The following is a 57,671-nucleotide window of genomic DNA, read 5'->3' as shown; positions in this document are numbered from 1 at the left end:
CCGGGAATATAGCCGGCTGTTTGGCAATTCTCCGCGACGGGATATCGATAGCCTGCGAGGCGGAGCGGACGTCGCGTTGTCGATCGTGGCGAGTTATTGATTGCGGTGCGGCGGCGGAGATGTGTCGGTTTCGACGGGATTCGAAGGGCTGAAATTGGCTTCGCACACGCGACGTCGACGGGCTTGGGTTGAAGCGTTGGACACCGATATGTTTCCAGCTCGGATGAATGCTCGGCGTCTCAGTCGCTGTTGAACGTCAAACCGCAGCCGACGCGTGTCGAGCGGCCGCATCCCAGCTCGGATCTCACATTCGGCTACAGACAAATCGCCCCGAACCGACGCTCTCTGAGCGGATTGTAGCCGCGCTCTCTTCTGAAGACTGCGTTGTACCGGTCGCGCTGCGATTACGGGCCCACGAATGCCCGGCGTCAACTTCTATCTACTCCGAATCCCACCATTCCATGAATCGCGGGACCGACGTGTGCGTTGTCACGTGACAACTGACGCTAAATATCGGTGCGCCCCGTACTCGATTGGAGGCTTAAAGGAATTCAATGGTAGAGCACCGATCCCTCCCAGCTCATCGGCAGATCCGCGAAGAATCAGCCGGAATGTATCAAAAACAACAAATCACATATCAATCAAAACAAATCTGGCCGCAGCCGTATCATTCTTCAATGCCTGGTCGTTGAAAACTCATACGCCCCTATTTCCAGAGAGTGCAGCATCCATTTTGCGTGAAACAGCATGAAGAATATGGCGCAAACCATTGCCCCACAAGGATTTCCGGCGAGTGCTTATTTTCGGGAAATGTTTCACGATCCGACCCGTTTGGGTTGTTGCATGCCTCTGACGTATGGATTCAGCGCCAGTAGCAGTTCATACCTGCGGCTATCTCCGGCATCAACAGTCCGCCAGCGCAGGCACCGGCTGGCGGCCACGAAGCAACCTACCCTATCGGCCGGCACGCACGGAAACGCAGGGTCGCGCTCCTATATAAATGGGGACATATCATGACAGCCCCATGCAGCCTTTGCGACAGAGCTCGGCAGCATTGCGTCAGCCCTTGAGGGTCCGCACGCCGGCAGGAATTTGGCCGCGCAACCAATCGTGCCAAGGCCTTCGCAGCCCCAAGCCGTTTCTTTGCGACAGCAACGGGGCGCTCCTCGCCATAGAGTCGCCATCGCTTGAACTTCCCGGCATCGCGTCCTGTTGTCACGTGACAACTCACCGATGGACACACGGACAAACCACCTCGGCGAAAGCTATCAACTTCGTGCGTTTCCCCGACAATATGCCTCCACGCCGCGAGCGTCGACCAGCAACAACTATTCTTAACTGACCACAAATCCCCTATCCGAGACAGCACCTTGGGATTGTTTGTCACGTGACAACTCATCTTCCCAGGTAGACGTCCGCGATTTAGCGCCCGTGTATCGGTAATTAGAGTGAAGCGATTACCCCGCGCTCCAGGTCGCAATCGAAAACTTTCACGCGACGTAGCACTCGGAGGAATCGATGCCCGGCGACTTGTCACGTGACAACCGGCTCTTCCTCGCTACCGGAGGATCTCAGCGCTCCGGATTTGTATCAAATTTCGTCTCAGACTGAAGCACGACGAGACATCAACTCTCTGAGATAAAGTTTCGCGATCGTTGCCGAAGACGGCCAACTGGCTCGTGCTTTCGATTTTACAAACATGAGCGACTGGCTCGTTTTTCTTGGATCAATAAGTACGAGTAACGCCTTAGCCATTCGGCCCACTTGTCACGTAACAACCACAATGATCAACAAAATATCCTCTGCTTCGAACGCTTTTCTGGACATTTCGTTAATAACTGCATATATTACGAAAAACTCCGTGGAGGAATTTAATGGCTTTCAAGATCGCCGTCAGTAATCAAAAAGGTGGGACTGGAAAGACAACCATCTCCGTCAACATCGCGGCTGCCTTCGAAGCCGGCGGTAACAAGGTCGCGTTGATCGATGCCGATCCTCAAGGCACTTCCGTCCGTTGGGTCACGAGCGGCGAGAACACGCTGCCGATGACGGTCCTTTCGCTGGCTCCCGCGGGCCGCGGTATCGGCGGTGAGATCAAGAAGCAGGACGCGAACTTCGATGTGATCGTCGTCGACTGCCCCGGCAACCTGGAAGATCCGCGTATTGCATCCGTCCTCGAAGTAGCCGACTTCTGCCTGGTGCCGCTTTCGCCTTCGCCGGCCGACTTGTACAGCACCGTCGCGATGATCCGCATGATCGAGTCGATGCGCGCCGTTCGAAATCCTCAACTTTCTTCCGCATTGATGCTGAATAGCGTCAATGGAAAAACTAAAATGCGTGAAGAAATTTTAAAAATTCTAAGGGCTGAAGAAATAGGGGAGCATCTGCTCGACAGCCAGATCGCGCAACGCGAGGTCTATCGTCAGACGTTCGCGCTCGGCACCACGATCCATCACCACAATCGATACCTGAAGGGCCTGAAGGAAGCCCGCGCGGAAATCGAAAGGCTGGTCACGGAAATGGCCCAATACATCGCGTCGACGCGCGCTACCGGAGCCGCCCATGGCTAAGGACACCTCGAAAGACAAGAAACCGACCGGCAACCTGCATCTCGCGGCCGGCCTGTTGCGCGGACTCGCGCAGGAAAATGCGGCGCTCGAAACGCGGCTGCCCGAGCCGACGGCCGCACCGGCTGCGGTCGTCGAAGCGACGCCAGCCAGTGCTCCGGCCGCCGCCACGCCCGCCGGTACGGCCGATCTTGGCGCACCGCAGAAGGTGCTGGTCAAGGACTGCATCCCGAACCCGTTCAATCCGCGCGTGTTCTACTCGGAATCGAGCCTGCACGAGCTCGCACTGACGTTGAAACGGGAAGGGCAGATCGAGCCGATCAAGGTCACGCGACTCCCCGAGTTTCCCGGCAAGCTCGTCGTGATCGACGGGCAACGCCGGCTGCGTGCGACGAGCATCAACGGCGACGAGACGATCAATGCGACGTTCCGCACGGATCACACGCCCGAGCAGCTCTATACGATCGCGTATCGCGCGAACCACGACCACGAACGCCAGACGATCTTCGACGATGCGGTTGCGTGGAAACGTCTCCTCGACGAGAAGGTCTTTTCCGACCAGAACACGCTGGCGGAAAAAATCGGCAAGGACAAGGCCTCGATCAGCAAGACGCTGTCGCTCAACGCGCTGCCGAACACGCTGCTGGAGCGGATGGCCAGTGCGAACGACGTCGTCGGTCTGCAGGCGGCGTACTTCCTCAAACTGATCTATGAACGCCTGGGCGAGCCGACGGCCGACCGGCTGCTGACGGCCGTGATCGACCGGAAAAAATCCGTCCGCGATCTCGAGAATTTCCTGCGTGCGCAGAGCGACGGCACCAAGAAGGCCGGACGCACGCGCTACAGCGTTCGTCACGACTTCGCGCTCGAATCGCGCGCGATCGGCCAGTTGAAGACGTATCCGGACGGGCGTCTGGATCTGCAACTCAAGGGCGTCGACGCATCCCACCAGGAAGCGCTTGCGGACAAGCTCAAGACCGTCATCGACGCGTACGTGGCGGATCTGGCGACGGCCACGTCAAAGTAACGCGCCACCGACGAAAGGCCTCGTCTTCGCACTGCGCCGCCAACCCGGACCGCAACACGGTTCGGCGCACGGCGCGCACGACGGCGAGGCCGCGTTCAGTTGCCTGCGAGGCTGCTTTTCAGCAGGAATTCCAGCAGGTCGTCCGAGGTCGGCTCGCCCCAGGTATCGAGCGCCAGCCATCGGAAGAAGCTCGTCTGCGCCAGCTTGCTCGCCTTCTTCTTCGGCGACAGCGTCAGGTCCTTCGACCCCGCCACCGTCTCGTTGTAGCGCTCGATCAGCTTGGTCTGGTCGTCGATCTCCAGCTCGCGGAAATACGCGCCGGCTTCCTCGACCTTCGCCGCCAGATACTTGTCGCGGATCTGCTCCTGCTTGCTCTGCGCGGATTCCTTCGCCGGTGCGGCCGTTTCGGTGCCCTGACCGTCGGCCAGCGTGTAGCCGTGCGTCAGCGCCTTGCGGAAATACGCGGCGACGTTGTCGACCGGCGTCGCATTCTTCTTCGTAGTCCGATTGAGCGTATAGGCAATCGCCGCCTTGATGCGCTGCACGCCGTATTGCGTGATCAACCGGCGCGCTTCCGAGCGCGGAATGCCGAACTTCGCGACTTCCTCGACCAGCGCTTCGTTCTTGACGTCGCCGTCCTCGACCGTATCGGTGCTCTGCTTGCGCGTCACCTTGAACTGCACGGCTTCCACGCTGCGGCCGGATTTGTGTTCGATCAGCTCGAGCGTGTGGTCCGATACTTCGTTCACCTCCTGGATGCACGGCACCAGCACCTTGCTCTTGAACAGCTTGTATTCCTTGTACGACTGCGACGCCTTGTCCTGGCCGAGGATGAGGTCACGGAATTTCGGCAACGGAATCTTCGCGGTGATGCCGATTCCTTCGTAGCGCACCGTGTTTTCCCACAACGCGAGCGAATGCGATCGCCGGAACTCGCGAGCGATCCGCATATCGATCAGCGCGTAGATTTCGGGATTGAGCAGTTCGCTGCGAATCTGGTCGGAGAAGCTGTACTTCAGCACCGATTGTTCGAGCTCCGCGCCGGCGAGCAGGCCCGACGCCTTCCAGACCGTCGAACGGTCCGCGGCCAGGTAGTCCCAGTTAACGACGGTACTGATCAACGAGTTGACCGTGTCCTTCACGTACTTCGTGTTGTTGCTGTTCAACCCGCTCTCGTGCGACAGCGACGCGATCGAGATCGAGAAGCTCGTCCGGCCGGGTTCGAACGCCTCCTGCCGAAGCGCGTTCTTGATCAGCGAGCTGAACATCTTGCGCTGCTGCAGACCGATCTTTCCGGACTTCGGTGCGATATGAATCGCCTGGACCGCCTTGCGCAACAGGTCGGGAGGCTCGGGTGTCTGAAACAGCGAAACCTGTTTGTCTGAGCCTTTGCTTGCGGGCTTGCGCGGCATCGTGGTGTCCGGGTAAGGTTGCCTTATTGAGAGCGGACTTTATACCTTTTCGCGCGGCGGAGCAACGTCCGTGCTCCAGCATCACTTTCACTATCTGAGCTAACCATCAGATATGAAAGGAAAAATTCTGGTTCATCGATTTGCGCCAGGCCCCATATCCGTCTACCTTTTGCCAAAAAGGCCTCCCAAAAGCCGCTACCTTTCCTGGGCGACCACGCAAACCCGGCACAAGATTTGCCACCACGAAGGTACCCATCCATGGGGGCAATCGCGCGGAATCGGGATAGTCGGGAGGATTCGTGGTGCCTTGCAGCACAACCGCCGTTTTCTCCCATAACTTGCTACCTTCGTCGATTCCCATAGGAGGGTACCTGTCAGCACCGTCAAACGTATTGCTTGCCGTCCCGAGCGTAGAAATCGCGCCCATAAACGGCAACCATTCGCTTTCCCCATAAAAGGTAACCTGTCGATGACACCGGTCCTGTCTATGGGAAAGCGCTACGGGGTGCGCGAGGGAAAGGACAACGAATCGATTCAGTCCGGCTCCCATAACCGGCTACCTTCTTGATTCCCCATAACCGGCTACCCAAAGAAAATCACTGTGCACGCAACGAACTTCCGATCGAGAAAAGTCGCCCATAAAAGGCTACCTTCATGCGTTCCCATAGACGACTACCTAACGCAATTTCCGGCCGATTTCCCATAACCCGATACGCTCGCCCCATATCCACAACCCTGATTCCCCACAGCGTGGTACCCCAAACCCCAAATCCACAGACCTGAAACCCCAAGCCCTTCCACCTGTGCTCCCATAAATGGGTACCGAACACCGCTCAAAGCCTTGCCAGATAAGGCTGTGAGCCGTCTAAAAGTAGTTAAAGAAGTAAACGTGGTTTACCAAAGATGTAAACACACGTGTGCTTGCACAGAAAGACGAACCCCATAAACCGCTACCAATGGGAGTCATCTGTGGGAGACGAAGCCCCGGATCTCTCGATTCAGGCCGACTCCGCCCTGTCTGCCCACACTGGTTTCTGATGGCTCCAAGCCTGACAAGGTATCCCGAAGAGGTGAGTGCCCACTCACAAACACCGAAACGTAGAAACTTATGGGAGGAAATCCCCGGATTCGGCGTAGAGGTTCCCGTTTATGGGACGCAGAAACGTGGCTCGCGGCCCCTGCGATGCCTGTGATTGACCAGCGGAACGGATCCCGTCGGTTTCCTCCACAGCAGTTCGAAATCATCCCGGGCTGCCGGCGAGTGGTTTTTTGTACTCGCGCTGCCTCGTCTGTGGACAAGTTTTTGCCGATCGCCGGTGACGCTGCTCGCCAAATTTAGCCTGTGGACTGTGCAAGCAGGTATCCGCGCCGGGCTGTTTTCCATCCTCATGTCCCGTCCGTTTTTCTACCTTTGTAGCCACGATCGGGAGTCGTCATGCTGTGCCCGTCACCGGCAACGAGAAATTCGTACAACGGCCCGAAAGCAACCTCATGCCGAAAGGCCACCGCACAGAGGGCCGGACCGCCGCGCCGATCTTGACGGCATTCAGGCATTCATCGACATCGCTGCGAGGCAACGTGAAGATGTCGCCGGATCCGACGCTCACCGCACCCGATTCTGCCGATGCTCCCGAACATCCTCACCTTTTCAAAAACGCTGGATCCCGTAAAAGCTCACCGATCAGGTGGAGCACAGGTATAAGCAAGCTGTGCAGGTAGCAGCTTCGTTCAGATAGGGAACCGTCGATGGGAGCAAACAACAACGGGTGGCGTCCATGTGTGATGCCTGGTGCGTCGGCAAGTATCGTCACGGGGACGAGCATGTGTTCACGGTGATGTGCGCATCCATCAGACGAGCGTTGCCCCTCATGCCGGGTTCAGCACATCCGTGAGACCGACCAGGCCGGCGTTTTCACCGCTCGCACGGCACTCACCTTTTTCGTCAGACCTGCCGGTCGTCCACGGGTAACCTTCGGCATCACAGTGTCGCGAAACCTGCCGAATCAATGACCGAACACCGCAACGGCGCAACGTAACCGTCTCGATCGCCAAAGAACCGAATCGTGGTCGTTTATGGGAGGAACCGTCGCTCGAGCTACATCGAACGACGACGTAACGCACGGACCGACTGTTGCTGCGGTGATCGTGCGAGCGCGACGATCATCACGTCGGGCATGAGCGTATCGATATCACCACCCATGAAACAGCCATCGACGCCGCGCGTCGTGTCCGGTACGACTGCGCCCGTCATCGAACGCACGAGCCACGTCGTCTCCCATACGTGTATCCCCAATGCCGTCGCACGATGGCGCCACATTTTTTGCGACACGGTTATGATGCACAGGTCCTGATCGCGACATGACGACCGGTCAGGGCAGGGGCGGTATCTCGATGGTTTTTCAAACCGTGATGGTCATCAAAAAAGAGAGTTCAGCGATGCGAATCCAGATCAGAAAACTCACGCTGGCTGCTACGGCAGCCGCTTTCCTGTTCGGCTCGGCCGTTCCGGCGTTCGCGCAGACCGACGCCGCCAGCGCACCGGCTGCGGCGGCTGCACAGGACGCAAAGGCCGCGAAGAGCGAAGCGCGCAAGGCGGCCCGGGCCAAACGCAAAGCCGAACGCAAGGCCGCGCGTGCGAAGAACACCGCCGAGCTGAAGAAACTCGAAGACGCCGGTTACAAGCCGGCGGCCAATGATCCGAACTATCCGCAGAACCTGCAGAACGCGGAGAAGAAGGCCGGCGCCGCAGCAAGCCAGTAAGCGTGGTCCGGCGGCAAGCCACGGTTCGATCCGCGGCTTGCCGTGTGCATTGCGATCAAGCGATGCGAACAGGCAAACACGTTCCGGACATTCACCTCATTTGATTCGGAATCCTGCATGATTTGAAGGCGCGCGGCTGGCATGCCGAAGCGTCAATCCCGCCCGCCCGATGCAGTCGCGCTTCCCGTCACCTTCAACCAGTCCTTGAACGCACGTACGGCGTCGTCGTCCGCCCGCGCGGATGCCACATACGTGAAATAGCGCCACGGCGGCAGCGCCGGTTCGCTGAACGGCTGCACGAGCCGGCCTTCGGCGATGTCGTCGGCGACGAGCGCGATCGGCCCCATCGCGACGCCGAGCCCGTCGAGCGCGCCTTGCAGCGTCAGGTAGAAATGCTCGAGCGTGAGCGAGTGTCGCGGGACGAGATTCGGATGCCCGGCCGCCGCGAGCCATTCCGGCCACATGCCCGGATAGGTCGCCGCGTGCAGCAACGTGAAGCGGGCGAGATCGGCAGGCGTATCCAGCGACCGGCCCTCCAGCAACTTCGGCGCACACACCGGCAGCCGGACTTCGGACAGGAATTCCTCCGCGACGTACCCGTCGATGGCCTGCGGGCCGCCGCGCACGATCAGGTCGACCTTGTCGCGCAGCTTTTCGATCGGCTCGTTCGACGTCGACAGCCGCACCTCGATGGCCGGATGCGCGACCTGGAACGACGACAGCTTCGGGACGAGCCAGCGCAGCGAGAACGTCGCGGGCGCGCTGACGCGCAACACGCGCTGCTGCGCGTGGCCGAAGTGCTGCGCGGTGGCGAGCGCGATCCGGTCGAACGAGGCGCCGACCTCGGCGAGGTACGCGCGCCCGGCCGCGGTCAGTTCCACGCGCCGGTTGTGGCGTTCGAACAGCGGTCGCCCGAGCCACGCTTCCAGTTGCTGCACGTGCCGGCTGATCGCGCCGTGCGTCACGCACAGCTCGTCGGCGGCCAGCGTGAAGCTGCCGAGGCGCGCGGCGGCTTCGAACGCGCGCAGCGAATTCAACGGAGGGAGACGTCGGGCCATGGCATCGTTTCGTGTGAGATTTCATCACACGATGGTTCAGGTTTAATCGTTTGATCGGGTGATCCGGCTCCGTCAATATGGCATACAAACGGCCCATGCGGCCGAACGAGTGTCTGAATTTCTCACATGGAGTACGGAGCATGCCGAACGTGGTGGTCGTGGGCGCCCAATGGGGTGACGAAGGCAAGGGGCGCGTCGTGGACTGGCTGGCGGCACAGGCCGATCTCGTCGCACGCTACAACGGCGGGCACAACGCGGGCCACACGCTGGTCGTCGGCGGCAACACGTACAAGCTCGCGCTGCTGCCGAGCGGCATCGTGCGCGGCAAGCGCGGCGTGATCGGCAACGGGGTGGCGCTCGACCCCGAAGCGCTGCTCGCGGAAATCGGGCGGATGGCCGAGCTCGGGTTGTCGGTGACGCCGGCCAACCTGTCGATCGCGGAGAACGCGACGCTGGTACTGCCGATTCACCGCGCGATCGACGAGGCGCAGGAGCGGTTGCGCCGCGAGCCCATCGGCACCACGCTGCGCGGCATCGGGCCGGCCTACGAGGACAAGGTCGGCCGTCGCGGGCTGCGTGTCGGCGATCTCGCGGAACCGGGCGGGCTCGCGGCCAAGCTCGACGTGCTCGTCGACCATCACAATGCATGGTTCCGCGGCCTGGGGCTCGACGCGTACGATCGCGACGCGATGCTGGCGACGCTGGTTGCGCTCGCACCGAAGATCCTGCCGTTCGTGCGTCCGGTCTGGGTCGACCTCAACGACGCGACCGATCGCGGCGAGCGCATTCTGTTCGAAGGCTCGCAGGCCGTGATGCTGGACATCGACTGGGGCACGTACCCGTTCGTGACGTCGTCGGGCACCGTGGCATCGGCCGCGGCGGCCGGCACCGGGCTCGGTGCGGCGAAGCTCGGCCACGTGCTGGGTGTCACGAAGGCGTATGCGACGCGGGTCGGCGGTGGCCCGTTCCTCACCGAATTGACCGACGCCACCGGCGAAACGCTGCGCGCGCGTGGACAGGAATTCGGCGTCAACACCGGCCGGCCGCGGCGCTGTGGATGGCTCGATGCCGCGCAACTGCGCCAGGCCGTCAGGATCTCGGGCATCGATTCGCTCGCGCTCACCAAGCTCGACGTGCTCGACGGCTTCGAGTCGATCGAGCTGTGCGTCGGATACGAATTCGACGGCGCGCGCGTCGACCATTTGCCCGCGAGCCTCGATGCGCAGTCGCGCGCGAAGCCGGTCTATGAACGATTCGACGGCTGGCAAGGCTCCGTGAAGGGCGTACGCGAGCGAGCGGCGCTGCCGCGCGCGGCGCGAGATTTCATCGCGCGCATCGAAACCGTGGCGGGCGCGCCGGGTTCGATGATCACGACCGGCGCGGAGCGCGACGACACGATCGTGTTGCGCAATCCGTTCGATGCAGCGGGCGCCGCGTAACGCGCGAGGCGCGAAGGGCGTCGATCGACGGGCCGGCGGCATGCCGGTCCGCGGGTAGTTTTTGCCGGCCGATGCTGTCGGCCTGTCGGTACGTTCGATACGTATGTGCGCCCGGCCCGGATCCCGCGCGGCGGGCCGCTCGGCAGCACGATTCGGCATCCGGATCACGCCGCGTACGGCGAACTGGACACGTCTGCAACGCTGCTGTACTGTTCCGCACAATTCGCGCCAGACCGGCGTGTGCCGGCGCCGCCGGCACCCTGTCGGCACGGCGGCGCGACGTGACAATCCCGGGGACAGGTCGATGGATACGTTACAGATGATGCGCATTTTCGTCCGGGTCGCGGAGGAGGGCAGCTTCACGAGCGCGGCCCAACGTCTGGACATCACGACGGCCTACGCATCGCGCTCGGTCGCGCAACTCGAAACGCATCTGCGCACGCGCCTGCTCAACCGCAGCACGCGCCGCATCGCGCTGACCGACGCCGGGCAGCGCTATCTCGACCGCTGCCAGCGCATCCTCGGCTATATCGACGAAGCGGAAGCCGAGGCGGCCGATGCACAGGCAAAGCCGTCCGGGCGGCTGCACGTGCACGCGACGACGAGTTTCGGCCAGTCCTACGTGGTGCCCGCGGTCGTGCGCTACCGCGAACGCTATCCGTCGGTCGCGGTCGAGCTGACGCTGTCGCAGCACGTGCCCGACATCATCGACGAAGGCTACGACGTATCGCTCCAATTGAGCACGACGGAGCTGCCCGATTCCGGGCTGGTATCGCAGCGGCTCGGCGACGTGGGCAGCGTGCTGTGCGCGTCGCCTGCGTATCTGAAGGCGCGCGGTACGCCGCGCACGGTGAGCGACCTCGCCGGGCACGCGTGCCTGCAGATCGTCACGCCGCTCTTTCCGCGCGACCGCTGGCATCTCGACGGTCCGAACGGTCGAGAAACGTTCGAGCTGCCGCTGCCGGATTTCCAGGTCAACATCGCCGATGCGCTCGGCGCCGCGCTGCGCGCGGGGCTCGGGATCGGCTCGCTGCCGATGTCGGCTGCGCTGCCCGCGCTCGCGAGCGGTGCGCTGGTGCGCGTGCTGCCCGATTACCGGTTGCAGAAGCTGACGGTCTATACGTTGTATGCGTCGCGTCAGTATCTCGATGCGAAGATCCGCACGTTCGTCGATTTCCTGCGGGAATGCGTGCCGGAGATGCTGGCCGCCGACGAGGCCGCGTTGAACGCCTGTTGCGCCGCCCGTCATTCCTGAACTGATTCACGCATGGTCGGTACGTGAGTACCGCGCACTGTCTCTCTGTTCGATGAAAATAATTGGTAGTCCTGCATTAAAGGCGGGTGACGAACGCATGTGCGCCGATCGTTCCTGACAACGATGCCCGTGCCATCGGCATTGCCCTTATGAAAACGCTTGCTTTCGATATCGAACATCGTTGGTTCGGCGCGCAGCGGCCCCCTTTTAGAATCGGTTCGACCTGCTTCATCGCATGCGCGCGCTCCGGCCGCGCCTCCTTCATCGAACCCGAAACGACATGGCAGATCGACACTCCAGTATCCGCCGCCGGCTGCTTCATGCCGGCCTGGCACTCGCGGCAGGCGCCGCCGCCCACCCGGGTCTTGCGCTGGCCGGCGCGGCCGGCACGCGTACGTTGCGCATCGGTTATCAGAAAGGGCCGCTCAGCCTGCTGAAGGCGCGCGGCACGCTGCAAGGCAAGCTCGCGACACTCGGCGTGAACGTCACGTGGACCGAGTTCCCGTCGGGGCCACCGCAACTCGAGGCGCTGAACGCGGGATCGATCGATTTCGGCGATGTCGGCGAAGCGCCGCCGATCTTCGCGCTCGCGGCCGGTGCGCCGCTTGTCTACTACGCGCAGACGCCGGCCGGTCCGACAACCGAAGCGGTGGTCGTCGCGAAGGACTCGCCGGTCAAGACCTTTGCCGACCTGCGCGGCAAGCGCATCGCGCTGGTGAAGGGATCGAACACGCACTTCCTGCTGGTCCGGCTGCTGCAGGCCGCGAAGCTCGGCTATGCCGACGTCACGCCGGTGTGGCTGTCGCCGTCCGATGCGCGGGCGGCATTCGAGAACCGCTCGGTCGATGCGTGGATCATCTGGGATCCGTTTCTCGCGGTGGTCCAGCAGGCATTCGGCGCGCGCATCGTCGCGGATGGCACGGGGCTGGTCGAGAACCGCAGCTACTACTTCGCGTCGCGCACGTACGCGCAGCGCAATGCCGACGTGCTCGACGCGGTCGTGTCGGAACTGACGACGGTCCAGCGCTGGCTCGATGCGAACCGCGCGCAGGGCGCGGCCGAATTCTCGAAGCTCTGGGGGATTCCGGAGCCGGCCGTGGCGCTCGCGTTTCGCCGCGCACGCTTCGGTGTCGAGCCCGTCACCCGCGACACGCTCGCGTACCAGCAGCGCATCGCGGATGTGTTCTACCAGGCCGGCATCCTGCCGAAACGCGTCGACGTCAGCGTGGCAGCGCCGCCGTCGCTCGCGTGAGGGTCTAACCGCCCCTGCGATCGGGTGGGTGACGAGTCGCTTTGTCGCCCCCCGATATTCCTTCATGGTGCAACGCGCGACAGCGGCACCGCTTCCCCGCGCAGCCTCGCGACGTCGCGGCCCGGCGCGTCGCCGAACAGCCGTGCGTATTCGCGGCTGAACTGCGACGCGCTCACATAGCCGACGCTGCGACACGCCTGCCGCGCATCCATCGCCGACAGGCACATCAGATGGCGCGCCTCCTGCAGTCGCAGCACCTTCTGGCATTGCAACGGGCTCATCGACGTGACCGCCCGGAAGTGATGGTGGAACGTCGACGGGCTCATCTCCACCTGCCGCGCGAGCGAGTCGACCACCATCGGATCGAGGTAGTGATCGCGAATCCATGCGACGGCGCGCGAGATGCGCTGGGTCGTCGAACCGGCGTCGCCGATCTGCGCGACGCGCGCGCCCGACGGGCCGCGCAGCAGCCGGATGAGGATTTCGTCGACGATCAGCGGCGCGATCAGGTCGAGGTCGTCCGGTTGCGCCATCAGTTGCATCAGTCGCGCGATGGCGTCGACGATTTCCGGCGTCGCGTCGTGCGTGTCGAGTGCGCGGCAGTCGACGGCTTTCGGCAGCCCGCGCGGGAAGACGACCGGCGTGAGCGCCGCGATGCGCGCAGGATCGAGTTCGAGTTGCGCGTACAGGAACGGCTCGGCCGGGCTCGCACGCGTCACGCGGCCGGTCACCGGCAGGTCGGCCGTTGCGACCAGCATCCGCGATTCGTCGATCGTGTAGGTATCGTCGCCGACCCGCATCGACTTCGCGCCTTGCCCGACGATGCTCAGGCACGCGTGGTGCACGCCGTGGTTCCATTGCGGCGGCGGCACGGAAGCGCGCGCGATGCGCATGCCGCGCAGCGGAAGGTCGAACATGCCGTCGTGCGGTGCATAGGCGGCGATCAGCGTCGCCAGCCGGGCCGCGACGGGTGCGCCGGCTCGCGATCGTGCGTCGTGATCCGGCGGGGTGCGCGGGTGCAGTGGCGTTCGAGCGTCGATTTCCATGTTGCGTGAGCGGTTGGCGGAGTGAGCGATGCCATGCGCGCGGCGGCGATTCCCTGTCGAGCTGCACGCACGGCGGTCACATCGTACGGCCAGTTGCGTGCGCCGGATTGCCTAAACCTGTCCGAAATTAGCCCGATCATCCGGACCTGCATGGTCGGCGCACGCATCGCCCGTCGTGGCATCGTGTGCAGCGCACAAATTCGGAAATTAAGGCAAAACAATCGCAGGATCGGGCAAGCCATTTTCCGGCGGTTTCCCTACCATTGCACCTGCTGAAGGAAATGCGGTTTCAGCGTGCCCGGATGATGCGGGCAACACCGTCCGCGTGATGCGCGGCCGCCGCCGGCCTTGCCGCGCGCGTCGTCGCCGCGCATCGCGGGAAAAGAATCAGGACTGCTACTGAATGATCGTGCATCGGGCTTGCCGAGGCTGGTTTGCGGCCGTTGCAAGCTGGCTCGTGCCCGTCGCGAGCGTGCCGACCGACCCGGCGGAGCCGGCGTCGGCGCCGCCGCATTGGCCGGGCCGATGCGGGCGGGTGGCGGTGCGGCGTCGGGGTGCAGGCAGACGGGCAGTCGTTCGCGCAGGGGAATCCGGACAAATGGACCAACTTCAATCGATTCGGGCATTCGTGACGGTGGCAAGGGAAGGCGGATTTCGCCGGGCCGCGACGCGGCTGCGCGTGTCGACGGCGATGGCGAGCCGGCTGGTCGATGCGCTCGAGACGCGCCTCGGTGCGCGCCTGCTTCAACGCAGCACGAGCCACCAGTCGCTGACGGAGATCGGCGAGCTGTATCTCGCGCGCGTCGAGCGGATTCTCGGTGCGATCGACGAGATCGACGGTCGTTTCGTCGCGATGGGCAGCAAGCCGGAAGGCGTATTGCGCGTGGCCGCGCCGGTCGCGTTCGGGCTCAGCCAGTTGAGCGCGCTGCTCGATCGCTTCGTGCACCGGTTTCCGGACGTGCGGCCGACGGTGACGCTGACCGATGCCCACGTCGACCTGACTGCCGAGGACATCGACGTCGCGTTCCTGACGGATGGCATGCCGGTGTCCGGCGCGCACGCGTTGCATACGCTGGCTGCATACGAAACCGTGCGCGTCGCGGCGCCGGGCTACGTCGCCGCGCACGGCGGCGCCGCTGCGTCGGGCGACTGGCCGGAACTCGCGGCCGTGCGGCTGGAGTTGCCCGCGGCCGACGACGACCCGGCGGCCGCGATTCGATCCGGTGCGGCGTCCGGCAATACGGGCGTCGGCCATCTCGAGATGGCGCGGCGGCTGGCCGTCGCCGGCATGGGCGCGGCGGTGCTGCCCGCGTATCTCGTCGATGCGGATCTGGCGGCCGGCACGCTCGTGCGCGTGGCCCCGGTCCGCCCGCTCGCGCCCGTCACGCTGAAGCTCGCGCATGCGCGTGCCGCGCGTTTGCCGGCCGCCGCGCGCGCGTTCATCGAATTCGCAGGCGCCGCATTCCGGCCCACGCGCTAACGGGCCGGCTGATCCCACTGCAACGCGAGCCCGCCGGGGCCGCGGGCTCGCCGTTCTTTTTCGGAAGCAGTTCGGCGCACGAACGCTCCGCAGGGTGCAACGCACACCCGCAACACGCGTCCGCATCCGCGGTGGGCCGGAAGCTGCAGGTCCGCCGCGTGTCAGGGCCATGAGGAGATCTGGTGATTCCCATTGAAGGTCGTCTAATTGTGAGAGGTCGCTCCATGCGCGTCGAACGGGTTCCATACCGCTTAATCACTGCCGCAACGGCTGCCGTTTTCCTGGCCGCGTGCGGGAAAAAAGAATCGGCGCCGCCGCCGCAAACGCCGGAAGTCGGCGTTGTCACCGTGCAGCCGCAAGCCGTGCCGGCGGTGACCGAACTGCCGGGCCGCACCAGCGCGTTCCTCGTCGCGCAGGTGCGTGCGCGGGTCGACGGCATCGTGCTGCGTCGTGAATTCACCGAGGGCACCGACGTCAAGGCCGGCCAGCGTCTCTACAAGATCGATCCGGCGCCGTACGTCGCGGCCTTGAACAGCGCGAAGGCGACGCTCGCGAAGGCGCAGGCGAACCTCGTCACGCAGAACGCGCTGGTCGCGCGCTACAAGGTGCTGGTCGCCGCGAACGCGGTCAGCAAGCAGGACTACGACAACGCGGTCGCCACGCAAGGGCAGGCCGCGGCGGACGTCGCGGCCGGCAAGGCGGCGGTCGACACCGCGCAGATCAACCTCGGCTATACGGACGTCGTGTCGCCCGTTTCGGGCCGCGTCGGCATCTCGCAAGTGACGCCGGGCGCCTACGTGCAGGCGAGCCAGGCGACGCTGATGTCGACCGTGCAGCAGCTCGATCCGGTGTACGTCGACCTCACGCAATCGAGCCTCGAAGGGCTGAAGCTGCGTCAGGACGTGCAGAGCGGCCGTCTGAAGACGACCGGCCCAGGCGCCGCGAAGGTGTCGTTGATTCTCGAAGACGGCAAGACCTATTCGGAGCCGGGCAAGCTGCAGTTCTCGGACGTGACGGTCGACCCGACCACCGGCTCGGTGACGATCCGCGCGATCTTCCCGAACCCGGGCCGCGTGCTGCTGCCGGGCATGTTCGTGCGTGCACGGATCGAGGAAGGCGTGAACGAGAACGCGTTCCTCGTGCCGCAGATCGGCGTCACGCACGACCAGAAGGGGCAGGCGATCGCACTCGTCGTGACCGCGGCCAACAAGGTCGAGATGCGTCCGTTGACGACGACCGGCACGTACGACCAGAACTGGATCGTCGAAGGCGGTCTGCAGGCGGGCGATCACGTGATCGTGCAAGGCGTCGACAAGGTGCGCCCGGGCGCGACCGTGAAGACCGTCCCCGCGCAGCTCGCCCCGGCGCCGGACGCCGCCACCGCCACATCGGCAAGCGCCGCGCCGGCGACTACCGCGGCCAGCGCCGCAGCGAGTTCGGCCGCCGCGTCGAGCGCGCAATAACAGGGAGTCCGTTTCATGGCCAAGTTCTTTATCGATCGCCCGATCTTCGCGTGGGTGATCGCGATCGTGCTGATGCTGGCCGGCGTCGCATCGATCTTCAAGATGCCGATCGCGCAGTACCCGACGATCGCACCGCCGACGATCCAGATCCAGGCGAACTATCCGGGCGCTTCCGCGAAGACGGTGGAAGACACGGTCACGCAGGTGATCGAGCAGCAGATGAGCGGTCTCGACAACTTCCTGTACATGTCGTCGACGAGTGACGACTCGGGCAACGCAACGATCACGCTGACGTTCTCGCCGGGCACGAATCCGGACGTCGCGCAGGTGCAGGTGCAGAACAAGCTGTCGCTCGCGACGCCGAACCTGCCGCAGGTCGTGCAGCAGCTCGGCATGCAGGTCACGAAGTCGAGCAGCAACTGGCTGATGTGGTTCGCGTTCAACTCCGAGGACGGCCGGATGTCGAAGGAGGACCTGACGAACTACGTGGCTTCGCACGTGCTCGATCCGCTGAGCCGCGTGAACGGCGTCGGCCAGACGCTGCTGCTCGGTTCGCAGTTCTCGATGCGGATCTGGCTCGACCCCGTCAAGCTGACCAACTACAGCCTCACGCCGACCGACGTGACGGCCGCGATCACGCAGCAGAACGTGCAGATCGCGGGCGGCCAGATCGGCGGCACGCCGGCGAAGCCGGGCACCGTGCTGCAGGCGACGATCACCGAATCGACGCTGCTGCGCACGCCCGAGCAGTTCGGCAACATCCTGCTGAGGGTCAACCAGGATGGCTCGCAGGTCCGCCTGAAGGACGTCGGCCGCGCGGCGCTGGGTTCGGAGAACTACACGTTCGACACGAAGTACATGGGGCAGCCGACGGCCGGCCTCGGCATCCAGCTCGCGACCGGCGCGAACGCGCTGGCGACCGCGAACGCGCTGCGGGCCAAGATCGACGAGCTGTCGAAGTACTTCCCGCACGGTCTCGTCGTGCACTACCCGTACGACACGACGCCGTTCGTGCGCCTGTCGATCGAGGAAGTGGTCAAGACGCTGATCGAGGGCATCGTGCTGGTGTTCCTCGTGATGTACCTGTTCCTGCAGAACCTGCGCGCGACGATCATCCCGACGATCGCGGTGCCGGTCGTGCTGCTCGGTACGTTCGCGATCATGGGCCTCGCCGGTTTCTCGATCAACACGCTGTCGATGTTCGGCCTCGTGCTCGCGATCGGCCTGCTGGTCGACGATGCGATCGTGGTGGTCGAGAACGTCGAGCGCGTGATGGCGGAAGAAGGGCTGTCACCGAAGGAGGCGACCCGCAAGGCGATGAGCCAGATCACCGGCGCACTCGTCGGCGTGGCGCTCGTGCTGTCGGCGGTGTTCGTGCCGGTGGCGTTCTCCGGCGGCTCGGTCGGCGCGATCTATCGGCAGTTCTCGCTGACGATCGTGTCGGCGATGGTGCTGTCCGTGCTGGTCGCATTGGTCCTGACGCCGGCGCTGTGCGCGACGATCCTCAAGCCGATCCCGCAGGGGCATCACGAAGAGAAGAAGGGTTTCTTCGGCTGGTTCAACCGGACTTTCGATCGCAGCCGCGATCGCTACACGAGCGGCGTGAACCACGTGATCCGGCGCTCGGGCCGCTGGCTTGTGATCTACCTCGCCGTGTTCCTCGCGGTCGGCGTGATGTTCGCGCGTCTGCCGAAGTCGTTCCTGCCCGACGAGGATCAGGGCTACATGTTCATGATCGTGCAGACGCCGTCCGGCTCCACGCAGGAAACGACCGGCAAGACGCTCGACAACATCAACACGTACCTGACCACCGCCGAGAAGGATGTGGTCGACTCGGTGTTCACGGTCAACGGCTTCAGCTTCGCGGGCCGTGGCCAGAACGCGGGCCTCGTGTTCGTGAAGCTGAAACCGTACGAGCATCGCCAGCGTTCGGACCAGAAGGTGCAGGCGCTGATCGGCCGGACCTTCGCGCACTATTCGACGTACAAGGACGCGATGGTGATTCCGTTCAACCCGCCGTCGATTCCGGAACTCGGTACGGCTGCCGGCTTCGACTTCGAGCTGACGGACAACGCCGGTCTCGGCCACGATGCGCTGATGGCCGCGCGCGGCCAGTTGCTCGGGATGGCCGCGAAGGATCCGGCGCTCGCGCTGGTGCGCCCGAACGGCCTGAACGATACGCCGCAGTACAAGGTCGACATCGACCGCGAGAAGGCGAATGCGCTCGGCGTGACGGCCGCGGCGATCGACCAGACGTTCTCGATCGCATGGGCGTCGCAGTACGTGAACAACTTCCTCGACACCGACGGCCGGATCAAGAAGGTGTACGTACAGTCGGACGCGCCGTTCCGGATGACGCCGGAAGACATGAACATCTGGTACGTGCGCAACAGCGCGGGCGGGATGGTGCCGTTCAGCGCATTCTCGACCGGCCACTGGATCTACGGTTCGCCGAAGCTCGAGCGTTACAACGGGGTGTCGTCGATCGAAATCCAGGGGCAGGCCGCGGAAGGCAAATCGACCGGCCAGGCGATGGCCGCGATGGAAGCGCTCGCGAGCAAGCTGCCGGAAGGCATCGGCTACTCGTGGACGGGCCTGTCGTTCCAGGAAATCCAGTCCGGCTCGCAGGCGCCGATCCTGTACGCGATCTCGATCCTCGTCGTCTTCCTGTGTCTCGCGGCGCTGTATGAAAGCTGGTCGATCCCGTTCTCGGTGATCATGGTCGTGCCGCTCGGCGTGGTCGGCGCGCTGCTCGCGACGATGCTGCGCGGCCTCGAGAACGACGTGTTCTTCCAGGTCGGCCTGCTGACCACCGTGGGCTTGTCCGCGAAGAACGCGATCCTGATCGTCGAGTTCGCGCGCGAGCTGCAGGCGGGCGGGAACATGGGGCCGGTGCGCGCGGCGATCGAGGCGGCGCGCCTGCGGCTGCGCCCGATCCTGATGACGTCGCTCGCGTTCATGCTGGGCGTGCTGCCGCTCGCGATCAGCAACGGCGCGGGGTCGGCGAGCCAGCATGCGATCGGCACCGGCGTGATCGGCGGGATGATCACGGCGACGTTCCTCGCCATTTTCATGATCCCGATGTTCTTCGTGCGGGTTCGCGCGATCTTCAGCGGCGAGACGGAAAACGTCGACGACGCATGGCGTCTCGTGCAGGGCGACCTGCAGCGCGGTCACGACGACGCACACGATTCGAAGGGGCAGTAACGATGCAAAAACATGCTTTGACTGCAACCGCGGTCGCACTGGCTGCCGCGCTGTTCGCCACGGGCTGCACGATGGCGCCGCACTACAAGCGGCCCGACGCACCCGTCGCGCAGGCGTACCCGGCCGGCGGCGTCTACGCGACGCAGCCGGGCGCGGCCGGCGCGCGCAGCGCGAATGGCCAGGCGGCGACTGCCATCGGCTGGCGCGAGTTCTTCGTCGATCCGCGCCTGCAGCGGCTGATCGAGATCGCGCTGAAAAACAACCGCGACCTGCGCGTATCGGTGCTCAATATCGAGGCCGCGCGTGCGCAGTACCAGATCACGCGTGCGGGGCTGTTCCCGACGCTCGACGGTACGGGTACGGGCAACCGTCAGCGTTTGCCGAATTCGCTGACGGCCGTGCCGGGCCGGAACATCACGACGACCTACAACGTCGGGCTGTCCGCGTCATGGGAACTCGACCTGTTCGGCCGCGTGCAGAGCCTGAAGGATCAGGCGCTCGCGCAATACCTGTCGACGTCGCACGCGCGGCAGGCGTCCGAGATCTCGCTGGTGTCGCAGGTCGCGGATCAATATCTGACGCTGCTGTCGACCGATGACCTGCTGAAGGTCACGGAGGACACGCTGAAGACCGCGCAGGCATCGTACGACCTGACCAAGCTGCAGTTCGACAACGGCACGGGCTCCGAGCTCGAGCTGCGTCAGGCGCAGACGGTGGTCGAGACGGCGCTCGCGAACCAGCAGGCGCAGGCGCGAGCCCGCGCGCAGGCGCTGAACGCGCTGGTGCTGCTGATCGGCGAGCCGCTGCCGGACGATCTGCCGGCGGGCATGCCGCTCGATGCGCAGAACCTGCTGACGGACGTGCCGGCCGGGTTGCCGTCGGACCTGCTGACGCGTCGTCCTGACGTGATGCAGGCCGAGCAGACGCTGCTGGCCGCGAATGCGAACATCGGCGCGGCGCGCGCGGCGTTCTTCCCGAAGATTTCGCTGACGGGCGCGTTCGGCACCGCGAGCCCGACGCTGGGCGGCCTGTTCAAGGCCGGCACGGCGGCGTGGTCGTTCGCGCCGAGCATCGCGCTGCCGATCTTCGAAGGCGGGCAGAACATCGCGAACCTCGATCTCGCGAACGTGCAGAAGCGCATCGAGATCGCGAACTACGAGAAGGCGATCCAGTCGGCGTTCCGCGAAGTGTCGGATGGTCTGGCCGCACGCGGCACGTACGACCAGCAGATCGCGGCGCTCGAGCGCAACGAGCACGCGCAGCAGCGACGCTTCGATCTGTCGGACCTGCGCTACAAGAACGGTGTCGACAGCTATCTGTCGGTGCTGACCGCGCAGACGGATCTGTACGCCGCGCAGCAGTCGCTGATCAGCGCACGTCTGGCACGCTGGACGAATCTGGTCGACCTGTACCGCGCACTGGGCGGCGGGTGGATCCAGCGCGCCGGCGAGACGCCGCGCGCGCCGGATGCCCCGGTCGATTACCAGCCAGCGACGAACGGATAGGCGCGACGGCACGGCGGGAGCTTCCAGGCCAAGTCTGTCCGCCGACCCGACCGGCTGTGAAAACGAAAACGCCACGGACGCAAGTCCGTGGCGTTTTCCTTCATACCGTCGTGCGTGCGGTGAGCAGCGTTACGTTACGCCTGCTTGGTCCACAGCGTCCGGCCGAAGAACGTGAGCGTGCGATCCCACGCCATTTCCGACCACACCGGATCGAACTGCGTGCCGGCGATGCGGCCGGGACCGACCGCCGTTTCGTTCGCGAACGCATGGTGCGCGAGATAGCGATGGAATTCGAAACCGACCTTCGCATCGGTCAGCTTCTTTTCCAGTGCGTCGACCTGGTCGATCGTAAAGAACGCATCCTGCGTCCCCCAGTGCCCCATCAGCGGCACCTTCAGCTTGGCCGGATCGATGTAGTCGAGCGGCGGAAGGCCGTACCACATGACGCCGGCGTCCGCGTCGGCGTACTGCAGCGACAGCAGCGTCAGGGCGCCGCCCATGCAGAAGCCCGTCACCGCGACACGCGGCGCCAGCGTCTTCAGGTGCGCGACCGCGCCGGGAATGTCCTGCGACGCGGCGTCGCCGAAATCGAGGCCGGTCATCAGGTGGTGCGCTTCTTCCTCCTCGACCGTCGACTTGCCGCGATACAGGTCGGGCACGAGCGCGAAGTAGCCGCAGCGCGCGAGGCGATCCGCGACGCCGCGGATCTGGTCGTTCAGCCCCCACCATTCCTGGATGACGACGACCGCGGGCGCGCCTTCGGTTTGTGCCGGCGTGGCGAGATAGCCCTGCAGTTCCTGGCCGTCCGGACGGCGAAACGTGATCATGGAACCGGATGTTTGAGACATGAAACCGCTCCTTTTCGAAAAATGCGCCGAGTGCGACATCGGGCCGGCCAGCGGGCGTCGTGATACCGCTCGCATGCGTTCTGGCCGACGCCGACCACGCGGCCATTCTATGCGCAAACACCGGACGCTTGCGTGAACGGCGCAGCGCGGCGCATGACCGGCGGCGGGAGCGGAGACCGAAAAGCAAACACCCCGCCCCGATGAACGGGAGCGGGGTGTGGCGCGTACGACGTGCGTATCGAAATACGTCGGGAATACGCCGGAATGCGCCGGCGCGTAGCCGGCTTACTGGCCGAAATAGATCGAGTCGCGGCCTTCCTGCTTGACCGCGATCGCGCGGCCGGCGCGTGCACCGGCGGCTGCTTGCGCGCCGTAGCCGGTTTCATCGGCGTTCGTCACGCGAGCCTGGGCGGTCTGCAGCGCCCGCGGGTAATACTGATCGGACACTTCGGGCTTGTAGCCGGCCTGTTCGAGCTGGACGAGTTCCGCACGCACCTGGGCCCGCGTCAGCTGGCCCGACGGGTTCGATTGGGCGAATGCGCCGTACGATGCGGACAGGGCAGTTGCGGCGACGACAGCGGTGATGAACGACTTCATGGTGACCTCCGGTTCTGTTGATTTCGCGCTTCGCTCGTGGCGTTCAGCGGTTGATTGCATCGTAACGATCGCGTTACCGGTCGGAAATACGTGTTGCAGCGAATCATTATTGCAACTGGGTAAACGATTCGCGCGGCATGTGATTTCGTCTGACGATTGAGGGCATGTCGGCGAGGCGCGGCTTGGCCTGCGGAGCGCGATAGGGTCGATGGGCGCAGTAACGGAATGAACGGGTGAATCGCATTCCGAATTATTTTGCCGAGGCCGTCAGCGTCGCGCGCTCCGCATCACGCAGCGAGGGTCGCCTGCCGTTTCCGGTATTCGGCCGGCGTGATGCCGACATGCCGGGTGAACGCTCGCCTGAGCGTATCGACGTTTGCGAAGCCGCATTTCGCGGCGACCTGCTTCGGCGTGTCGTGGCCGTTCTCGAGTAGCCGACGAGCGGCCGAGATGCGGGTCGCCTCGACCCATGCGGCCGGCGTCATGCCGACTTCCGCGCGGAACAGTCGCGCGAAATGGCGCGGGCTCATGCCCGCATGCTTCGCCATCCCGGCCACCGAATGCTCGAGTTCCGGATGGGCGGCGATCCAGCGCTGGACTTCCTGCAGGACCGAACGCCCGGCGGGGCGCGCCTCGCCCGTGCGGCTGAACTGGAGCTGCCCGCCCGGGCGCTTGAAGAACATCACCAGCTGCGCGGCGACGCGCCGCGCGATCTCGCGGCCGAGATCCTCCTCGACCAGCGCGAGCGCGAGATCGAGCCCGGCCGTGACGCCGGCGCCGGTGCGCAGCTTGCCGTCGCGCACGTACAGCGCGTCGGCGTCGACGGTGACGGACGGATACGCCTGCGCGAATGCATCGGCGGCGGCCCAGTGCGTGGTCAGGTGGCGCCCTTTCAGCAGGCCGGTGGCCGCGAGGATGAACGCGCCGGTGCAGATCGAGCCGTAGCGCCTGCTTTGCACGGCCGCCGAGCGCAGCCACGCGAGGACGTCGGTGCGCAGCACGATCTGGCCGGCGCGCGGCGCGCCGGCGACCAGCAGCGTGTCGACGCGCTCCGGAATGTCGGGCGCGATCCAGTCGGGCAGCAGCCGTGCGCCGGACGCACTGCGGATCGGCCCGGGCCCGCTCGCGATGATCCGCAACGTGTAGAACGGCTTGCCGCACTCGGCGTTCGCTTGCGCGAACACGTCGAGCGGCGCGGAGACGTCGAGCAGTTGAACGCCCGGAACGGCGAAAATACCCACGACCTTCGGCATGATCGATTGCGTGTCGTATCGAACGTGATGCGCAGCAGTATAGGAGCGCTTTCTTCGCCGCGCAGGCACCATGTCCGTTCGTCGCGCGAAATGGCAGGATTCGGCGTGATACGTCCATTGGAGACACCTGTCGGACTCCGGAAAATCGAAGGTGTCTTCCATGGAGGTCGATCATGACTGTGAGCGTCGCCGGCATCACCCTTCCCGATACGCGTTTGACGCGTGAGATCACCGAGCTCGTGCGCGATACCGAATCCGAGCTGCTGTTCCACCACTCGAGCCGCGTGTTCTATTTCGCGGCGCTGGCGGGCCGGCGGCGCGGGCTCGAGTACGACCCCGAGCTGCTCTATTGCGGCTGCATGTTCCATGACATGGGACTCACGCACCGGCACAGCAGTGCATGCGAGCGCTTCGAAGTGGACGGCGCGAACGCCGCGCGCGATTTCCTGAAGGGCAACGGGATTTCGCAACAGGACATCGATGTCGTGTGGACCTCGATCGCGCTGCACACCACGCCCGGCATCCCGCAGCACATGCATCCGGTCGTCGCGCTGGTCACGGCGGGCGTCGAGATGGACGTACTGGGCCTCACTTACCCGGAATACAGCGATACCGAGCGGGAGGAGGTCGTGCGCGCGCATCCGCGCACGCCGCATTTCAAGGAGGACATCATTCAGGCGTTCTACGACGGCATCAAGCACAAGCCCGGCACGACGATCGGCAACGTGAAGGCCGACGTGCTCGCGGACAAGGATCCGCATTTCCGTGCGGGCAACTTCTGCAGCGTGATCCGCTCGTCCGCGTGGGCCGGCTGAGCGCGCACGGGCGACCGCGCATCAGCCGACGTTGATCGACTGCCCGACATGCAGCACGTTCGGCGCCGACGCCAGGCCCGGATTCAGCTGCAGGATCTCGTTCAGCGCGCGCGCATCCTGCTGGTCGCGCGTCATCGCGTTGCGGTCGTGCTGCGACACGTGCGCGGCGTTGAGCAGCGACTGGCGATGCGCGTCGGCGATCACCCACAGCGAATCGCCGGCCACGACGATGGTCGGCTGCGCGGCCGACGACGGCGGCGCGGCGGGCTGAGCGGGCGCCGTAGTGCCCGTCGTGCCGGTCCCGGGTGGTTGCGTTGCGGTAGTGCCCGGCGCGAGGCCGGCCGTCGGCGCGCCGACGGTCGGTTGCGATGGCTGGTGTGATGGCGATGCCGGCGTCGACTGCGGCTTGTGCGGCGACGAGCCCGAGCCGCCCGACGGCGGGCCGAAGAACAGGTTCTGCAATTGCGTGAAGCCCCAGATTCCGATCGGCACGAGGATCAGCGCGGTCGGGTATTTCCTGACCCAGCGCGTCGCGTTCGGGAAATGCGTGTTCAGGCGCGCGCCGAGCAGCATCAACGTCGACGTCGCGGCCGTTGCCGCGAGCCCGTAGTGACCTTTGTCGTATTGCGCGATCGAGCCCGCGACGCCGCTCGCGACGCCGACGAAATCCGACGTCGAGTCGATCAGGCGCACGACGCGGCTGCGCTTGTCCGCGTTCACGCGGTGCGCGCTCACCGCATAGACGAGGCCTGAATACGTCGCGGCGAGCGCCGCGCTCGCGGTCGTCAGCGCGCCCGCGACGGTCGGCGTGGTCATCAGCCCGTGCACGCCGACGGCGATCGTCCCCGAATAGCCGACGATCGCGCTGCCGCGTCCGACGAGGCCGAGCAGCCGGCGGGAATTGCCGTGATGCAGTTGCGCGAGCGACGTGCCGCCGACCATGCCCTGCATGTTCGCGAGCAGGTCGACCGACAGTTCCCTGATCTGCGCGGCCGCATCGTCGAAGCCGATGAGCCCCTGGCGATGCATGTCGACCAGGTGGGTCGCCTTCACGCGGGTTTCGTTCGTCAGCAGGTCGAGCTGTTGGAGCCGCGCCGGGTTGTAGCCGTGTACCGGCGCGGTCAGCTGCTGCGCAAGCGAGCGCTGCAGGCGGTCGAGCACGTCGTGCACCGCGCGCGGATCGCCGCTTTGCAGGCTCTGCACCGCGCCCTGGTGCATCGCGCCGAACACGCGGCCTGCACGCGCGCCGACGAACAGTGCGGTGTTCGCGTGGGTCAGCGCATCCGAACTCATCACGGTCATGCCGTTGAACACGTTCAGCGCGACGAGCGAGCTGGCGCCGGCCACCGTGCCGCCGAATCCCAGCGACCACGCCCAGTCGCGCTTGCCGAACGACGGGCGGTGGACGCGCAGCGCATTGAGCTGCGCGAGCGCGGCTTCCTGCGGGTTGCCGAGCTGGTGGCTCGGCTGCGCGGCGATGTCGCGGTTCACGAGGACGGGCTTGGTCTCGTCGATCGCGAGCTTCGGATCGGCGGCCACCGCGCGCCAGAACGCGGTGCTCGATGCATTCGGGTTCGCATGCGCACCGATCTTGCGTTCGGTAGCGGGCTGGCCGTACTGGTTCAGCCAGCGCTTGCCGGCATCGCGTGCGCGCAGCTCCGCCCGGTTGGCGGGTGCGGTGCTGTTCCAGTAGTTCTCCTGCGCATAAGTGATCGTCGCCTGCCGTGCGCGGTCCATCAGCGCGGTCGTATGGCCTTCGTACAGGCCGGCGCGCAATTGCGCGAGCTCGTCGGGTGTCATCTTGTTCGCGACGCCGACGCGTTCGACTTCGGCGAACAGCACCTGATGCTGGTTCGCGAGCGTTTGCGCGCCGACCCGTTCGAACACGCGCGTGAGCGCATCGGCGCCGTGCAGGCGCGCGAGTTTGTCGGGTGCATGCAGCTTGTAGTCGACGAGCGTGCGGGCGAGGGCGGCGGTCAGATCCTGATTCGCGACGAAGTCCGCGCCATGCGTCGCATACGACAGCCCGAGATGAACCCAGTCGAGTTCCTTGCGGTCGAGCACGGCCTCGACGAGCTTCAGGTGGCCGTCGCCGGGCGCCGGTTCGAGTACGGCGTCCCAGCCGTGGAACGTCACCATCACATGCGGCGCGGTTTTGCCGGTGTGCTGCCGCGCCCACGTTTCGAGCGCGTCGAACGTGCGCACGTAGTCGTGGTACGCATCGTTGGTGCCGGCCAGCGTGCGCTGGTCCTCGGCCGACACGAGCGCGCGCGACGGCGCGGTTTCGAGGCGCAGCACGAAGCCGCCTTCGGACGCCGCATCGAGCCATTTGAACAGGTGGTCGAGGTCGTCGAGTTCGAGATGGCGGCCCGTGCCGACGATGTCGATCCGCGCGTTCGCTTCGTCGAACTGCGCGTTGTCGAGCTTGCCGAGTTCGCGCACGCGGCGGATGAACGCGGGGTCGTGTTTCCGGCCGAGCGCGGCGGCCAGCGAATACGGATCGACCGCGACCGATACGACCGGCATCGCCCCGCCATAACGCTTCACGAGCGCGAGCATTTCGGCGGGGTCGTCGCGCAACGTGAAGCCGCGCGCCATCAGCGCGAGGCGATCCTGGAGCTCGGCCTTCGCGCGGGCATAGGCCTGCAACGCGTGCCGGTCCGCGGCGCGTGCGATCGACAGATAGGTGATCGCGCGCTTCGCATGGCGCGACACCAGGTTCGCCGCATGGTCGGGTCGCGACAGCGGGCCGCGCCACGGCATGCTCGACACATCGCGCGCGAGCCGCAACGGGATGCCGAGCGCCTTCATCATCACGCTGTCGGCCATCATGACCTGGCGTGTCGCGCCGAGGTCGAGCGGCTCGCCGGTGCGGCCCGCGAACGCCTTCACGCGCTCGTGCTCCGGGAACCAGTCGTCGAGCTTCGCCTTGCCGAAGCGGAGGATCCATTCGGCGACCGTCGCGCTCGTCAGGCCCGGCTGATAGGTCTTGATGCTGAACGGCTTGCCGGCCGGCGCGGCGTGCGGCGCCGGCGACGCGGCCGGTGCGGGCGCCGCCGGCGCGTTCCGGCTGCCTTTCTTGCCCTTGCCGCGCGCAGCCTTGTTCGGTTTCGCGGGCGGATTGGCGGACGCCGTGCCGGACGCGGGATCGCCGGCAAGTGTGGCCTGCTGGTGCTTCGCGGCCGCCAGTTCGGCCGCGATGCGGCGCCGCAGTTCGCCGAACGGCGCGGACGATTCCGCGGCGGCCTTCTGCAACTGCTTGTCGAGTTCCGCTTGTTTCAGCGCATAGGCCGCGACCTGCGTTGGCTTCGTGCGTGCATCGAATTCCGCCGGGTCGAGCCGCGTCACGAGAAAGTGCCGGTCCGAGCCGTCCGGACCGCCGCCGATCTTGGTCCTGTCGAGATCGACGCCGGGCTTGCGCTCGTCGGCGAAATGCGCGGCATCGTCGAACCATTGCAACGTGCCGTCGCGGGTCGCGAGGAGGCCGTCAGGCTGATGCAGCGTGTCGATCAGCGCGCCTTCCGTGCCGTAGACGTAGATGAAGTATTCCGGGCCGACCTGGCCGAGATCGATCACGCGCCGCAGGTGCAGCGTGTTCGCGCCGTTGAAATCGTGCACGTCGTCAGCCGATTTCGGCAGCAGGTTCGGCGCGACCCACGGGTTGGCGAGCGATGTCGCGCCGGCCGGCGGCTTGCCTCTCGACTGAAGCTTGCCGAGCCGGCGCTGCACGCGGTCGCTCGTTTTCATCGACGGCGGCTTTTGCTCGGCGATCGGTAACGCCCGCTCGGCCGGCGCGAATCCGCCATAGCGGGATACCACCGATTCTGGCAGCGACGACGGGACGAACACGACGCCGCGCCGTCCGTCGGGCAGGCCGCGGGCGCGGCGGCGGAATGCGGCGCCAAGATCCTGTTCGGCGATCGATGCATCGCCGACCGAGGTTTTCTCGTGATACGCCCAGCCGCTGCCGCCTTGCTTGGGCACGGCGTAGCCGAGCACCTTGCCGGTTTTCCGGTCGACCGCGAAGATCGTCGTGCTGTCGTCGGCGACCTTCGCGGCCGCCTTGGGCCGCTTGAATTGCGGCGCGCCGGCGAGTTTGCCGATCTGCTCGACGACCTCCTGCGCAGGCGCGTCGCCGGAAGGCTCGGCATTCCATACGCGTTTCGAGTCGACGGCTTCGATCTTCGCCGCGCCGCCGAATTGCCGCAGCTCGTCGAGCGACACCGGCGACAGGTAGAAGTCGAATTGCGCACGCGCTTCATGCGGCGTCGCGCTGCCGCTGCGCTTGCGCGGACGCATGCCCGGATAGAGCGCGTCGCGCAAGTCGTGCGACGGCGCGCCGCCCGGATCGATCGATTCGACCTGACCGGGCTGACCATGCGCATCGGTCGTCAGGCTCGCGACGAATTCGGGTTGCGGATGCGTGCCGTCGTCCGCCGGCCGGTCGGCGTGCTTCGCGATCAGCACGTGGGCGTTGGGGCCCGCGTATTGCGCGAGGTCGCGGATGTCGGCCAGTTGCGTGCCGTCGATGCGCTTCAGATCGCGCTTGCCGTGCGCGTCGAGCCAGTCGGCCGCGCGGGCCTCGGGCGCAAGCACGGGGGCGGCCGGCAGGAACGACGACGGGTCCATCGGCCACATCATCATCGACGGCATCGTCCGCGGCATGGCGCCGGCTCGCCCGGCCTCGCCGTCGCGCCGCGCCTGCTCGGCCTGCGTGCGGTACAGCGCCCGATAGACGGGGTTGCCGGGCAGCGACGTCTGCACGTTGCCGAACGCGTCGGCGAGGCGCGCGAGGCCGGCCGCGTCGCCCGGCATCACATGGTCGGCTTCGCGCGCGATCGCGTCGGGCAGTACCGCGTGCGCGGCGATGTCGATGCCGGTCGATTCGAGGATCTGCTTGCGCACCGCGAACGCGTTGGCCTGCGCGCGCGCCTCGGCGCGCAGCGCGCTTTCTGCGTACGCGTCGGGGCTGCTGGTGTCGAGGTCGAGCCGGTTCGTTGCCACGTCGACCGCATGACCGACCTCGTGGGCGAGCACGTAGACGATCGTGCCGGCGTTGCGCAGGCCGCCGTCGATCACGATCCGGCGCTGTTCGGCATCGACCTTGCTGCCGGCGCCCGCGCGGCCCTGCACGATCTCCCAGCGGCCGGGGTTCAGCAGCCGCAGTTGCGCGGCGAGCAGGCTCGACTGGTCGGCCAGCGCGTACGCGGCGTCGGGTAGCGGCGCGCCGCCGAACCACGTCCGGATCCGCGTGAAGCGCGACGGTTTCTGCACGAACGCGCCGTCCGGCAGCGATTCGCTGATCAGCGGGTGCGCGAGTTCGACGTGGCCGCTGGCGATGCCGCGTTCGAGCGGCTGGATGACGGCGTCGATCATCCCGGGCGTGCGGTTGGTTGCCGGGTCCGGATGCGGGATCAGGACGGACGGGTCGCTGAAGTGGAACTCGCCGTTCGCATCGAACAGGCCCTCGAAATCGAACGACAGGCCGTGCCGCGCGGCCAGCTCGCGCATCGCGGCGAGCTGGCGCATCGATTCGCGCGTCACGCGCTTCGGCAGGATGCCGTGCATCACGTCGAGGCTGCCGAGTTCGGCCAGCGGGCTGTACAGCACCGCGACGCGCCCGTGGTACGTGAACGGCCCGTCGACCGTGACCGTGCGCATGCCGAGCTGCGTCAACTGCTCGAGCCCGCGCTTTTCGTGGGCGAGCATCGTGCGGGCCTTGTCGCCGCTGGCGTCGAACACGCCGATCGCGTTGCGCTTGCCGAGTTCGAATACCGCCTTCGCGGTGCCCGCGCCGAGGAACGGGCCGAGCAGCGCATCGGGATCGACGCGCCGCGACGGATCGCCGGCGACGTGCAGCCCGTGTTCGTCGACGGCGAGCGCGCCCGCGTCGATCCGTTCGCGCGGCGACGGCGTGTAGCGCGTCCATGCGCGCGGGCCGCCGAACTGCATGCGCTGCGTGCCGTCGCCGCGCGGTTCGCCGAGCGTGCGGACCGTGCCGCTGTCGGGCACGTAGATCGTGCGTTGCCACAGGTTCGCGAGCCACGCGGCGTGTGCGGCCCCGCCTTCGCCCGCGAGCACGATGGGGGCGCCGGCCCGGGCGGGCGTGAACGCATGGCGATGGTCGATCGAATAGTCGACCGGCGTGGCGGGGTTGCCACGTGCGTCCAGCAGGCCGCCGGCTGCGTCGGTTCGCGCATGGACGAGCGTCAGCGGTTCGCCGTTCGCATAGGACACCGGACCGTGGCGCGAGAAGGACAGTGTCGGCGAGCCTCCGCCGAACCAGCGGCGCGGAAACGGCGATGCACGGTCCGCGTGCGCGTGGCTCCACTGCGCCTGTTCGTCGAGCGTGCGCGGCAGCCGTGCGCCGCCGCTGCCGCCGGACGATTCGGCCGTGTGCGGCGCGGGCATGCGCAGCGCTGCGTTGCCCGGCTGCTGCTGGCGGTCCCATGTGCTGCCGTAGAACGCACGGTAGTGTTCGCCGTCGCGGCCGGATACGGGGGCATTGCCGAATGCGTCGGCGAGGCGCGCGAGGCCGGCGTCGTCGCCCGGCATCACGTGATCGGCTTCGCGCGCGATCGCATCGGGCAGCACCGCGTGCTCGGCGATGTCGACGCCGGTCGATTCGAGGATCTGCTTGCGCACCGCGAACGCGTTGGCCTGCGCGCGCGCTTCGGCGAGCAGCGTGCTTTGCACGTACGCTTCCGGGCTGCTGGTATCGACGCCGAGCCGGTCGTTCGACACGTCGGCCGCGTGGCCGGCTTCGTGCGCGAGCGTGTAGACGAGCGTGCCGGTGCCGCGCAGGCCGCCGTCGACCACGATCCGGCGCTGCTCGACGTCGGTGCGGCTGCCGCGGCCCGCGCGGCCCCACACGACCTGCCAGCCATCCGATTTCAGCAGGCGCAACTGGTCGGCGAGGAGGCTCGACCGGCCGGCGAGCGCATAGGCGGCGTCGGGCAGCGGCGCGCCGCCGAACCACATCCGGATCCGCGTGAAGCGCGACGGCTTCTGGACGAACGCGCCGTCCGGCAGCGATTCGCTGATCGCCGGATGCGCGAGCACGATGCTGCCGGTGCGGATGCCGCGCTCGAGCGGCGCGATCACGGTGTCGATTTCCTCGAGCGTGGCGTCGATTTCCTCGCGGTCATCGGTGCGGAATATCGTGGCCGGGTCGCTGAAGTAGAACTCGCCGCGCGCGTCGACCACCCCCTGAAAATCGAACACCAGGCCATCGCGCTCGACGATTTCGCGCATCGCGGCAAGCTGTTGCATCGAGTCGTGCGTGATACGTGACGGCAACGCGCCGAGCGAGATGGCACGGCTGCTGAGTTCGGCGAGCGGATGGTATAGGATCCCGATCCGGTTGCCGACCGAGAACGGGCCGTCGATGGTCAGCGTGCGCATGCCGTAGCGGCGCAGCAGGTCGAGCCCGGTGCGTTCGGTGTCGAGCGCGTCGTAATGATTCGCGAGCTGGCCGTCGCGCGGCCTCGATGGATCGACGTCGTACAGGCCGATCGCGTTGCGCTTGCCGAGTTCGAACACGCTCTTTTCGATGCCGGCGCCGAGGAACGGCCCGATCAGCGCTTGCGGGTCCAGTCGCCGTGACGGATCGCCCGCGACGTAGAGGCCGTGCGCGTCGACGGCCAGTTCGCCGTAGTCGATCCGCTCGCGCGGCGACGGCGCATAGCGGGTCCACGTGGGGACGTGGTCGAATCGCGCCTCGGGCCGCTGGCTCCCCGGGTTGCGCATGGCCGCGTCGAACGCGCGGATCGTGCCGCCGTCCGGCACGTAGACCGGCCGTTGCCAGGTGTTCGTGAGCCATGCCGCGGCCGCGTGTCCGTCGTCGGCCGCGAGGACCAGCGCGCGGCCGGTGCCGGCGCTGGTCGACGTGCCGGCGAGGAAGTGCGCGATCGAAAACGGCACGTGCTGCGCGGGGCGGCCGTGTGCGTCGAGCAGTTGGCCCGTGGCGTCGGTTCGGCCGCGAATGATCGTCACCGGTTCCTCGGTTCCCGACGACGTGCGTTCGTCCAGCATCCGCAGCGTCATCTGCCGCGGCTCGTGACGCCCGCGTTCGGCGAACGGCGAGATCGTTTCCGCATGCGCGACGCTCCACCGCACCTGTTCCTCGAGCGTGCGCGGCAGGTGCGCGCCACCGGTCCCTTCGGTCGTGTGCGGCGCCGGCATCCGGCGCGGGGCGCCGCCGTGGCGCTTCTGCTTGTCCCAGATGCCGTCGTAAAACGCCTGGTACGTCTCGCCGCGGCGGCCCGACACCGGCGCATCGGCGAACGCGTCGGCGAGCCGCTCGACCGTGCCCGCATAGTCGCTCGATGGCGACCAGCGGTCGGCCTCGTGCTGCAGCGCATCGGGCAGCGTCGTGTTCGCCGCGATGTCGCCGCCGCCCGCGAGATCGATCTCGTAGCGCGCTTCGAACGCGTTGATCTGGGCGCGCGCTTCGGCTTCGAGCGCCTTGCGCGTGAAGCGGCTGCGGCCGCTGTAGTCGAGCGAATCCAGTGTGCCGTCGATCGCCTCGACCGCATGCTTCGCCTCGTGCGCGAGCGTATAGGTGATGCTGCCCGAATCGTGCAGCGCGCCGTCGATCGTCACGCGGCGCCGCTTCGGATCGATCCGGCTGCCGCCGCCGCGCTTGCCGAGGCTCACGCGCCAGCCGGCGTCGCTCAGCATCCGCAACTGCTGCGTGAGCGTGCCCGATTGCTGCGCGAGCGCGTGGACCGCGTCCGGCAGCGGCGCGCCGCCGAAGCGCATCTGCAGCCGCGTGAACAGGCCCGGGCCGGCAAGCGACGGGTCCGCCGGCGCTTCGGTGGTGTCCGGGTGGGCGGCGGCCGGGAGCGCGTGGTCCTGGGTTCGTGCGTCCCGGGCCGGCTTGGGCGCGGCTGCCTCGCGTGCATCGTTCGCCGCTTGCGTGGGGGCGCGTTCGGCCGGCTTGACGAGCACGAGGATGCGGTTGGGCGCGCTGAATGCGCCGTCCAGCGCACGCGCCGCGCGCGCGGGCGGCTGCGGCACGGCGGCATGCGTGTCGGGGTCGGCGACGTTGCGCCGGGTCGACGCGAGCACGACGACGGTGTCGTCGTTCACGGGGCGTGGCGCGCGGCGCGCGGCGGGCGCGTCCGGATCCGCCGCAGGCGCGTCGGCTTCGACGACGCCCGCCGCGTCGGCGTGGGCCGCCTGCGCGTTCGTGCCGACGACGCGGCCGCCGGCCGCCGCGGCGTCGGGGGCGGGCAGGTAGCGCGTCAGCGGCGCATCGGCGCGCAGCGTGCCGTCGGCGTGCAGGGCATCCGGCGCGGCCGCGAATACCGGCCGCTGCCAGCGGTTCGCGAGTTCGGGGGCGACGTGCGCGTCCGCGGCATCGGCGATGACGACGATCGGTTCCGCGACGTCGGCGGGCAGCTCGCCCGCCGCGCGCGGCCGCGCGGCGTCGGGCCGGGCGGCCGCCGGGTCCTCGCCGTTGCGCACGATCAAGAGCGTGTGCTCGCCATGGTCGAGCGCCTCGACCGACGGGCCGCGCGGTACCGACACGCCGGCCGGGTCGCGCGTCGCGGGCCGGGAGGCCGGTTCGGCGTCGGTCAGGTCGATCACGCGGACCGGCGTGCGCGGCGCGACGCTGGCCGGTTCCTCGAGCGCGCCCGCGCCGGGTGCGCCGGGCGTCCGCGCGACGGCCGGATCGTGCACCGCGCGCAGGTCGCTGCTGCGGCGATTCTGCGCGGCGACATGCGAATCGGACGCGCGCGTTTCCTGCTGGTTCTCGTCGCGCGCGGCCTGCGCTTCGCTCGTGTGCTGCGCGTTGCGTGCGCTGGCGGCCGTGGTCGCGGTGGCCGTGTCGTTCGCTGCGGTGGCGCGCGCCGCGGCTTCGTTGGCGGGCGTGGTGCGCGGCGCGCTGTCGGCCGGCGGCGTGTCGTTGCTTGCCGGTTGCCGCGGGTCGTTGCGCGACGGGACGGGCGTTTTCGCGACGAGCTTCGACGGCGCGTTGATTTCGCCGTCGCTGCCGAACGACAGCCGGTCGCCCGTCTCCGTGACCGAATCGATCTTCGTGCCTTCGGTCCAGGTCTTGCCGGTCAGCTCGACGATGCTCAGTTCGCCGTTCTCGCCGAGGATCACCGACGTCCCGCGCGGCAGGTGGTTCAGGTCCTTGTTGTTGAGCGAGTCGAGCACGCGCACGGGCATGTTGTCGTAGGTGAGCACCTTGTCGCCCGCCATCAGCGTGCCGTCTTTCGCGACCTTGATGTCGACGCCGTCGAGCGACGCGCGCGTCGCGCCGAACGCGAGTTGCGACGGCTCGTTCCTGCTCAGGATCTTCTGCAGTTGCTGTCCGTCGATCGAGATGCGCTCGCCGCCTGCCGAGCGGGCGACCACCGGTCGGCCGGTGACGCGCACCGTCGCGTTGACCACGCGGTCCCGCACGCCGCCCGCGCCCATCAGCGCGACGTTCGTGAAGCCGGACTTGAGCGCGTCCCAGCCGTGCTCGCGGTCCCCGTGCGCGAAGTCGACAGCGGCTTCGACGAAGCTTTCGCCGGCGGCGCCGAGGCCGGTGGCGAGCGAGGTGCCGCGCACGATCGCGGTGCTGATTCGCGCGGCCCTCGCCGAGCGCAGCGCGGTGACCGTCCTGGCGAAGACTTCCGAGCCCGCGAATTTCGCCGCGCCGGCCGCGCCCATCGGTACGAGGTTGAGCCAGTCGCCGCGCGCGCCGGCGTCGGTGAACGGATTGATGCTCTGGTTGTGTTCCCAGCGCGAGCCGATATCGAGCGCGGATTTCGTCATGCTCGAGCCGATCGCCGTATCCATCATCAGCCCGCCCGCGAAGTTCAGCGCGCCGCCGGCGAACACGCCGACGCCCGTTGCGTCGAGCAGCACGCCGGCGCCTTCCATCAGCAGCCCGAGGCCCATCATCCCGAGGTTCACCTTGCCGCCGGTCAGCGTGTTCAGCGCGCTGTCGAACCAGTCGTCGTGATGCGCGGTCTTCTGCTGGAACTGCGCGTGCCCGTTGTCGTCGTAGCCGGTCACGAGATCGAGCGTGCCGCTCGACGCAAGCTGGTTGTTGTCGAGGTAGTCGCCGATGTTGTCGTAATTCGCCGACGTGTCGTCGACGTACTGGACGTGGCCCTTGCTGTCGGTGACCTTGAAGAGCGCGCTCGTTACCATCCCGGCCGTCTTGTCCGAGTAGATCAGCGGCAGGATGTTGACCTGCGTGCCGCTGCCGCCGCCGAGCTCGAGGATTTCGCCGCGCACCTTGTTGATCGTGTCGAGCTTTTCGTTGTCGGTGTAGCGCACCGAGTCGTCGTTGACCGGCGCGGTGGGCGTGCCCGTGTCCGCCGACGGCTGCACGTCGGGCGGGAGGCCGATCGCGGTGCCGATCAGGTTGCGCTGCTCGTTGTCGGTCAGCTTGCCGAAATCGATCGTCGCGGCCTTGTTCGTGCTCGCGCCCGCCTGGTCGAGCAGCGATTGCGACAGCTCGCCCTGGTGCGCGCGGAAGAAGCCGTCGAGCGCCTTCGAATAGGCATCCTTGTCGTCCTGGCTCTGCGGGTTGCGCAGGTTCTCGGCGAGGCTCGCATCGAACTGGTCGAGCAGCACCTGCTGACGCGACATCTCGGTCAGCAACTGCAGCTTGTTGATGGTCGCGTCGGCCTGCTGCAGGTTGTTGCGCGCCTCGTCGAGCCGATCCTGGTACGGATTCGGCCGCCGCGGCGTGGGCATCGGGATCTCGTCGCCGTTCACCTCGCGCATGCGCACCGGCGTCGGGTGGTTCGCGTACCAGTCGTCGTAGGTTTTCTGCATGTCCGCGAGCTTGCCCTTCAGCACGCCTTCCTGCGTCTTCGCGTTCGCCAGCTGGAATTTCGCGGCCGCGTCGTTGAACGTGTTGGACAGGCGGCCGTCGGCCGCGCGCAGCGCGCCCGCGACGACATGGAGCTTTTTCGCGTCGAGGGCGGTCTGGCCGGTCGCGGTGGTCGGCACGGACGTGTTCGAGCCGGGCGGCTGCAGCACGAACGACGGATTCGTGAACAGCGTCGTGGGCGGGAGCGACGTCGATAGCGCGGCGGGCGGCGCCGACGTGCTCAACGACGACGACGGTGTCGGCGTCTGGGTCGTCGACGGCGCCGGGGAACTCGCGGTGCTCGATGGGCTCGGCAGCGACGTGCTGAGCGACGGCGACGGCTGCGCCGACGGGGACGGCGGCGTCGTGGACGGCGGTGGATTCGTCGACAGCGTCGGTGTCGGGTTCTGCAGCACGAACGGCACCTTCGGCTTGAGCTGCGCATCGATCTGCGCGCCGGCGTCGTCATACTGCTGCGCGAGCGTCTGGCCGTACGCGACGACGAATCCGTCGTGCGCGAGGCTGGCCTTCTGCTTCGCCTGTGCGAGCGCATCGGACGCGGCGGCGAGGTCGGCGTCGACGGTCGGATGCGGGTCCAGCGAGCGCGGATTCGCGGTATGCCAGTCGTCGGATGCCGATTTCGCGGTGTCGTACTTGGTCTGCAAGTCGTCGACGGTCAACTGCGCGCCGAGCATCTGCATGTAGCTGCCGCTCGTGTTCGCCTGCGTCGTCGCGCGATCGAGCGCGGCCTTGTCGTCTTTCGTCGCGCCGGGCGTCGAGCCGATCAGGCACGCGCTGTCGGCGTCGTATTTCTGCTGCAATGTCGTGACCTGCTGCGCGTCGAGCGATGCCGCATAGGCCGCGTTCGAGTAATTGGCGATCTTCGCGGCCTGCGCGATATTGGCCTGCAGCGCGTTCATGTCGACGTTGCCGTTCGCGTCGGCGGGCGGCGGATCGGGCAGGTCGACCTGCAATTGCAGCGGCTCGAGCGCCTCGTTCAGCTTGCCGACGCCGGTATCGATCGCATCCTTGTAGGCAGGGTCGGCCATGTACGACTGGAATTGCGTATAGGCGAGATTCGCGTTGCTGACGTCCGCCCAGTACTTCGCCTGCGCCGTGACCGCGGTCGACGTCGCCGACTGCCAGTCGTCGTAGGCCTGGACCTGGGCGGGCGTCTTGCAATCGCCCTGCTGCGGGATGAAGTTCGGATTCGCCTTGATCTGGTCGGGAAACAGTTTCTGCAGCGCGGCGAGCTTCGCATCGGCCTGCTGCTGCGCGGGCCCCTCGATTTTGTCGTTGCTCGGGTCGGCGCTGTACTGGTCGGCTTTCGCCTGTTCGCCGTACAGGATCCGGTAGCCGGCGTCGGTCGTGACGTCGAGTTCGCGTTGCGCGGTGGCGGCCGCGTCGTGCGCCTTCGTGTAGTTGTCGCGCGCGGCCTTGCGCTCGTCGGGTGTCGCTTCAGGGTCGCGGTTCGTCATCCGCAGCACGCCCTGCGCGCCTTGCAGCGTGTGTTGCGCGTCGTCGTACCTGGTCTGCGCGTCCTGGATCACGCGCTGGACGGCTTGCGTCGTGTCATTGTCGACGGTGATCTCGGGCGGCGCGACGCGATACTGGTCGGCCATGTTCCGGAGCAGCGCGGTGGCCGACGCGATTTCGGCATTGGTCGGCTTGGACGGATCGGTGCCGAGGTCGGCCTGCACGGGAATCGGCGGCACGGTGGTCGGGTTCACCGGGTTGGCCGGGCCGTTGTTCGGGCCGTCGTTGGACGTACCGTCCGTATTGCGCGGCGGTTTCGGGGCGAGGTCGGGATCCAGCGTTTGCGACAGGAAACGCTGCCAGTTCAACCCCAAACCCATTCCATCGATGGACAACATGCAAGGCTCCCGTCAGGCGCGGCCGTACGCAGGGTGCACGCCGCCAGCGCCGCATGGCGCGATTTCGAGTGTACGGAAGCGGTTGGGGCAGGCACGGGGGCGATTCGTAGCGTGCGACGAGGGCGAGACGAACGGTCCGGGGATCGCTACGAGACGCGATCATGCACCGATAGTGCGCGGGACCCGACGCGGGGCGATGAGGCGGTTTGCGCATCGATTCGGGCGAGGGCGTGTGTTACAGCTGGCTTTCGGTGGTGGATGCTGTCTTACCGTTTGCTTTCCGTTTTTTTGATCAGGTATGCGAAGTAATGGGTGGTGGTGGGGGTGTTGTGGGGTCGTGCTGTCTGCCCGGAAGCGGGCGAGAGAGTGCAGCGACACGAGTGCGTCGAATCGATATCGATGGGAGGGGGAACAGGAACCGATACAGCGGGTGATTCGCTTTCGCGGCGGGCCAATAGCTGGCCACTATCTGGCTAGGTCGCGTCGACCTCTGGTGGGCCGCGGTCGACTTGCTGGAGCATGCGGTCGACGTGTAATTCGCCGAGTGCTATGTCACACCGAGGACGGACAACGCACCGGCCGGGGAAGCGGCGCGCTTCCTTCATTCCGTTCGGTCACCGTTGGGAAATTGTTACGTGACAACTTCAGATCATCATGGATCGACGACTTTATATACTGAATATGAGCCCCGCCTCCCCGAGGCGAATCTTCGATTCGCATACCCTGAAATACCGGCCTGCCAGCGCAGTCGTCCGCTCCGCCACTCGACGATCCGCAAGCGTCCGGCAAAACGCCTATAATGATTGGGCAAATTGCCGGAGAGAGGTCATGAGCACCATCGCTTTTCATCCTTCGGGCGTCGCTCATCCGCGGCAGGCCGAATTCACGATTCTCGAGCAGCTGCTGGCGATCCGCGTCCGTTCGGGCGCCGATCTGGCCGAGCTGGCGAGCGCGCGCGTCGACGTGTCGGTGATCGACCGGCTGTCCGAGCGCGGGCTGAAATCGGACGAGCTGGCGTTCATCATTCCGCGCCGCACGCTGAGCCATCGTCGCCAGGCGCACGAACGCCTGTCGCCGGAAGAGTCCGACAAGGCGATCCGCCTCGCGCGCATCGTCGCGCAGGCGACGGCCACGTTCGGCGATCAGGACAAGGCGATGGCGTGGCTGCGCAACGGGCTTCAGCGCTTCGGCGGCCGCACGTCGCTCGACATGGCGAGCACCGAGCATGGCGCGCGGCTCGTCGAAGAGGCCCTCACGCAGATCGACGAGGGGTACTTCGCTTGACGACGCTGTGGCGGATCAGCAATTACGCCGATCTGAAAGGCATCGGCGGGTTGCGGGCCGGCGGCCGCTGGCATTTCGCCGGGCAACCCGTCGTGTATCTCGCCGAGCATCCGGCGCTCGCGTTGCTCGAGACGCTCGTTCATTTCGAAATCGCCACCGTCGCGCAATTGCCGAGCGCGTACCAGTTGCTGCGGATCGAGGTGCCCGATTCGGTGGACGTCGCCGAAATCGCCGAAGGCGATGCGCCGGACGACTGGCGAACGAACGTCGACTGGACGCGTAGCGCCGGCACCGAGTGGCTGCACACGCAGCCGAGCGCGCTGCTGCGCGTGCCGAGCGTCGTCGTGCCGCACGCCCACAACTTCCTGTTGAATCCGCTGCATCCGGCCGCGTCCGACATCCGCATCGTGGAAGTGATGCAATCACCGTACGACACGCGAATTCTGCGGCTGGTCCAGTCGAAGCCGGGCGAATAGCGAGCCGGCGGAACACGGTTCGCGCCGGCGGCGCGCGATCAGCGTTCGTGGGCAGCGCGATCCGCGGCCGCATCGGGCGGCAGCGTCTGCCGGATACGCGTGACCGTTCGCATGCTGGCGAGGCCGAGCATCGCCGTGACGTCGGCATGCGCGTGACCGGCGAGCAACTGGCGGCGCGCATAGGTATTGCGCAGTACGCGCGGGCTCATGTCCGCTGCGTGAAAGGCGATCGCGTTCAGCGCATCGCGTACGACGAGCAGCAGGAACATGTCGTTCATGGCCCCCCCGCGCGGCGCGGGAAACAGCAGCACCGACGGCGGCGCGTCGGTCGAGCGCGCGCGCCATGCGGCGAGCGGCGCCACCGCGAACGCGGCGAGTTCGATCCGGCGCGCCGGCCGCGCACGATCGCGCGGCACCGACAACACCGGCGGTCGCGCATCGAGTTCGGGCGCGTCGGCTGTCGCCGCACGAATTTCCGCCGACGTGATGCCGCTCGCGAGCAGCAGCGCGACGATCGCGCGATTGCGGCAGTCGGCCGGCGTGTCGTCCGCTCGGGGCTGCACATGGCGCTGCAGCGCCGCGTCGGCATCGGGCGGCAGGTAGCACGGCTCGGGCTCGCCGTCCGGCCAGGCGAGATCGCGCGTCGACCGGCCGGCCGGGTGGACCGTCCGCACGCCGGTGTCGACCAGATGCCGGCCGAGCCGGTCGATCAGCTTCGCATAGCGCACGCGCGTCGACGTGCCGGGCGCGCAGGTACGGTCGAGTTCCGCGAGGAAGGCCGCGACGTGGTCGGGCCCGAACGTGGCGAGCGACACGCGCTGCGCACTCATGTGGCGCAGGAATCGCTCGAACATCGCGACATGCTGCACGACCGAGCGCGGCGCGAACGGCCGGCGGCCGGCGCCGGTCGCGGCGGTTTCCTGCCAGACGCGAAACGCGCCGACGGGGTCGTGGATCCAGCGATTCGTGTCCATCTCCACTTTATAGCCGGACGCGGTGACGCCGGCAATCGTCCCGATGTCCGGTCGGCCGGCACGCGACGCAACGGGCGCGTCAGTGCGCGTGACGCGTGTCGTCGATGCCGTCGTTGTTCATCGTCAGGTAGACGAGCACGAGCAGCAGCGTGATGAAGAACCGGAACGCGTCCGGCACGCCGTTCCATTGCTTCGACATCCACATCCCGAACCATTCGCCGCCGACCGACATGAACGCGACCTGCCACGTGAGGAAGCCGAGCGTCAGGCCGGCGATCGCATGGCCCTTGGCCGCGCGGAATTCCGCATCGCCGGCGCGTCGCGCGCGCAGCAGCCGTGCGCCGCCGATCCAGCACAGCACGGCCGTGAGCGTTTCCATCGAAATGATGCCGATATAGCCGGCGTGATGGACCCACGGCGTGTCGATCGCACGATACATGATCCCGTTGCCCGGGAAGGTGGTATCCATCAGGAAGACGTGGTGCACGAACGCGAAATTCGTCGCGTAGTCGGTGATGTTGCCGAATGCGACGAGCGACGCGAAAAAGGCCATGGCCAGCACCATGGCTGCCTTGGAAAGACGAATGATCATCATGGACTCCGAAGTGAACAGGCAGGCACGAGCGTGACCGCGCGGCTATATGCTGGCGTTCAGGGGCGGTACCTGCGTTAAGCGTGTCCGGCGAAGCCGGTCGAAGAGCGTGCGCGTGCACGGCGGCGCGGAGATCGGGACTGGAAAACCTGAAGCCGGTGCGGCGTCGAGGAGACGCACGCGCCGGCTGGATCGAGTGCCCGCGCCAGGAGGGAGCGGCGATTGTCGGTCGATCCGCGGGCGTCGTCAAGCGGCGCGCCGCGCGTGCGTGCCGCTGCCGTTATGCGTCGTGCGAAGGCGCCGCAGCCGCACCCGCGTGTGCCTGCCCGTTCAGCCGCGCGAGCGCGGCGAACGCCAGTTGCGTCGCGATCGCCGCGAGCGTGCCGGCCGCCATGCCGTTGCCGAGCACGATCTGCACGGGTGCGCCGAAATGGCGATACAGGTTCGGCACGAGGATCGGTGCGAGGCCGACCACCAGTGCGGCGGCGAGCGTGTACTGGTTTGCGCGCGCGTGCAGGTCGACGCTCGCGAGCAGCCGGATGCCCATCACGCCGATCATCGCGAATACGACCAGCGCGGTGCCGCCGACCACGGCGGCCGGAATCGCATACGCGAGCCGCGCGAGCGGCGCGAACAGCGCGATGACGATCAGCATCGCGCCGGCGGCGGCCGTCACGTAGCGCGAGCGCACGCCGGTCGTCTGCACGACGCCGATGTTCTCGGCGCTGGTCACGATCAGCGGCGTGCCGAACAGCGCGCCGGCCAGCGACGCGAGCGCATCGCCGCGTATCGTCTTCGGCACGTCGCGCCGGAGCGCAATCGGCTTGCCGCACGTTTCGCCGACGGCGACCGTCTGCGCGGTGGCCTCGGCCATCGAGATCGCGGTGAAAATCAGCAGCGGCAGCGCGGCCAGCACGTCGAAACGCGGCATGCCGAACGGCAGCCACACCGGATGCGTGAAGAGCGGCCCGTGCCACACGTCGGCGAGCGCGGGCATCGCGCCGAGCGCCCAGCCGAGCGTCGCGCCGGCCATCAGCCCGATCAGCACCGCGAGGCGCCCGGCCGTGCCGCGGAACGCGCCCGCGACGACGACGGTGGCGACGATCGTCGCGAGCGCGAGACCGAGCGCGCGCGGCTGCGCGAAATCGGCCGAACCGGGCTGCCCGACGACGATCGTCGCGTAGATCCGGATCAGGTTGATCGACACGAGCAGCAGCATCGCGCCGACGACGATGCGCGGAAAGAGCCGCAGGCAGCGCGTGAAGACGGGCAACAGCACCCAGTAGAACGCGCTGGCGAGCAGCGCCGCGCCAGCCGCGGTCGGCAGGCCCGATTGCGCGGCGATGCCCGCGAACAGCATCGTCGGTGCGCCGCCGGGCACCATCACGAACGGCATGCGCGCGCCGATCGGGCCGGCGCCGAGCGATTGCAGCAGCGTGCCGATGCCGCACGCGAAGAACGTCGCGCCGATCAGCTGGACCGTCAGGTCGGCCGGCAGCGCGAGCACTTTCGCGATCAGGAAGACGGCCGTGATCGGCGATGCGGCCATCGACAGCACGTGCTGCAGCCCGAACAGTGCGAGCTGCCACGCGGGCAGCCGGGCATCGACGGGCGGGGAAATCGGATCGTGCGACACGGCAGGCCCCTCGAAAACGAACGGCGACGATCGCCGGAAACCGGCGGTGAACGAAGGCTCAGGTCCGTAGCCAGGGCAACTGCGCGGCGCTGTAGCGGAACGTCTGGAACACGCTGTTCAACTGGCCGGGGCCGGTCTTGCGCGCCGCTTCGTCCGGGTATTCGGCGAACCACGGGATCACGTATTCCCAGACGACCTCGCCGGCCGGCGTCACTTCGAACAGCCGGCCCGTGGACGATTCGGTGACGTGCGTGTTGCCGTTCGGCAAGCGCTGCGCGTTGCCCATGAACGGCGTGTAGAACAGGTTCACGACGTCGTCCGCATACGACCACACGACGCGCCGCGTCGCCGGATCGATTTCCACGACGCGCGAGAACACGACGTGCGCACCGTGACGGAAATTGCCGTTGTCGAACGCGAGGATGTTGCCGTTCGGAAGCGGCACCGGCGCATGCTGGTGCGATACGACGTCGGGACCGATGTGCAGGTCGACGCGGCCGGTTGCGCGGTTCACGCCGATGATCCCCGACGTCGTGCGCAGGCTCATCAGCACGCGGCCGTCCGCATCGACCGCGAGACCGTTGACGAGCGGCCAGTGATAGCGGCCGAAGCCTGCCGCGATCGGAAAGTCCTCCGGCCGCAGATGGTCGCGTGCGTGCCATTCCCAGACGATCTGGCCGGCGCGGTTCACTTCCCGGATCACGTCCGCAAACATCACCTCGTCGTCGCCGTGCGCGGTGCCGCCCGGCACGCGCCGCGCGAAGGCCGCGTCGACCGGTTCGCACGCCGCATACAGCAGGTTGCCGTTCGGCAGCCACTGCGCGTCGTGGTGATGCGCGGGGTCCTCGTAGCGCCACACCGTTTCGCCTTGCGGCGTGACCTCGTAGAAGTCGCCGCCGTGCCACATCGACCACGGTGCGTAGCGCGATTCGGAGTGCGGATGATTGCCGTTGTAGCCGAGGTTGCCGTTCGGGAGGATGACCGCATGGCGGCCGGGGCGCACGGGCATCTTCCACTGGTGGACGACCTCGCCGTCGATGCCGACGAGATAGACGTTGCCGTCGGCGGTCTGCGGCGCGATGAGCGTATAGCCGCCTGCGGACAGCGCGGGATCGTGGGCGATGAGGCCGACGCCGCGGCGGCGCTGGGTGATCTGGTCGACGGTCGTCACTGCGGTCTCCATTCGAATCGGATACGGGGATGCAGCGGAATCTAGACGATTCGTCCGGTCAGTAAAATCGGATTATTCTTGACGGCCTGTTCGGAAAAATCTAACGGACTCCACATGCGTTCGATATCGCAGACATTCCGCTGTTTCGACGAAGTCGCGCGGCGCGGCTCGCTTCGCAAGGCAGCCGATGCGCTGCACCTGACCGCCGCGGCGGTACACCAGCAGATCCGCAATCTCGAGGAGCAGGTCGGCGTGCCGCTGTTCGACCGGCTGCCGCGCGGCATGCAGCTGACGCTCGCCGGCGAGATCGTGATCGCGGCCGTGCGGCGCGGCCAGCGCGATTTCGACAACGCGCTGACGCAGGTCGAGGACCTGCGCGCGTTGCGGCGCGGCCACGTGAATCTCGCGGTGCCCGCGTCGACCGCGGAAAAGCTCGTGCCCGACGCGATCCTTGCCGCGATGCAGCGTTACCCGGGCGTCACGTACAGCGTGCGCTCCGGAAACGGCGAGAGCATCGTGCGCTGGGTCGAGACGGGCGAGGTCGACATCGGTTATGCGCTGCGCCGGCGTACCGCGCCGGGCGTCGTCGAGGTGCGCGCGTTTGCGCAGCCGCTGGGTGTCGTCACGGCGCCCGGTCATCCACTGGCGTCGACGGGTGGCAAGGTGCGCATGCGCGACTGCTTCGCGCATCCGCTGATCCTGATGACGCCCGACACGGAGCTGCGCGCGATGTTCGACCAGATCGATGCGCGGCAGCCGCGCAACGTACGGCCGCTGGTCGAAACCGGGTCGGTGTCGATGGTGCGGCGTCTCGCGGCCGAAGGCGCCGGCGTCGGCTTCCTGATCGCGGAAAACGTCGCGGACGACGTGGCCGCCGGCCGGCTCGCCTGGACGCCGCTGGCCGATGTGGGCGCGCGCTCGTTCAGTTGCATCTACCAGCGGGCGGACATGAGCGCGACCGTCGCGATGACGATGTTTCTCGAGTTCTTTTCCGAGGCGATCGACGCGATGGAGCACGGCTTCGCACGCAGCGGCCCGTCGAGCGGCACGCGTCGCCGGGCGAAAAGATAACGACGTCGCGCGGCGAGCCGCATCGGCGTATCGAAACGCGATGCAGTGCAACAGGTGAACCCGCATGCCGGTTCGGTGACGTTGCGCACACAACGTCCGGTTGCACTACGCCATTTCCTTATTGCGGAAAAAATTTTGTTCATGGGACCATCGAACGCGTTGCCCGTGCACCGAGGGGGGTGCAGGCAACAGGATGTCCATCGCAACGATCGACGAGAACATCGGCAGACAATGAACAGAACAGCGATTTTTCCGTATGCGTCCGCGTTGCTCGCGGCCGCCCTGTTGACCGCCTGCGGCGGCGACGTCGAGAACGAGGCGGGCCGCACGACCGCACCTTCCACCGATGCGAGCTGCCTCGCGGTCGACAACAGCGGCGCGACGGTCGTGGTGGGCTCGAACCAGCCGGGCGACCCGTCGCTGCCGGAAGCGTCGTCGGGCTATCGCACCGGGATGAAGCCCGTCCATGCGAAAACGTACCTGGTCGCCACGTCGAACGCGTACGCGAGCGCGGCCGGTTGCGCGGTGCTGAAGAAGGGCGGCACGGCCGCCGACGCGGCGGTCGCCGTGCAGGCCGTGCTCGGCCTGACGGTGCCCGAGGCGACGGGCCTCGGGTCGGGCGGCGTATTGCTCTACTACGATGCGCGCGGCAAGACGCTGCAGGCGTACGACGGCCGCGAAACCGCGCCGGCCGCCGCGACCGAGAACTACCTGCGCTACGTCGACGACGCCACCGATCATTCGGCGCCGCTGCCGAACGCGCGCGCGAGCGGCCGCTCGATCGGCACGATCGGCGTGCCGCGGCTCATCGAGGCGCTGCAACAGGATCATGGCCGCCTGCCGTGGCAGAGCCTGTTCGGCGACGCGATCACGCTCGCGACCAACGGTTTCCCGATCGGCGGCCGGCTGGCCGACGCGATCGCGGCGAACGCCGCGAACCTGAAGCGCGATCCCGAAGCCGCCGCGTATTTCCTGAACGCCGACGGGTCGCCGAAGACGCTCGGCACCGTACTGAAGAACCCCGCGTATGCGCGCACGCTGTCGCTGATGGCGCAGTCGGGCGCGAATGCGCTGTACACGGGGCAGATCGCGCAGGACATCGTCGCGAAGATCGCGGTGACGAAGGGCGCGGACGGCTCGACGCTCACGCCGGGCAAGACGACCGTCGCGGATCTCGCCGCCTATCAGGCGAAGCGCCGCGACCCGGTGTGCACGACCTATCGCAGCTACTGGGTGTGCGGGATGCCGCCGCCGTCGTCGGGCGGCATCGCGGTCGCGTCGGCGCTCGGCATTCTCGAGAACTTCGACCTGAAGTCGCTGAAGCCGACGGCGATCGATCTCGAAGGCGGCAAGCCGACCGTCGCGGGCGTCCACCTCGTCACCGAGGCCGAACGGCTCGCCTATGCGGACCGCGACAAGTACGTGGCCGATACCGACTTCGTGCCGCTGCCGGGCGGCACGTGGGACACGCTGCTGAACAAGCCGTACCTGAAATCGCGTGCGGCGCTGATCGACACGACCAAGAGCATGGGCACCGCGCAGCCCGGCAATCTCGGTGCGGTGCCGCTCGGCGTCGACACGACGCTGATCGAGCACGGCACGAACCAGTTCACGATCGTGGACGGCGACGGCAACGTGCTGAGCGCGACGACGACGGTCGAGTCGAGCATGGGCTCGTTCCACATGACCAACGGCTTCCTGCTGAACAACCAGTTGACCGATTTCTCCGCGAACCCGCTCGACACGTCCGGCAATCCGGTGGCCAACCGTCTGCAGCCGGGCAAGCGGCCGCGCAGCTCGATGGCGCCGACGATCGTGTTCGGGCAGGCCGCGGACGGCTCGCGCGGCGACTTCGTGATGGCGACCGGTTCGCCGGGCGGCGGCACGATTCCGCAATACGTGGTCAAGACGCTGGTCGGCGCGCTCGACTGGGGGCTCGATGCGCAGCAGTCGGCGGGCCTCGTCGACTTCGGCGCGAGCAACAGCCCGACGACCACGGTCGGCGGCGAACATCCGAACGTCAACGCGGCGAACAACGGCGCGAACGATCCGCTGATCACGGGGCTGCTCGCGCTCGGGCACAAGGTGTCGACGTCCGCGCAGGCGAGCGGCGTCAACACGGTGATGCGCGTGACGGTCGGCCAGTCGCCGGCGTTGCAGGGCGGCACCGATCCGCGTCGCGAAGGCGTCGTGCTCGGCGATACGTTCCGGCCGTAACCGCGTGGGATGCGCACGGCCCCGGTCCGCTTGTCGGCGGCCGGGGCCGTGCATCATGACAAGGCCGCATCGACGACCGGGCGCCACCCGTCCTTCGGGATGCAGATAAAAGCGGCCGGCTCGTCAGCCGGCCGTTGCATGGATCGGCTTTCCCGATACCTGGCGATCGGGCAGGTCGTCGCCGTGACGCAGCCGGTCGTCCCGGTTCGCGGTTCACACCCGCCAGTCGTCAAATACGGCGTTCACCCGCCGCAAGCTCCCGATTGTCAAACAGTGTGAGTCAATCGTCAGCATTTGCAACGGAAGTAACAGTCCCCGCAATTCAATCGTTTTGCGCGTCGGCGCCGCTACATTAGCTCCACCTGCCGCATGTCGCGGCGAGGCATGCGACAAGCCGCACGAAGGCGGCCCGCAGCAACAACGTCTTTGGGGAGAATGACCATGAACAAGATTCGTACGATTCTGCTGGGTGCCGCTCTGACGGCGATGGCGACTTCGGCTGCATTTGCACAGACCGCCCAGACCGGCGCCCAGGGTTCCGCAGGTGTCGGCGCCCAGGTCCAGACGCCGCTGCTCGGCGGCGGCGTGGGCGTGCAGGCGGGCGCCGGCGCGAATGCGGCAGGCTCGGGTTCGGGCGCGGGCAACGTCGTCGGCGGCGCGCTGAACGGTGTCGGCAAGACGGTCGGCGGCGTGGGCTCGGCAGCCGGCACGGCAGTGGGCGGCGCGACGCAGGCGGTCGGTTCGGCGGCGGGCGCGACGAAGGATGCGGCGGCATCGGCCGTGCATGCGACGAAGTCGCACGTGAAGCACGTCGCAGGTTCGACGAAGAGCCATGCGCAAGGCGCGGTGTCGACCGCGGGCGATGTCGCGGGCGGCGCGAAGGCGAAGGCCGGCGAGGCGCTCGAAGGCGCGACGAACGCGGTGCAGGGCGGCGCGTCGGTCGGCGTGAAGGGTTCGGCGTCGGCGCAAGGAGGCGCGCTGTAATAAACAGCACGCATCCCGCCACGGCCCGGTCCGCTTCGATGCGGGCCGGGCCGTTTTTTTATCGGCGCGCGGCCCCTGCCCATTGCCCGCACGCCATGCTTAAATAGCAGGGCGCCCGACAGCCGGTCGCCGCGATGGTCGTACCGGCCGGCATGAGCCAGCATGTCCGATCGACACCGTGACGACAGACGATACAAAAACACCGTTCCGGCGAGCCCGGCGCGGTCCGATAACATTCCGAGGCATCACGTCATGACCCTCCTGTTCCGCCTTCTCGCGCTCGCCTGCGCGCTCTGGCTGGCTGCCTGCGCGGCGCCGCCCCCGCCGTCCGCCAGTACCGCCGCGCCCAGCGCCGCGCCGGACGCCAGCGAACGCCGCGGGCTCGGTACCGCGTGGGGCGAGTCGGTGCGATCCGAAACCCGGCAGGTCGAATTCGAACGCGCGGATCCGGCGAAGCCGACGGACCTCGCGTCGGTCTACTACAACGACGTGCTGCCCGGCCATCTTCCCCCGTCGCAGGTGCGCCGGCTGCCGACCCGCATCGCGCTCGCGAACGGCGACATCGCGCTGTCGTTTACCGACGAGAAGGGGGCGCCGCTGCGTCTCGCGCGCAGCAACGGCCGCTGGCACATGGCCGGCGTCGAAGGCTCGCGCTACATGATCGTGTTGCGTAACCAGGGGCGCCGCGCGTTCGAGGTCGTGTCGACGGTCGATGGACTCGACGTGCGGTCGGGGCGGCCGGGCAGCTATACGAACGGCGGCTACGTGCTGTATCCGGGCCGCACGCTGACGATCGAGGGTTTCCGCAAGAGCCGCGACGAAGTCGCCGCGTTCCGCTTCGCGGCCGTGCCCGACAGCTATGTCGTGAATTCAAGGTACGGCGATGCCGCGAACGTCGGCGTGATCGGTGTGGCGCTGTTCGCACAGAAGGAGAGCGACGAGGATGCGCTGCGCCGCAACGCGAATCCATTCCCCGGCAACGACAACGGCTATGCGCCGCCGCCCGTTCCGCGCGGCGAGTGAGCGCCGGTAGCCGGGCGCGTGCGTCGCGACGCACGCGGGGCGATCCCGCGTGTGTTCCTGCTCCCCGTTCGACGCTTTCCCGGCGTCGTTTCGCTGTCACGCGATCGTGCTGCGGCACAATGGCGGTTCGCATCGGTATCGCGTGCTTCCCCGCCATCCGGACCGACGGAGAACGCATGTCGTTACCCGCTTTCAGGTACCATCGCGACCCGCTTGCAACGGGCAGCGCGATCCGGCTCGGCGCGTGTCGCATGTGCGGCGGCAGGCCCGGCGGCTACCGGGGTGACGCCTGACGGCACGGGCCCGTGCGAGCGGCGTCGCCCCTTCGCCATGAAACAGAGGAACCTTCGTGAAGTTCATCCACGCGGCAGACATTCACCTTGACAGCCCGTTGCACGGCCTGAGCGCGTACCCCGACGCGCCGGCCGCGCAGTTGCGCAACGCGTCGCGCGAGGCGCTGCGGCAACTCGTGGATCGGGCGATCGAGGAGGAAGTCGCGTTCCTCGTGATCGCGGGCGACCTGTACGACGGCGACTGGAAGGATCACAACACGGGCATCTTCTTCGGCCAGCAGATGGGCCGCCTGCGCAAGGCCGGGATCCGCGCGTTCGTCCTCGGCGGCAACCACGATGCCGAAAGCGAGATGACGAAGAAGCTGACGCTGCCCGACAACGTCACCGTGTTCGGCCATCGCAAGCCGGAAACCTTCAGGCTGCCGGAATTCGACGTCGCGCTGCACGGGCAGAGCTTCAAGGACAAGGCCGTCGTCGACAATCTCGCGGTCGGCTATCCGGACCCGGTGCCCGGGTACTACAACATCGGCGTGCTGCACACGGCGCTCGAAGGGTATGCGGCGCACGCGAACTACGCGCCGTGCACGCTGGCCGAACTGCACGCGAAAGGCTACGACTACTGGGCGCTCGGCCACGTGCACGAATTCCAGCAATGGACGGGCCCGTCCACCGTCGTGTTTCCCGGCAACCTGCAAGGGCGCCATATCCGCGAAACCGGCCGGCGCGGCGCGGTGCTCGTGACGGTCGAGCAAGGCAACACGCAGGTCGAGCGACTGTATCTCGACGTGCTGCGCTGGGAAGCCGTGTCGGTCGATGCGTCCGATTGCCTGTCGGTGGCCGATCTGTCGCGAAAGATCGGCCAGTCGCTGGAGGCGCTGTTGACCGTCGACGGCCACGTGCCGCGCGCGGTGCGCGTCACCGTCACCGGGCGCACGCTCGCGCATGGCCTCTTTTTCGGCCGCGCGCCGCAGTTGCGTGCGGAAGTGCTGAACCAGATCGGCATCATCGGCAACGAGCGGCTGTGGCTGGAGAAGGTCCGGCTCGCGACGTCCGCTGCCGATCGGCAGCCGGGCGAAAGCGAACCGCTCGAGGCGCTGGAGGACCTGAAGCGGATCCTGGCCGACGCCGCGCATGATCCGGATTTCCTCGCGCTGCTCGAACGCGACCTGAAGCCGTTCGTCGGCAAGGTCCGCAGCGACGTGAAGGAGGAGGTGCCGTTGCTGACGATGGCGCGCGCGGGCGAGCTGACCGCGCTGGTCGAGCAGGTCGGGCCCGCGTTGCTCGCGCGGCTCGCGAGGGGGGAGTAAGCGATGCGCATCAGCCAGCTCGATCTGATCAAGTACGGCAAGTTCACCGACGAGACGTTGCGTTTTCCGTCGGCCAGCGAGGATTTTCACGTGATCGTCGGGCCGAACGAGGCGGGCAAGTCGACGATCCGCACGGCCGTGTCCGAGTTGCTGTTCGGGATGAAGCTGCAGACGCCGCTCGATTTCCTGCACAGCACACCCGAGTTGCGAATCGGCGGCGTGCTGGAGAGCGGCGCCGGTGAACTCGCGTTCCACCGGGCGCGTGGCCGCAGTTCGTTGCGCACGCCCGCCGACGACAAGCTGCCCGACGACTATCTGGCCGCGATCCTCGACGGTGCGACGCGCGAATTCTTCGAGCAGATGTTCGGGCTCGATCACGGGCGGCTGGTCGATGGCGGCCGCAGCATTCTCGACGCATCGGACAAGCTCGGCCAGGTGCTGTTCGAATCGGCGGCCGGCGTCGGCAGCCTCGGGCCGGTGCGCGAGGAACTCGACGCGCGCGCGCTCGAATTGTGGGCGCCGCGTCGCAGCGGCAGCGCGTTTGCGCTGGCCGAAACGGCGTTCAACGAAGCCGTCGCCGAACTGAAGACGGTCCAGGTGCGCACGCGCGACTGGGTCGATCGCAAGGACGCACGCGAAGCGGTCGAGCAGCAGATCGAGCAGGCGCGCGCGGAACAGCGTCGGCTCGAAGCGCTGCGCTCGAAGCTCGAACGCGTGCGGCGGCTCGCGCCGTACCTGAAGGAACTGACGGTCAAGGATGCGGCGCTGGCCGAACTCGGCACGGTCGTCGAGTTGCCGCCGACCGCGTATGCGGATCTGCTGAAGGCGCAAGGCGATCTCGCGGCCGAGCAGAAGGTGCTCGAGGAACGGCGCGCCGACCTGCTCGCGAAGCGGCAGGCGCGCGATGCGATCGCCGCGGACGCCGACACGCTGGCGCTCGAAGCGGATATCGAGGCGCTCGACCGGCTGCGCGGCGCATGCATGAATCACGCGCAGGATCTGCTGCTGCTCGGTGCGGACGTCGAGCGGCACCTGTCCGCCGCGCTGTCGGCGGCCGCGCAACTCGGCTGGCCGACGGACGAAGCGTCGCTGCGCGCCGCGTTGCCGACGGCGCTGTCGCTGCAGACCGTCGCGAACCTGCTGCGCGAGCATGGCGCGTTGCACCAGGCGCTCGCCGGCGCGCGCGAATCGCTCGACGAACGCACGCGCGAGCTGGCGCAGGTCCGCGAACAACAGGCGCGCCTGTCGACCGTCGACGTGCCGCAAGCATTGCGCGCGGCGCTGGCCGATGCACAGGGTTTTCGCAACAGCGGCCCGCGCGAGCAGGCGCTGGCGCATGACATCGCGGCTGCCGAACGCACGCTGACCGGCGCACTCGATGCGCTCGGCCCATGGCGGATGCCGGTCGACGCGCTGCGCGCGCTCGACGTGCCGTCGGCCGCGCGGCTCGGCGCGTTGCTCAAGGAAGACAGCGAACGCGCCAGCGCGGCCGCTGCCGCGCGCGACGCGCGGGATGGCGCGCTCGAGGAACTCGAACGGCTTGTGCTGCAGGAGAAGCATTTCGCGGAGAACCACAAGGTCGTCACGACCGCCGACGTGCTGGCGGCGCGGGCGCGGCGCGACGGCGCGTGGGGCGAGATCCGCAGCGGGGCCGTCGATCTCGCAACGGGCGCACCGGCGGTCGATGCCGCGATTCGCCTCGCCGACGAACTCGTCGATGCGCAGCTCGGCGCGACCCAGGCCGCGGCGACGCTGCAATCGCTGCGTCAGCAGGTCGAATCCGCCCGTGCAGGCGTGACGCGCCGGCAAGCCGCGCTGGACGAACGCGAGCGCGAGCTCGCCGCACATCGCGACGCCTGGGCCGCGCTCGCGACGACGGCCGCGGTGCCCGGCATGCCGCTGGCGGCGATGGGCGACTGGCTCGCGAAGCGCGACGCGGTGTTCGCTGCACAGGCCGAGCTCGATCGTCAGCGTCGCGAATTCGACGCGATGCGTGCTACCCGTGCCAGCGCGGAAGCCGCGCTGCGCGCGGCGCTGCTGCCGGTATCGCGGGGCGGCGGAGCGGACGGATTGGCCGCGCTCGTCGCCGTCGCCGAGACGTTCGTGCAGTCGGCCGAGAAAGCGGCCGCGCAGAAGGACAGCCTCGACGATCGTGCGCGGGAAGCCGAACGCGGCTGCGCGACCGCGCAGTTGCGGGCCGATCATGCGCAAACGGCTTACGACGCGTGGCAAGCGCAATGGCGCGACGCGCTGGCCGACGCGAAACTGTCCGCGAGCGCGACGACGCTGGCCGCGGCGGAAGGCGCGCTCGGGCTCGCGAATACGGTGACGGCCGAACTGGCCGATGCCGACGCGCCGCGCAACCGGATCGCCGCGATCCGCGCGGAGTTGAACGCACTCGAGGCCGGCGCGCGGCGGCTTGCCGAAGCGCTCGCGCCGGAATGGCTGGCGAGCGGCGACTGGCCGGACGTCGCGCGGCGGCTGACGATGCGCCTCGCGGCCGCCCGGGAAATCGCGCGTGCGATCGATCGTGCCGACGAGGCCGTGCGGCAGGCCGACGGCAAGGTCGCGGACGCGGCGGCTGCGGTGGCCGGCGCCGACGCGCGCATCCAGCCGCTGCTGCAACGGGCCGGCGTCGCGTCGATCGATGCGGCGCTGCCGCTGGCCGAGCGTTCGGATCGCCAGCGCCAGCTTCGGCAGGCGGTCGATGCCGCGCACGAGGCGCTGGTGCGCGACGGCGACGGGCTGTCCCGGTCCGCCGTCGAGGCCGAGGTGGCGGAACAGGACATTGCCGACGTGCCGGCGCATCTGGAAGCGGTGAAGCAGTCGCTGGACGATGTCGGCAAACGGCTGAACGCGTTGTCGCAGCAGCAGGTCGTGGCCGATCAGGCGTTCGGCGCGATCGACGGCCAGGCGAACGCGGCGGTCGCCGAGTCGAAGCGGCAGGAGGCGCTCGCGGCAATGGGCGACGCGGCCGAACAGTATCTGGAAGCGGCCACGGCGAGCCGCTTGCTGAAGTGGGCGACGGATCGCTACCGTGACCAGAAGCAGGGGCCGATGCTGCGGCGCGCGGGCGAGATCTTCGCCGGACTCACGCTGGGCGAATTCGCGAAGCTGACCGTCGATACCGAACGGACGCCGCCCGCGCTGTATGCACGGCGTACGAAGGGGACGTCGGTCGAGGTCGCCGGGTTGAGCGAAGGGACGCGCGATCAGCTGTTCCTCGCGCTGCGGATCGCGGCGCTCGAGTTGCAGCTCGGCAGCCGCACGGCGCTGCCGTTCGTCGCCGACGACCTGTTCATCAATTTCGACGACGCGCGTGCGAAGGCGGGGCTCGATGCGCTGCGCGATCTGTCGACGCGTACCCAGGTGCTGTTCCTGACGCACCACGACCACCTGCTGCCGCTCGTGAGGGACGTATTCGGCGCGCGGGTCAACGTGGTCGAGTTGCAGCGCGCGCCGGTCGGCGCGTGATGCGGGCACGCCGGGAAGCCGGCGCACGGGAAGCGGCATCGCGTACAGGTAGTATGAGCGGTTCCGAAATGCACGCGGCCGGTTCAACGGCCGCGGTCTGGCCACACGAGGGGTGAATATGAAGAAGCTGGTAGCCGCGATTGCGTTCGCGGCGGACAAGCATCGCAATCAACGGCGCAAGGACGAAGAAGCGTCGCCGTACATCAATCATCCGATCGCGCTCGCCGACGTACTGGCCAACGAGGCCGGCGTCGAGGACGAGCGCGTGATCGTCGCGGCGGTGTTGCACGACACGGTCGAGGATACGGAGACGACCGAGCAGGAGTTGCTGCGGCTGTTCGGCAAGGATGTGGCGGACATCGTGATGGAAGTCACCGACGACAAGTCGCTGCCGAAGGAGGAGCGCAAGCGTCTGCAGGTCGAGCACGCGGCCACCATCAGCCGGCGCGCGAAGCTGGTGAAGCTGGCCGACAAGATCTGCAACCTGCGCGACATCGCCCGGCATCCGCCCGCGGACTGGCCGCTCGAACGCAAGCAGGCGTACTTCGACTGGGCGAAGTCGGTCGTCGACCCGATGCGCGGCGTCCATCCCGGTCTCGAGGCGATCTTCGACACCGCGTACGCGGCACGGCCGGCGGACTGACGCACGCGCATGCGATCGGCCCGATCCGCCGCACCACGACCGGCTGCAGTCGCGGGTGTCGACGTTGGCGGCGACAGGAAGCTGTGCGATCTCGTGATCCTGCGTGGCTCGACGGTCGTCTGTCGGGAAGCGCGAATCGCGCCCGAGTCGTTGCCCGCACTGTGTCTCGCCCATGACGTCGTGGCCGTCGGCGTCGACGCGCCGAGCCTGTGGTGGACAGGGAGCGGCCGCCGCGCGGCCGAGCAGGCGCTCGCGCGCGAACGGATCTCGTGCTTCCCGACGCCGTCGCGCGAGCAGGCCATCGCGAGCACGTCGGGCTTCTTCGACTGGATGTTCATGGGAGAGCGCGTCTACCGCGCGCTTTCGGACGCCTATCCGTTGCTGACGGACGCGCGCTACGCGGGCGGCCGTGCGAGCTTCGAAACCTATCCTTATGCGATTACCTGCGCGATGCTGGGCAAGGCCGTGGCGTCGGCGAAGCAGAAGCGCAATCAGCGGCGGCAATTGCTGGAGCGGCTGGGAATCGACGTATCGACGCTGCGCACCGTCGATGCGCGAGACGCCACCTTGTGCGCGTTGACGGCGCAGTACGTGATCGACGGGAACGCGCATGCGTATGGCGATGCGGCGGGCGGGTACATCCGCGTGCCGGTGATGAGCGAGACGATCGTGCTTGATTCGCCGTAGCGGCGACGTGCGGCTCCGCGCGGGATGGCGGTCGGAGGGCGAACGCTTCGTGCGGGAAGAATGCCGCAGGCCCGGCGATGCAGCGGGCGGCTAGCGGCTGTCGGCGGGCACGACGTGAGGCCGGTGCACCGCGCGATGCCGGGCGAGCCTGTTCAATCCTCGAGGATGGATGTCGGCACGCTGGACAGGTCGCATGCTTGGGCATGCGCGAAGTAGCTGTCCGCATCGTCGATCATCACGACCGCGACATCGATCAACTCGTCCAGCCGTTGCAGCAGCGATTCCCGCCACTCGATGTCTTCGTCGCGCTCGGGCGTCTTGTCCAGCTGCTCGATGATCGAGTCGGCGGTCTGCAGGAATGGAATCGCCTGCTGATAGTTTTCGATCGAGACCAGTGCCGCGTTGCGCGCACCGACGAGTCGCTCGCGATGCGTATCCGCGAGTTCGGATTCGCCGCTGATGCGCGGCAGCATGTCCGAGATGCGTTGCAGAAGCGGCGGGACCTCTTGTTCCAGCAGGATCGCGCGCTCGCGCAGTGCCGCATATTCGTCGCGAAGGTCGGTGTCGCCGGGTTGAGTCGTGCTGTCCATCGTCAATATGAGTGCGTGGTTCGGTCGCGGCATGATACTCGACCGCGCCGGGTTCCTTGGCCGTTCCGCGCCCCCTCATATAGGGGGAAAGAGACGTGTTCGTCATATCTTTGGACGGCGGCGCGCGTTGCGCTTCCTGGCCCGTCGAGCCCAAAGCCTCCGTGCGCGTGAGCGCACGGAGGCTTTTTCAAACTTTCTTCACAAAAGCGCTTGCATGGATGGGGACAGGTGCTTAGAATCACGCCTCTTTCGCGCCAACGGAAACGCGGCGCGGAGGGAAGGGAAGCAGTGCTGTTGGGGTTCGGAGGTAGCGAGCCTCGGCGGTACGGAAGTTGAGCCCCGCAGTCGCAACGAAGTCGTTCAGAAAGTTGTTGACGAGCTGCGAAACACGGTTCATAATCTCGCTTCTCTGCTGCTGAAAACGCAGCGCTGCTGAGGGGTTCAAGATCCCTCGCAGACATGCTCTTTAAAAATTAACAGCCGATAAGTGTGGGCGCTTGATGACAGCGAGCTGATCCTCGGATCAGATAGCAAAAGTATCAAGAGTCTCACACTAAAGTAAGTCAG

At 67.1% G+C, this 57,671-nt stretch carries 36 protein-coding genes (1 of these 36 running past the window's edge); 22 read left to right on the top strand and 14 right to left on the bottom strand.

Features of this window, described 5'->3' with window-relative positions; all coding sequences use genetic code 11:
* The 3 genes from H0X91_RS00180 to H0X91_RS00170 all read left to right on the top strand — a co-directional run.
* A protein-coding gene (locus H0X91_RS00180; protein WP_006491931.1) for an AraC family transcriptional regulator crosses the window boundary here: on the top strand, positions 1 to 100 show its 3' end. 917 nt of this gene lie to the left of the window's left edge; 100 of the gene's 1,017 nt are visible here — the last part of the coding sequence; its start codon lies beyond the left edge, outside the window; the stop codon is at positions 98 to 100.
* A 1,774-nt stretch (positions 101 to 1,874) separates the two neighbouring features.
* Positions 1,875 to 2,570 (top strand): ParA family protein, encoded by a 696-nt coding sequence (locus H0X91_RS00175; RefSeq protein WP_006489070.1) that lies wholly within the window; start codon positions 1,875 to 1,877, stop codon positions 2,568 to 2,570.
* The gene (locus tag H0X91_RS00170; protein WP_006489082.1) at positions 2,563 to 3,594 is read left to right on the top strand and encodes a ParB/RepB/Spo0J family partition protein; all 1,032 of its coding nucleotides are present in this window, start codon (positions 2,563 to 2,565) and stop codon (positions 3,592 to 3,594) included. The genes H0X91_RS00175 and H0X91_RS00170 overlap by 8 nt, the downstream gene beginning before the upstream one ends.
* A 95-nt stretch (positions 3,595 to 3,689) precedes the next feature.
* On the opposite strand, the gene H0X91_RS00165 is transcribed toward H0X91_RS00170, so the two are convergent.
* Both H0X91_RS00165 and H0X91_RS00160 read right to left on the bottom strand, forming a co-directional pair.
* Positions 3,690 to 5,006: a replication initiation protein gene (locus H0X91_RS00165; RefSeq protein ID WP_006489076.1), complete on the bottom strand. Its 1,317-nt coding sequence runs from the start codon at positions 5,004 to 5,006 to the stop codon at positions 3,690 to 3,692.
* Between the two features lie 106 nt (positions 5,007 to 5,112).
* Complete coding sequence (locus tag H0X91_RS00160; RefSeq protein WP_124634029.1) at positions 5,113 to 5,367, bottom strand: hypothetical protein; 255 nt, start codon at positions 5,365 to 5,367, stop codon at positions 5,113 to 5,115.
* A gap of 2,030 nt (positions 5,368 to 7,397) precedes the next feature.
* Here H0X91_RS00160 and H0X91_RS00155 point away from each other — a divergent pair.
* Entirely contained in the window at positions 7,398 to 7,766 is a 369-nt protein-coding gene (locus H0X91_RS00155; protein WP_006489073.1) for a hypothetical protein, read from the top strand.
* Positions 7,767 to 7,918: 152 nt separating this feature from the next.
* Here H0X91_RS00155 and gcvA read toward each other — a convergent pair whose 3' ends face one another.
* Positions 7,919 to 8,824: a transcriptional regulator GcvA gene (gene gcvA, locus H0X91_RS00150; protein WP_006489079.1), complete on the bottom strand. Its 906-nt coding sequence runs from the start codon at positions 8,822 to 8,824 to the stop codon at positions 7,919 to 7,921.
* A gap of 140 nt (positions 8,825 to 8,964) precedes the next feature.
* Between gcvA and H0X91_RS00145 the strand changes: the two genes are divergently transcribed.
* The gene (locus tag H0X91_RS00145) at positions 8,965 to 10,263 is read left to right on the top strand and encodes an adenylosuccinate synthase (RefSeq protein WP_196432691.1); all 1,299 of its coding nucleotides are present in this window, start codon (positions 8,965 to 8,967) and stop codon (positions 10,261 to 10,263) included.
* 304 nt (positions 10,264 to 10,567) lie between these two features.
* A complete protein-coding gene (locus H0X91_RS00140) occupies positions 10,568 to 11,518 on the top strand; it encodes a LysR family transcriptional regulator (protein ID WP_012493826.1) in 951 nt (316 codons plus the stop codon).
* Here H0X91_RS00140 and H0X91_RS00135 read toward each other — a convergent pair.
* Positions 11,509 to 11,697, bottom strand: a complete 189-nt coding sequence (locus H0X91_RS00135) for a hypothetical protein (protein WP_154317705.1) — start codon at positions 11,695 to 11,697, stop codon at positions 11,509 to 11,511. The genes H0X91_RS00140 and H0X91_RS00135 overlap by 10 nt on opposite strands.
* Positions 11,698 to 11,798: 101 nt before the next feature.
* Here H0X91_RS00135 and H0X91_RS00130 point away from each other — a divergent pair, with 101 nt between their 5' ends.
* Positions 11,799 to 12,770: a sulfonate ABC transporter substrate-binding protein gene (locus H0X91_RS00130; protein WP_006489094.1), complete on the top strand. Its 972-nt coding sequence runs from the start codon at positions 11,799 to 11,801 to the stop codon at positions 12,768 to 12,770.
* 62 nt (positions 12,771 to 12,832) lie between these two features.
* Here the strand turns inward: H0X91_RS00130 and H0X91_RS00125 are convergent, their stop codons facing one another.
* On the bottom strand, positions 12,833 to 13,816 hold the full coding sequence (locus tag H0X91_RS00125; protein WP_062885897.1) for an AraC family transcriptional regulator: 984 nt from the start codon (positions 13,814 to 13,816) through the stop codon (positions 12,833 to 12,835).
* A gap of 598 nt (positions 13,817 to 14,414) precedes the next feature.
* Between H0X91_RS00125 and H0X91_RS00120 the strand changes: the two genes are divergently transcribed.
* From H0X91_RS00120 to H0X91_RS00105, 4 genes are all read left to right on the top strand, one after another.
* Entirely contained in the window at positions 14,415 to 15,296 is an 882-nt protein-coding gene (locus H0X91_RS00120; protein ID WP_006497831.1) for a LysR family transcriptional regulator, read from the top strand.
* 224 nt (positions 15,297 to 15,520) lie between these two features.
* Positions 15,521 to 16,759, top strand: coding sequence for an efflux RND transporter periplasmic adaptor subunit (locus H0X91_RS00115; protein WP_062911552.1), 1,239 nt, complete (start codon positions 15,521 to 15,523; stop codon positions 16,757 to 16,759).
* A gap of 15 nt (positions 16,760 to 16,774) precedes the next feature.
* Positions 16,775 to 19,966 (top strand): efflux RND transporter permease subunit, encoded by a 3,192-nt coding sequence (locus H0X91_RS00110; RefSeq protein ID WP_196432690.1) that lies wholly within the window; start codon positions 16,775 to 16,777, stop codon positions 19,964 to 19,966.
* Positions 19,967 to 19,968: 2 nt separating this feature from the next.
* Positions 19,969 to 21,471, top strand: coding sequence for an efflux transporter outer membrane subunit (locus H0X91_RS00105; RefSeq protein ID WP_196432689.1), 1,503 nt, complete (start codon positions 19,969 to 19,971; stop codon positions 21,469 to 21,471).
* A gap of 134 nt (positions 21,472 to 21,605) precedes the next feature.
* Here H0X91_RS00105 and H0X91_RS00100 read toward each other — a convergent pair whose 3' ends face one another.
* The 3 genes from H0X91_RS00100 to H0X91_RS00090 all read right to left on the bottom strand — a co-directional run bounded on the left by H0X91_RS00100 (position 21,606) and on the right by H0X91_RS00090 (position 24,169).
* A complete protein-coding gene (locus H0X91_RS00100; RefSeq protein WP_006483507.1) occupies positions 21,606 to 22,319 on the bottom strand; it encodes a dienelactone hydrolase family protein in 714 nt (237 codons plus the stop codon).
* Positions 22,320 to 22,604: 285 nt separating this feature from the next.
* Positions 22,605 to 22,916, bottom strand: a complete 312-nt coding sequence (locus H0X91_RS00095; protein WP_006483511.1) for a DUF4148 domain-containing protein — start codon at positions 22,914 to 22,916, stop codon at positions 22,605 to 22,607.
* Between the two features lie 287 nt (positions 22,917 to 23,203).
* Positions 23,204 to 24,169, bottom strand: coding sequence for a GlxA family transcriptional regulator (locus tag H0X91_RS00090; RefSeq protein WP_012493824.1), 966 nt, complete (start codon positions 24,167 to 24,169; stop codon positions 23,204 to 23,206).
* Positions 24,170 to 24,342: 173 nt separating this feature from the next.
* On the opposite strand from H0X91_RS00090, the gene H0X91_RS00085 reads away from it, so the two are divergent.
* Entirely contained in the window at positions 24,343 to 24,984 is a 642-nt protein-coding gene (locus H0X91_RS00085) for an HD domain-containing protein (protein ID WP_112751452.1), read from the top strand.
* Positions 24,985 to 25,005: 21 nt separating this feature from the next.
* Here the strand turns inward: H0X91_RS00085 and H0X91_RS00080 are convergent, their stop codons facing one another.
* Complete coding sequence (locus H0X91_RS00080) at positions 25,006 to 38,682, bottom strand: LWXIA domain-containing protein (RefSeq protein ID WP_196432688.1); 13,677 nt, start codon at positions 38,680 to 38,682, stop codon at positions 25,006 to 25,008.
* Positions 38,683 to 39,510: 828 nt separating this feature from the next.
* Between H0X91_RS00080 and parS the strand changes: the two genes are divergently transcribed.
* Complete coding sequence (gene parS, locus H0X91_RS00075) at positions 39,511 to 39,966, top strand: type II RES/Xre toxin-antitoxin system antitoxin (RefSeq protein ID WP_006480981.1); 456 nt, start codon at positions 39,511 to 39,513, stop codon at positions 39,964 to 39,966.
* Positions 39,963 to 40,442: an RES family NAD+ phosphorylase gene (locus H0X91_RS00070; protein ID WP_034203788.1), complete on the top strand. Its 480-nt coding sequence runs from the start codon at positions 39,963 to 39,965 to the stop codon at positions 40,440 to 40,442. The genes parS and H0X91_RS00070 overlap by 4 nt, the downstream gene beginning before the upstream one ends.
* A gap of 38 nt (positions 40,443 to 40,480) precedes the next feature.
* Here H0X91_RS00070 and H0X91_RS00065 read toward each other — a convergent pair whose 3' ends face one another.
* The 4 genes from H0X91_RS00065 to H0X91_RS00050 all read right to left on the bottom strand — a co-directional run bounded on the left by H0X91_RS00065 (position 40,481) and on the right by H0X91_RS00050 (position 44,827).
* Positions 40,481 to 41,416: a tyrosine-type recombinase/integrase gene (locus H0X91_RS00065; protein ID WP_196432687.1), complete on the bottom strand. Its 936-nt coding sequence runs from the start codon at positions 41,414 to 41,416 to the stop codon at positions 40,481 to 40,483.
* Positions 41,417 to 41,495: 79 nt separating this feature from the next.
* Complete coding sequence (locus tag H0X91_RS00060) at positions 41,496 to 42,008, bottom strand: DUF2165 family protein (RefSeq protein ID WP_006483693.1); 513 nt, start codon at positions 42,006 to 42,008, stop codon at positions 41,496 to 41,498.
* Between the two features lie 280 nt (positions 42,009 to 42,288).
* A complete protein-coding gene (locus tag H0X91_RS00055; RefSeq protein ID WP_006483692.1) occupies positions 42,289 to 43,644 on the bottom strand; it encodes a uracil-xanthine permease family protein in 1,356 nt (451 codons plus the stop codon).
* Between the two features lie 58 nt (positions 43,645 to 43,702).
* Positions 43,703 to 44,827, bottom strand: a complete 1,125-nt coding sequence (locus tag H0X91_RS00050; RefSeq protein WP_034203786.1) for an aryl-sulfate sulfotransferase — start codon at positions 44,825 to 44,827, stop codon at positions 43,703 to 43,705.
* Positions 44,828 to 44,929: 102 nt separating this feature from the next.
* On the opposite strand from H0X91_RS00050, the gene H0X91_RS00045 reads away from it, so the two are divergent.
* From H0X91_RS00045 to H0X91_RS00010, 8 genes are all read left to right on the top strand, one after another.
* Positions 44,930 to 45,886 (top strand): LysR family transcriptional regulator, encoded by a 957-nt coding sequence (locus H0X91_RS00045; protein ID WP_196432765.1) that lies wholly within the window; start codon positions 44,930 to 44,932, stop codon positions 45,884 to 45,886.
* A gap of 231 nt (positions 45,887 to 46,117) precedes the next feature.
* Positions 46,118 to 48,103: a gamma-glutamyltransferase family protein gene (locus tag H0X91_RS00040; protein WP_034203784.1), complete on the top strand. Its 1,986-nt coding sequence runs from the start codon at positions 46,118 to 46,120 to the stop codon at positions 48,101 to 48,103.
* Between the two features lie 441 nt (positions 48,104 to 48,544).
* On the top strand, positions 48,545 to 49,087 hold the full coding sequence (locus tag H0X91_RS00035) for a hypothetical protein (protein WP_006497816.1): 543 nt from the start codon (positions 48,545 to 48,547) through the stop codon (positions 49,085 to 49,087).
* 252 nt (positions 49,088 to 49,339) lie between these two features.
* Positions 49,340 to 50,110, top strand: coding sequence for a hypothetical protein (locus tag H0X91_RS00030; RefSeq protein ID WP_043205837.1), 771 nt, complete (start codon positions 49,340 to 49,342; stop codon positions 50,108 to 50,110).
* 349 nt (positions 50,111 to 50,459) lie between these two features.
* Positions 50,460 to 51,710, top strand: coding sequence for a metallophosphoesterase family protein (locus H0X91_RS00025; protein ID WP_006497813.1), 1,251 nt, complete (start codon positions 50,460 to 50,462; stop codon positions 51,708 to 51,710).
* Positions 51,711 to 51,713: 3 nt separating this feature from the next.
* Entirely contained in the window at positions 51,714 to 55,184 is a 3,471-nt protein-coding gene (locus H0X91_RS00020) for an ATP-binding protein (protein WP_196432686.1), read from the top strand.
* Positions 55,185 to 55,302: 118 nt separating this feature from the next.
* The gene (locus tag H0X91_RS00015) at positions 55,303 to 55,827 is read left to right on the top strand and encodes an HD domain-containing protein (RefSeq protein ID WP_006489846.1); all 525 of its coding nucleotides are present in this window, start codon (positions 55,303 to 55,305) and stop codon (positions 55,825 to 55,827) included.
* A 9-nt stretch (positions 55,828 to 55,836) separates the two neighbouring features.
* On the top strand, positions 55,837 to 56,514 hold the full coding sequence (locus H0X91_RS00010) for a DUF429 domain-containing protein (RefSeq protein WP_006497811.1): 678 nt from the start codon (positions 55,837 to 55,839) through the stop codon (positions 56,512 to 56,514).
* Positions 56,515 to 56,666: 152 nt separating this feature from the next.
* On the opposite strand, the gene H0X91_RS00005 is transcribed toward H0X91_RS00010, so the two are convergent.
* Complete coding sequence (locus H0X91_RS00005) at positions 56,667 to 57,137, bottom strand: hypothetical protein (RefSeq protein ID WP_012493818.1); 471 nt, start codon at positions 57,135 to 57,137, stop codon at positions 56,667 to 56,669.
* Between the last annotated feature and the right edge of the window lie 534 nt (positions 57,138 to 57,671).

It is taken from the genome of Burkholderia sp. 9777_1386, from assembly GCF_015712265.1.
Taxonomy (GTDB): Bacteria; Pseudomonadota; Gammaproteobacteria; order Burkholderiales; family Burkholderiaceae; genus Burkholderia; species Burkholderia cenocepacia.
This window is presented reverse-complemented; position numbering and strand designations above follow the sequence as displayed.

What these genes read in the sequence shown, in the direction of transcription:
- H0X91_RS00020 (WP_196432686.1), top strand. Translation starts at nt 51,714, where the DNA reads ATGCGCATCAGCCAGCTCGATCTGATCAAGTACGGCAAGTTCACCGAC.
- H0X91_RS00015 (WP_006489846.1), top strand. Translation starts at nt 55,303, where the DNA reads ATGAAGAAGCTGGTAGCCGCGATTGCGTTCGCGGCGGACAAGCATCGC.
- H0X91_RS00130 (WP_006489094.1), top strand. Translation starts at nt 11,799, where the DNA reads ATGGCAGATCGACACTCCAGTATCCGCCGCCGGCTGCTTCATGCCGGC.
- H0X91_RS00040 (WP_034203784.1), top strand. Translation starts at nt 46,118, where the DNA reads ATGAACAGAACAGCGATTTTTCCGTATGCGTCCGCGTTGCTCGCGGCC.
- H0X91_RS00095 (WP_006483511.1), bottom strand. Translation starts at nt 22,916, where the DNA reads ATGAAGTCGTTCATCACCGCTGTCGTCGCCGCAACTGCCCTGTCCGCA.
- H0X91_RS00115 (WP_062911552.1), top strand. Translation starts at nt 15,521, where the DNA reads ATGCGCGTCGAACGGGTTCCATACCGCTTAATCACTGCCGCAACGGCT.
- H0X91_RS00035 (WP_006497816.1), top strand. Translation starts at nt 48,545, where the DNA reads ATGAACAAGATTCGTACGATTCTGCTGGGTGCCGCTCTGACGGCGATG.
- H0X91_RS00080 (WP_196432688.1), bottom strand. Translation starts at nt 38,682, where the DNA reads ATGTTGTCCATCGATGGAATGGGTTTGGGGTTGAACTGGCAGCGTTTC.
- H0X91_RS00170 (WP_006489082.1), top strand. Translation starts at nt 2,563, where the DNA reads ATGGCTAAGGACACCTCGAAAGACAAGAAACCGACCGGCAACCTGCAT.
- parS (WP_006480981.1), top strand. Translation starts at nt 39,511, where the DNA reads ATGAGCACCATCGCTTTTCATCCTTCGGGCGTCGCTCATCCGCGGCAG.
- gcvA (WP_006489079.1), bottom strand. Translation starts at nt 8,824, where the DNA reads ATGGCCCGACGTCTCCCTCCGTTGAATTCGCTGCGCGCGTTCGAAGCC.
- H0X91_RS00050 (WP_034203786.1), bottom strand. Translation starts at nt 44,827, where the DNA reads ATGGAGACCGCAGTGACGACCGTCGACCAGATCACCCAGCGCCGCCGC.
- H0X91_RS00120 (WP_006497831.1), top strand. Translation starts at nt 14,415, where the DNA reads ATGGACCAACTTCAATCGATTCGGGCATTCGTGACGGTGGCAAGGGAA.
- H0X91_RS00045 (WP_196432765.1), top strand. Translation starts at nt 44,930, where the DNA reads ATGCGTTCGATATCGCAGACATTCCGCTGTTTCGACGAAGTCGCGCGG.
- H0X91_RS00135 (WP_154317705.1), bottom strand. Translation starts at nt 11,697, where the DNA reads ATGTTCGATATCGAAAGCAAGCGTTTTCATAAGGGCAATGCCGATGGC.
- H0X91_RS00165 (WP_006489076.1), bottom strand. Translation starts at nt 5,006, where the DNA reads ATGCCGCGCAAGCCCGCAAGCAAAGGCTCAGACAAACAGGTTTCGCTG.
- H0X91_RS00010 (WP_006497811.1), top strand. Translation starts at nt 55,837, where the DNA reads ATGCGATCGGCCCGATCCGCCGCACCACGACCGGCTGCAGTCGCGGGT.
- H0X91_RS00030 (WP_043205837.1), top strand. Translation starts at nt 49,340, where the DNA reads ATGACCCTCCTGTTCCGCCTTCTCGCGCTCGCCTGCGCGCTCTGGCTG.
- H0X91_RS00160 (WP_124634029.1), bottom strand. Translation starts at nt 5,367, where the DNA reads ATGGGAATCGACGAAGGTAGCAAGTTATGGGAGAAAACGGCGGTTGTG.
- H0X91_RS00090 (WP_012493824.1), bottom strand. Translation starts at nt 24,169, where the DNA reads ATGCCGAAGGTCGTGGGTATTTTCGCCGTTCCGGGCGTTCAACTGCTC.
- H0X91_RS00175 (WP_006489070.1), top strand. Translation starts at nt 1,875, where the DNA reads ATGGCTTTCAAGATCGCCGTCAGTAATCAAAAAGGTGGGACTGGAAAG.
- H0X91_RS00065 (WP_196432687.1), bottom strand. Translation starts at nt 41,416, where the DNA reads ATGGACACGAATCGCTGGATCCACGACCCCGTCGGCGCGTTTCGCGTC.
- H0X91_RS00145 (WP_196432691.1), top strand. Translation starts at nt 8,965, where the DNA reads ATGCCGAACGTGGTGGTCGTGGGCGCCCAATGGGGTGACGAAGGCAAG.
- H0X91_RS00125 (WP_062885897.1), bottom strand. Translation starts at nt 13,816, where the DNA reads ATGGAAATCGACGCTCGAACGCCACTGCACCCGCGCACCCCGCCGGAT.
- H0X91_RS00105 (WP_196432689.1), top strand. Translation starts at nt 19,969, where the DNA reads ATGCAAAAACATGCTTTGACTGCAACCGCGGTCGCACTGGCTGCCGCG.
- H0X91_RS00110 (WP_196432690.1), top strand. Translation starts at nt 16,775, where the DNA reads ATGGCCAAGTTCTTTATCGATCGCCCGATCTTCGCGTGGGTGATCGCG.
- H0X91_RS00085 (WP_112751452.1), top strand. Translation starts at nt 24,343, where the DNA reads ATGACTGTGAGCGTCGCCGGCATCACCCTTCCCGATACGCGTTTGACG.
- H0X91_RS00100 (WP_006483507.1), bottom strand. Translation starts at nt 22,319, where the DNA reads ATGTCTCAAACATCCGGTTCCATGATCACGTTTCGCCGTCCGGACGGC.
- H0X91_RS00060 (WP_006483693.1), bottom strand. Translation starts at nt 42,008, where the DNA reads ATGATCATTCGTCTTTCCAAGGCAGCCATGGTGCTGGCCATGGCCTTT.
- H0X91_RS00140 (WP_012493826.1), top strand. Translation starts at nt 10,568, where the DNA reads ATGGATACGTTACAGATGATGCGCATTTTCGTCCGGGTCGCGGAGGAG.
- H0X91_RS00005 (WP_012493818.1), bottom strand. Translation starts at nt 57,137, where the DNA reads ATGCCGCGACCGAACCACGCACTCATATTGACGATGGACAGCACGACT.
- H0X91_RS00155 (WP_006489073.1), top strand. Translation starts at nt 7,398, where the DNA reads ATGGTTTTTCAAACCGTGATGGTCATCAAAAAAGAGAGTTCAGCGATG.